Raw genomic sequence first — 52013 nt, 5'->3', positions numbered from 1 at the left:
AGTGGCGGGTCTGAATCCCCCACTGATTGCATTCTGACTCCTGAATTCTGACTTCTGAATTCTTCTTCAATTTTTATCTCTTGATATTTTAATCTTGATAAAAGCATTAATAAATTTGAAGAATATGAAGATATCTAAAAAGTTAACAGCTAAAATTTCTCCCTTCAGGAATTAGGATTTTTACCCGATTGGGGGTGTCGTTGCCGTCGCTGTTCCCAGCGCCAGAGAAAGACCATTAGAGCAACGATCGCTACTTGGAGAGCTAAACTAGGCAAAGCACTCTCAACATCTCGGCCAGCAAGCGCTTGGAAGAAAAAGACGAATGCGCCGAGGAAGCCAGAAGCACCAAAAGCGATGTAGAAAAATTGTCGTAAGCCGCGATAAGGAGCGGCTATTTCTGCTTTCAGGCTGGCATATTGTTCAGGGTTAAGGCGTTTTTTGGTATTTTGATCCACCATGATTAAATCATGTTATACTCTTAGATTGTGTACGCCGATGTGGCTCAGTGGTAGAGCAGCTGATTCGTAATCAGCAGGCCGTGGGTTCAAATCCCATCATCGGCTTGGATTTTTAAAAATCATATCTTTATCTTGACCGATTTTTGACCATTTACGCTCAAAACCTGTGGTGATCGCACTACTCAAATGCTACTCATTCAGAGGAGTAGACTCTTAATCTATTGGTTGCGGGTTCAAATCCCTCGTCACCCACCTTTTCAGCCACTCCATTTTTATCCTTGACTAATTCTTGCCTAAATGGAGTTTGCGCCAACCTCTGAAAGCCTTGTCTATCAAGGGTAAACAACACTAAAGCTTTGACTAATTTAAATAAAAACGCTTACGCAAGAGTGGACACGCCCTTATTGCCCACTGGACAGTTAAAATGTGACGAAAACGGAATTAGGCAAGAATCCATATTATCGATAAAGAAGGATTTCGATAATATAGATTTTTTATAAATGGAATCGATAATACAGGACTTACGCAACTGGCATAGTGCGATCGCTAGTAATAGTACATCTGCATTGATTTAGCGAGAATGTGTTTGATTGGCAGGACTTACGCAACTGGCACAAGCAATGGTGCGCGAAGCGCACCGAGCGCCCAAAAACTACACAAAAGACATAGCAATATCTGGACGTTTTAGTTGCTCAATTAAATACAGGACTTACGCAACTGTCACAAGCTTGACTTTTCACGGGATCTGGAAAACCTCACTTCTATTTCTCTCTCCTAATACGAGAGAGACTTTGAATTTTCCCCCTTAGAGCGTCGGGAAGGAGGTTAGGTGTTTCGTGGTTTTTCCACATAACGTGAAAAGTCAGATGGACAAAATTAAAAATATTTTGAGTATTTTAACTGATTGACAAAAGGTATTTTATCTTAACCTCTCACAGATGGCCTTTGGGTGGACTTGTAGATTATTCCCGTTAATGAGAAAAATAAAAGAAATCAAGACCATTCCATCACAGCTACTGCAACCCTCATTAAAATCCTTATGCCATAAAACTTTTAAGTTTAATGCGCTTTTCTGTTTCAATGATACTTGTACCTTGAAATCAGGGGTTTCGACCATTTCGCATGGGGGGAGTGAATAATTACATTATCTTCAGTTTCCGATTAAAGATAATTAGGAAGTGACAAAAAATGTGGTTTTAAACTTCCACTAATGAGCCAATGTTTATGAATTTACCTACGACATTATCGAGCTTGATAAACTTAGTTGAATCCTCAAGTGGTGTTTCAAAGTTACAAGCAATGATGCTGTAGTCTAGTGTAGTTGTGTCAGGGGTATACCGTAAAGCGGTGCTGGACTGTGTAGTAATATAAATACCGCCACCTTCTCCAGACTTGTAATTATTAGAACTGAGTTCGATTCCGAAAGCTCTATTCTGCTTGATAGTACTGTTGCCTACTTTGAGGGTACCACCAGCGTTGTAGATGCCACCGCCAAAGTGTGCCTGATTGCCACTAATACTGCTATGGTTTACGGTAATAAAGCCGTAGATATAATCGCTACTGCCCTCCGATTGCCCGTCTTGCTGGTTGTAAATGCCGCCGCCACCGCCGCCATTGGAGCTACCGGATTCCGCAGTATTGTTATTAAGAGTACTGTAGTTCACCGTAAGTGTGCCGCCATCGTTGTAAATGGCGCCGCCGCCATTGTTTAAGCGGCCATAGTTGAAAATGCCGAAGGCACTGCCACCACTGAAGCTACTGGATTCCGCAGTATTGTTATTAAGAGTACTGTAGTTCACCGTAAGTGTGCCGTCATAGTTGTAAATGGCGCCGCCGCCCTCATCGTAACTGGAGTTAAGGAATTCCGCAGTATTGTTATTAAGAGTACTGTAGTTCACCGTAAGTGTGCCACCGTTGTAAATGCCGCCGCCACCGCGGAAATTTCCGAAATCGTTGCCAACGAATTCCGCAGTATTGTTATTAAGAGTACTGTAGTTCACCGTAAGGGTGCCAATGTTATAAATGCCGCCGCCGCCCTCGTCGGAAGCACCGGATTCCACAGTATAAGTATTGTGATTAAGAGTACTATGGCTCACTGTAAGGATGCCAAAGTTGAAAATGCCACCACCGCCCTCGTCGGAACTGGTGCCACCGGATTTCACAGTATTGTTATTAAGAGTACTGTAGTTCACCGTAAGGATGCCAATGTTGTAAATGCCGCCGCCGCCCTCGTCGGAAGCACCGGATTCCGGAGTATCAGTATTGTTATTAAGAGTACTGTAGTTCACCGTAAGTGTGCCATGGTTGTAAATGCCGCCGCCACCACCGGTAGCTCCATATCTGGAGCTACCGAATTCCTCAGTATTGTTAGTAAGAGTACTGTAGTTCACCGTAAGTGTGCCATCGTTGGAAATGCCGCCGCCACCGCCGCTAGGGTTGTAATTATTGCTAACGAATTCCGCAGTATTGCCAGTGAGGATGCTATTATTCAAGGTAAAAACGCCTTCATTGGAGATAGCACCACCCCCTCCCGTGCCTTTGTAGCTATTGGTAATAGTCAGTCCGTTAATCGTAGCTATCGCACCACTAGCAATATCAAAAACTCGTGTTGCGCTATCATCCTTAACAGTTAATAAGTTCGGATTTGTACCTTGAATGGTCAAGTTATCTGTGATACTCAGACCACTGCTAGTTAAACTGATGGTATGAGCGAGTCCATCATTAAACAGTCCACTGAAATTGATGATGTTTTTTCCTGTCAGGGCATTAGCATCTAGAATTTCTTGCCGCAGTGAACCTGTACCACTGTTGTTGGTATTAGTAACGGTAAATGTAGCCATTAATACGACTCCGATTGTGGGTAAGTGTATAAAAACATGACTTAGGCAACTGGCACAGCGCGATCACATTATTATAGTAGATATGTACTATAAAGAAGTGGCGTACTCAGAGGACATTGCTGAAATTAGTAACAGTAATCGGCTGTGTTAAGTATTCATCAAATCATGAGAAAATTAGCTGAGGATGCATAAAATAAATCCTCTAGGTTTATGAGATTTACTAAACTTAATTATTACCAGTACTTATTAAGTAGTCAGATTAATTATACTCTAACAAATTTGGCGGAGCATTTAGAGCAGATCAGTCATGATAAAATCAACTTATTTAGTTCAGCAACTAAAACGCCCGGATGTTCCCATGTTTATTGCCTAGTTGTTTGGCGCGCGGCACGGCTACACCGCGCTATTGCTTGTGACAGTTGCGTAAGTCCTGAATATATCGTCAAATGACAAAAACGGAATTTTGATGAATGACGATGATTACAAGGTAATAGGGCAAGCACTTACCCAACTCACAGAGGCAGACCTCCAAAGAATTAATGCATTGTTGCTTGATGCTGCCTCGACAAGAAACTTTACGGCATCTCGTTTATATCAAGAAACCTGGAATAATTTTAGTGCCTCTGTTAAACCGCTTAGAAAAATCCGTAATGGTTTTGAGAGGTTGCCTTTGGGTGGAGCAGATCAAGAATTGCTAGAGTGAATCCCCACGCATAATTCGGCAGGCACTGTATGCCGAATTCAAGAGTGAACCCTCAAATAATTACTTTTGGGGTTGTGGCTGCCAAACTTTCAATTACCCTGAATCCCCAGTGAGTTTTTTAGCTGCTTTCCAAGCATCAGTGCAATTCCACGCTTCTACATAAGAATTGTGTAGATGATTGCATAGCCCGCAAGCATTACTTTTTTCACCGATTCTAGTGGTTAATCTCCAATATTCAGTTTTCTGCCTTTGTGAATCAAGGAGTTGCAAAACTTCAACTATCATAAATTATTCACCACGGGGGGTATTTTGATTGCGAATTAAATAAGCTTTCATCTCAATCTGTTCTTGATAAATATCATTTAATTTATGAATTTGCTCTTGATGGATATTATCTAATTGATGTTCTATGTCTTTAAATCCACTAGCAATGCCGCTTGAGATTTGAATTTGATTATTACGTAAATGATTGAAATCTCGCTCCTCATTTACCCTTTTTTCGGTAGCAGCCGCCGCTTGCTGAATAGCTTGTTGTCTCTCAAGGTTAGATTGTTGCTTTTCAAATTTTTGTTTGTCGCTCCATCGAAAAAACCAACCGGAAGCGGCAACAATCAAGGAAAGTGCAAAGCCAGCAAAGCCCAAATCAAATTTCATAGAATGAAATTAATTTCTAAGTATTTATAAATTCCCAAATTTTGAAGGTGCAATCTTCTAAAGATTTTGGAGTTTATCCTTGTATCCACACCCCAACAGATACAGTTTTAAAATAAACTGGAAAACTAATATCTATTGAGTAATTAGAGATAGCTTGAGGAAAAAAGATAATATTTCCTCCAAGCCCAATTTTTTTAGAGAAAGTAACCCAGGGGATTAAGTCTAGTCCGGTTAAGACTTTCTGATCTATCCATGCCCCGGTGTACCAAGTCGGTTTAGCGTTCTCTGTGGAAATTTTAATTGCAACAATTTGGGCATTGAGAAGACTTGGTATAGTGAATATAGGAATGGAGCCACTAGCATTCGTAAAGCTTCCATTCCCAACAGAAGTCCAACCAGTAGATAAATCCATTTGTTACTAGCTGCGTCCAGTAACACGAGTGCTATTAGCTAACCCAGTAAAAGTAGCTCCCTTGCTCTTAGTATTGTTAACACCAGTTTCCGGAATCATTTTGTTAACTATATCAGCACCAATAGTTGCATCTTTAGATTCTGCGTAGTGTAATTTGATGCGATAGTTTACAGTCCCTAATTTGGCAATTGCTGTGGCAGTCTTGAGAACTCCAGCACGAATTAATTCTTTAATAGGTGTTAAAGCCTTGCCTGTAGCTTTGGTAAGAGCTACTTCCGTAATCCCTGTAGCTGTAGCAATTGGGCCTGCTGTATACATTCCAGGACTGACCCGAAAATAATAAACGTCAGTTTCAGCTGGTGTACCTGGTTCACCGCCCACACCTGGAGTAGCAGCAGTGACTACTACTGCCAGCCTTGCAATACCATAAAGTGCCATTTTTTATCCCCTTTCTTTTATTGACGGATGATTATGAGAAAGTCAAGTGTTCTGGAAGCACACTGCTGACAATTGGTTGTCCTCTAAAAGTTGAACCTGCTAAAGCCAACCCACCAGCTATGTGATCTCGTCCGCACACGAGCTTAGAGCGCTTACGAACTCCGTTGATTTTGTAAGAAATAGCTATATGAAAGATAATTCCGGCGTTTAGTCCAGCTTTCAACGTCAAGTGATCTGTGCCAGCGGGTAGTGCACCTGTTACTTTGCTAATGCCAAGGACTGTTCCAACCGTGCTGTTGGCGGATTCATACTCATCAGGCAGAATCATTACATAGGTTTTGCCACCGCTAGTAAGAGTGTGTGGTAGCTTCGCAACTGTTGCCATTTTCTATACGTTCCTTCGCTTTGGCTGTTGTAAAACCTTTATAGCCCTTACAAATGACGCACGAACGTCATGGAACCCTATAGGGTTCCATAGTACGTTTGACGTGCGAGTCAATACATCAAAACTTGCATACGTATTACTTAAGAAGCGAATGTATTAAAAAGTAAATAAAAAGATTATATTCAATTGAAATAGAAAGTAATTAACAAATGGTTGCAAAAATTTTAATGTATTTTTAACATTACTGATTTTTAAATATAGATTTGGCACTTATTACAATCTCGTCAATTAAAACTAAACCTTTCGTCAATTTAAATAAAACCTTTCGTCAATTAAAATTAAATTTCTCGTCAATTAAAACTAAATTTCTCGTCAATTAAAATTAAAGTTAATGTACTAACGGTATGTGTCGATGTGTTGTATCTACTAAGTAAATAGGTTTCTTAACTAGAGGTATTTCAAGATACGCATATCGAAAACGAACGTTAGCATTTGGGCGAAACTTTGGTGGAATTATTTCTTTCTCATACACTAATTGTTCGGGTGGTGTAATAGTATTGTCTCTCAATGGTTCATGTGTGCTGAGTTTATTTTGGTCATAAACTGTTTCGGTGCATTCTAGCATTTTTTCAATTATTGGCAATGCATCACTTTCTAGATGTGCATAGATCATAAGTCTGTAACCATTAACCGGATCAGTGTATCGATAAATATTTTTTCCTTTAGTAAACTGTATACCTTCCCCATTGATAACAAAGAACTCTTTTATCAACGTTGCCAATGTAGTAGCCTTTGCTTTAGTGTATGTAGCAGCAGTTTCTTTTATAAGTCGAAAGCTATATTCTGCGTCTAACCTTGATGTGCCGTGTGGAACACTTGCAACATCCTGTGAAAAATAGAAATAAACTCTTGGATGTCCTGCAACGGGTGGGGCAATATCGTTAGTTGAACCATTGTAAACAATCAGGTTGCTGTTGCCATAACCAAGGAGGTCATAGAACAACCTATGTCTCATGGCTGTCATCAGTTCGTTTTCGCCTGGTAGCATTGTGCAAGCTACTCTTAGGCTGCTTCTAGCAGTTGCAATATTTGGCTTCCAGTCATTAGGCAAGTCACTAAAAAATAACCTTACCGCTGCATTGTGTTGAGGTAGATAAACCTCTTGCAAATGTAAAAAGGGATTAAAGTTTTCTGGTAGTTCATCCTCTAGTGGTTCTGCTGCTTGAATTGTTGGCGTAAAAGGCGTGAGTGTTGCACCAGTAGCGACATTTGATGTTAGTGGAAATTGTTTTCCCTGGTCATCTAGTGCTGGTACAGCAACTCCTGGTTGGTCAGTCATAGTTTTTAGTCATTGGCATTAAATATATCATCAATTGTGGCTGCAATAATATTAGTGCTATCAGCCTTAGATTGTTCCTCACTCTTAGTAGTCACCGTCGGGTCTGGCTGAGTTAATCCGGGCTGATAGTGTATAATATTTCCTAATCGGTCGTGCAATGGATTCCCATCTTTATCAACTGGATTTTTTTGGTCAATCTCCTTAATTAAGGCATTAGTGCTGTTATTGATTTCAATTGCTGCTGCTGTTAATCCTATTGGAATAGCCAGCATCATCTGAATAGTATTCGCCTCTGATGTAGCAGTATTAATAAAATCAAAGAATTTACCTTTTAAATTTGGTTGTGGGTTCATAAATGAGTATGCTTTTTGTCCAATCACACCCCATATTTTTAAGGCGTTGCCAACTTTGGCAACGTTCCCCCCAATCATTTCTAATCCAGAGGACAGCAAACCAACCGCATTGCTAACCTGGTTGAAAACGTTGATTCCTGCCTGATAGATTCTATTAGCCTTCGCCCAATCAGTTGTTAATGTTGTGTAGTTATCGTGCCCAATTGCCGTTTCAATGATTTCGTTTATCTCTTTGCCAATTACGTTGCCAATGTCAATAGGTTGTCCATTAATCCCTTTTGGCAGAATGAATCCTACACATTGGTTAATGATTGTACCTAGTGTTTGAGCAAGATTATTACTGAGCATCAAGCCATTATGCACAGTCACAGCAAACGTCATCAGATTAAGCGCTTTTTCTACATAAGTATTAGTGGCTATTACTGTTATAAGTGCAGTCAGCGAAGTGAATTGAGCCGCTATAAATCCTTTGAATCCAGCGAATAAACCAGCAGTAGTTGCATTTATATTTGCTCTTGTACCAGCGTGTTGCTGGATTATCAAAGCCTTTAAACCAGCATCATTGTATGGCACTGCATCGACTCCATTTTTACCATTAATTCCATTAATTCCATTCTTCCCATTAGTCCCATTCTTCCCAGGGAATCCTACCCCCGGTCGCCCATTCTGACCTGGTGCGCCATCCTTCCCAGGAGTACCGGGAATTTGCACAACTGTTGTAATTCCCGGCGCTCCATCAATGCCGTTACGCCCATCAATGCCGTTACGCCCGTTAATGCCAGGGATGCTGACGCCGTTTTTGCCGTCTTTACCATTAAGTCCATTTCTGCCATCAACACCGTTACGCCCGTTAATACCAGGAATTCCCCTTACTCCCGGTTCACCTCTCAAAACTTTTATCCCTCGAAATAAAGCAAGAACGGCTGCGGTTGTGGCGACCGCTTCAGCCGCCCGAACTCCCGCATTTACTGCTTCATTTTTTGCTTCTGTTGCAATATCTACCGCCCTAGTCGCTAAAACTGTCGCTTCTCGTCCGATGTTAAGAGCGTTGTTTGCAATCCCCCTAACATCAATAATCCCTGCGGTATTGGCAGCTATACGATTCTGTAACCCAAGTAATTTACCCAGGATGCCGGACACACTTGCGTCGAGTGCTTCCAATCCACGCTCTACAGCGTCAATGCGTTCGCCAAGGACTTCAAGAGTCTTAATTTGGGCAATTATTTCTTGAATTGCCGCGATGATTACAAAAATTTCGGCAATCTTGGCAGCAAATCCCAATACCTTTGCAAGTGCTTCCCCTGCTACAGCTTGCGCCGAGCGACTAATACCGACCGCCTCACCCGCTTTTGCTAGCGCTTCTCCGACCGTACTGGAGAGCCTTCCTAATGTTTCCTGAAAAGCCGCGAACCTGCTACCTACAGATTCACCTAACGATGTAACATCTTGTTTAACTTGCCCTACCAGCCCACGAACACCTTGCACCTCTTCTTTTGTAGCCTTCGCTGCTGCTTCCGCTCTCGCTGCATTAGCCTCCGCCATGATTGGCTGCAATTCTCTTCTATAAGCTACATCTGAAAGAGCATTCTTTAGTTCTGATGATAATTTGGCATCAGAAGTATCGATTTTACCAGTAAGTAGACTGTCGCCATAAGTCCTTGCGTTTATTTCTTTCTGCAATTCACTCAAATTGTTATAAGCGTCTCTAGCAGCTTTATCAGCCGCAGCTTTAGCTTCAGCAGAAAGGTGCTGTACGGGTGGTAATTTTCCTGCTGTATCATCAGCAATGTTTTTGGCTTGTTTTGCAAGTCCTTTTGTTAAATCAATATCTATTTTTAATCCTGATGTCTGTTGTACTACAATTCCATCTACAAGCAGAAGTATTGCATTTTTAGCCTGATTGATTATGGCATCTACATCTACTCGCGGAATCCGCGCAATTTCTGCTTTCAAATCGTTAATTTGTGATTGTAGTTGCTGGCAGCAATCACACTTTCCAGCACAATTTAAAGCTTGCTGGAGATTAGAAATAGCGCTCATATTAACTACAATTTCTATTCATTATTTGACTAGATAAACTTTCGATTTGCGCCCAATCTGCATTGCTGACACATTTACCGCTACAGCCCGTGCCACAGGCGATTTCACAATCACTGAGAGAACTGTATAAACCTGGAGTGCTGTATACGTTTTTGTTTATACAACTTCCATTAATACAGTCAAATGCATCAATCGGAGCAGGGCAGCTATTACTGCTTGAAGCAATAGTTACCTCAATTGCTCCTGGATTATAAGTTGCAAGTACTATAGTTCCATTAGTGCCATCAACTCGCAATTCATAGGTGCTTCCTGGTCCAATTACAACTTTATAGGCAGTTTTGTAACTTCCGTCAGGAACGGTAAAACTGCCAACATCCGAACCATTGTTATAACCAGGTGTGAGGAAATTAACAGTTAGAGTGCAACTCATAATTTTCTATTAATAATCATCCGGGTCAATTGTCGCGCCGCCATCAATCTTTGTAAGGCTCAAGGTTATTTGGTCTTGCCTGTATTCAGTATTGTCGGTTCCCCTTGTTGTAAAACTTGAAAACCCTTTTGCAATTATTAAGGATTGGTCGATATTGGAATCAAAATTAGCTTGAGAAAGATAATTTTGGGCGTTAATCGTAACTGCAACTAAATGACCTTCTGCTGTAGCTGTAGAAGGATTTGCTAAACCTGCTGCCTGTAGCGCTGAATCAGGAATGAACAGCCCAGAACTTGGAGCTGCTGCGCCGCTTGCCAGTCTGACTGTTCCTGTTCCAAATGTTTGTACAAAAGTTGGTTCTGGCATAAGAAATAAAACGGATTTGATAGGTGAATAAATCCGTTGTAATCGGTAGCCAAAATTATGTAAATGTTCTACTTTTATGTAATTTCGGAAGTGTTTCTACCGACTCCAAGTCTTGCTGTATCTCAGATTTAGAGATCAGGCTGTTGTAAATATGGAGAACTATACCTGTTTTACCTTCTTGCGAGGTTAAACAAGAACTTGGCTTAATTTACACTGCATTTTTCCCCCGCATTTATACCTGAGAATACAATGTAAAGTTTTATCAAGATATTCTGATTTTAAGACTGCACGCGATGCCTGCTGCGGGCTACGCCTACGCACTTTAAGTAGGCAATTGTATTTTTTATCTACTATCCTGAACCAGAGTAGATAAAACCAGAGGGCATCATGACAACACCAGACTATTTTGAGAGATTAACCAGCCTTTTTCAAAGTGCGTAGGCGTAGCCCGCCGCAGGCATCGCTTCCACCAAGGAAAATGCCCAGTTGAGAGATGATAACGCCCAGTTAAAAGCTGATAACGCAGATTTGCTTTCCAAACTGAATGCAGTCACTTCGTCCTTGAATCAAGATGAGCAAGAAAAAGCGACTACGGCAACGAAGTTGGCTGGATTGGAGCAACTTCTTACACAGTATGAATCAATTTCCGCTCCTACGGTTCAAGCTCAGGCATAAAGCAAAATCTTTCCTGTCTCAAGTGCAATTACATTTTTAAATCGGAGAAAAATATGCCTACTGCAACTAAAGAAACCACCGTTCAAGAACTGATTCAAGAATTACAAAACTTTCCAAGTGATGCACCCGTTTCTCTTAAAGATGGTCTCGGCGAGACATTTAGTGTCGCTGGGTTTGAGGCTGGGTCTGACAGCGTGACTATCATCATCTCTGAGTATGGTGATGACTATGACGATGATGAGAGCAGCGGCGGGCAATAAACCCTTTTTACAAGAAGGTTTTGGCTACGTTAACAGTAATGTTGTCTCATGCCAGCAACAGCTAGCATGAGCTTTTTTATAGTTTTGCTCCCCAAGTCGATCGCACTCTGCCGAATTATAATGTCAGGCTTTTACCAATTGGTGCGGAAAGAAGGCTTTAGCGAGGGGCTTTTTGCCATCGTCGCACTTAAGCCAAATGCCATCGGCTCTAATGGTGGTAATGGTTGCAAAGGTGTCCTTGCACTTACCAACCAGAATTACCACTTTGTCGCCCAGGCTGAAATCGTGCCTGGGCGACTGTTCGCAACACCGCAAGTCATTAAACTTTAAACTCCGTATTCCTCGCCCAGGAACTTTACAGCTAACCTCAAGCAACTCATTGTTAATGTTAAATGTCTTTACCTCTAGCTTCTGCGACAGACTCCAGTAGCTAGCTTTCTCCTGGAGCAGTGGCAGGATGGGTAATTCTGGTGAGGAGGCTTGTAGTACGCAACTGTTGTCATCGAGGCGATCGCAGTTAAGTGCGATCGCCTCATGATCACCTTGCGATCGCCTTGACGGATCACCTTCTGAAAGACTTGCTGACTCTGCGTTTTCGGCTAAGGTGATCAGGTGATCTGTCTGAACATTGATTTTTGACTCTGATTCGGGATTTGATGAAATTGCAATTTCTGGTGTACTTAGATGATCACCTTCAGAATTTACTGAAGAGTTTGTAGTTGAAACGCTCTCTGTATACTGGTTGGTATTGTGGTTGGTAAGGTGATCCGCCAAGGTGATCATAGAGGTGATCACAGGTGATCCATTGTTTTTATACACATCATCGATTTCACCGTTGAACTCACCCTGATAAGCGTTTGAGTCGTTTTCAGAGGTGATCCGCGTAGATGATGTTATTGTTACGCTTGGTAACGGATTCTCTGTACTACAATTTTCCGAATCACGAGCTATGTAATACAGCTTCTTCGTACCACTAACGCTTCTTTCGTCAAGGCTTATTATTCCGTCTCTGGCTAATTGCGATAAGCAACGCCTCGCGTTACCACAAGTAGTACTGATATAGTGAGCTACTTCCTCGGCTTCAAATTTCTTGTTGGCGTGTGACTGCAAAAATTTGACTATCTGGTCTTTAGTGGGCAAGTCCGGGGAACCTAACTCTTGTCCAACTTCCTCTAACAGGGAGAAGCTAAAATTCTCTTCATTGAAAAACAGGCGATAACTTGCGGGAAAGCGACGAGAGCGTGACTTCTCAATGGTGAGAATTTTCTCTTGAACGTTGGCACTGGGATTAGTGTCTTTCTCAAGTTTGATTACTTCTGAGACAGCATTTTTAATTGCCGTAGACCCTCTGGCTTGTCCGTTTCTGTTGGTATGGTGAACGATGACTACTTGTATCCCAGTTTCAGCAGCAAATTTGTTTAGCTCCAGAATGGGGCGGGAATATTCTGTCCTGTTTTCGTCGTAAAGTGAGTAGCGATTAACAAAGGTCAAGGAGTCGATCATTACGATCTCAGGCTTGAACTCAGCAGCATCTTGGTAAAGAGTGGGCATAGCGTCCGTATTCCAGCCAAACCGAACTTCTGTTCTTTCTCTAACTTCTGTACCTGGCTTGAATCCGCGTTTGTTCAAAGCCTGAAGCATATCGTGTTTTGACTCGTCTCCCTGGTAAATAAGAACCCGCCGCCCATCGGAGGTCGCGGGGAAGCCATTCCAGTTTTCTCCGTTGGCTATGCAGTAGAGCAAGTCATAAAGCCATTTGGTTTTACCAACACCACCATCTGCAATTAAAAGTGTTGTGGATGCTTGTGGAAGTATTCCGCCCAAAAGCCATTTCCTTCCCTCTATGCCCACTTCCTCTTCAAGTTCATCTAAGGTCTTACGTGGCTCGACTGTGGCACACAGCGATTTCATGTACAGGTCTTCAAGATCCTTGAGATTTCTTCCAGGGGTGTTATTAGCTAACTCTTGAAGCATGTATAATTTGGTGCATGGATTAGATATTTTCAGGTGAATGTTCTCTAGTTCACTGATTAGTCTATTGCAGTTCCGGGTGAGGTTTTCTTCTTTTGTGGGGGCAATTGGTGCTGAGATTATTTCTTTGGCTTCGTTTTCAATTGCTACACAGGCATCTAGCCATTCTATCTCGGTATCATAAGCTATACTCTCAATTTTATTAGACCTTTTGATTGCATCCCTACGAGCGGCTCTTTCGATAATTTTGGCGGCTAAACTATCAATACTGTTTCCACTAGCTTTTATGTTGAGAGTATTATCTAGTGTGTTTTTAACAATGTCAGCTAGTGCGCTCCTACCACCAATTCTTGCTAACATTTTATGCTCTGATAACCAGCTAGCAACATGCAATAAGTCTGTTGGCTGACCCTTTTTATGGAGTCTAAGACAGGCTTGGTAGATATCTTTGTGTGCGCCAACGTAAAAATGCTCTGGACTTAATCTATCTTCAACTCGACAGATTGCACTCTCTTCATTGATTATTGCACCAAGCACGTATAACTCAGATTCAATCTCGTGTGGTAAGATCCTGTTGTTGTCAGGTTTAAAGCTTAGTTCTTGGGTATAAGTGTAGGGGATTGCTATCATTGCTCTGTCCCCCGATTAGATAGTTTTGAGTTACTTGATGTGGTAGAATATAGGGAAATAACGGCTATTCTACCGCTTAATCTTGTTAAGTATTTAGTCATTTATTTTTAGTAACCTTTCTTTTTGGATTCACTAATTTCTCGTTAGTGAGTTTTTTTTTGCGTGTGATAAATCACTTGGTTGCTATTGAAACATTGAGATTAGAAAGGGTCGATCGCAATGAAATTTTGAGACACGCGCTAAGACTGCTTCCGTGTGTTCATCAAAAATTGGGTATTCTCCTTTAAACACTCAATGATTTTTGGGTTGTTTTGGCACATGGCTGGTAGATTTTCCAAGAAGGCAGCCGCTAACTGTATTGCCTCAAATCTCTGTAACTTGAGTTCAAGTGATTGTACAAAATCCACAAAAAGGCACAATCGCGTCCCTAATTGTTCCGATGCTTGATGCAGTTCGGGACTGACGAAAGCGATCGCGTCCGGGGTAACTACGATGGCTGCTTTAATTTCTTCTTCTCTAGTCATGGTTGGAAAGGGTCGAGTGCATTCACTTTAAAAATTCATCGGGATGCAATTTGCGTTGCTGCTCTTGCTGCTTTTGCTCCTCTAGTAATTTGAGAATCTCTTCTGCGGCGAATGAGCGATCATAGTGTGGCAGTCCGGCACTGGATATGGCCGCAAGCAAAACTTGGACTTTTTCTTCCTCATCGATGTGCAAAGAAGGCAGCAAGTTTAACATCAGCCTTGCATATGCTCTGACTTCCTTGTGGGTAAGCTTTCCGCTTTTGTCGTTATCCCTGATTTTTTCAAGGAAGCTGACGATCGCTTTGGGTGAACCGTCGAAACCAAACATTTGATTTTTAGGGAATAGGGGGTGGGGAATCGGTAAGTTGTAGGAATAGGAGAAAATTGTCTAATTCCTCCTCGGTCAGCAGCAGCCGCGATCGCACCCCGCAATATTTCATCAAATGCTCTTGACCTTGGGCTTGTGTCCAGCCCAATCGCTGCATCTCGGTGTCTGTCTTGCTTATTAGGTTGTCGAAGTTTTCGTATGTTGGCTTTTCGGTCATTGCCTTAGAACCCGTCTACGATTTCTGCTTCTGAGACTAATTCTTCTTCAACCTTCACCGCAGAAAGTAGGTTGTTAAATTGCGGCATTGGAGGCGCGTCTGGTTTTATGCCCTGAGTTTTTAAAAATTCGGCTGTCGCGTCCCACTCACTACGAGCTTTAGTTAGTTTTTTCTCAAGTGCATAGCATTCCCCCCGCAAGATTGATCGGGCTTCATAAAGCTCCTTAGCTTTGGGCCCAATTACTTTTATGGCTTCGGCTCTTAATGCTGTAACCACTTGTTCAAGTGTTTCTTCGTCTTCTGGCTCAACGGTGAAGCCAATGCGTTCGTTGCTGTAATCTCCAATAGAAATTAGGAAGTGAGCGTGAATTAGTTTGATAATCATGGGTTTATTGGGTATTAGTCATTGGGCATTGGGCATTGGTTGGGAGTGAGGAATTAGGGGTCAGAATTAACTCCAGTTTGTTTGGGCTGCTGTTTGTTTGCGGCTGAATCTATCCAGAGTGCAATCTCGTATAACACCGAGGTTCTCTCGCGATAGCTTAGTTGGGATAGCCTGTGGCGTGTTTCAGCCGAGAAAGCAGATGTTCGGTCTTCTAATATTTCAGAGATTGGCTCATCGTCATGCTTGAGGGATTCAGCGATCAAGGATGAGAGGTCAAGTAAATAAGGCTTGCAAAGTTCTAGCAGAAGGTCTTGTTTATCCTGGGTCATGAGTTGGGAGTTGAGCGATCGCTAAACTTGGGTGGTTAGTTCGTCGAACGTTGGGTATTACGGCGTCCTTGGCGTTTTATCGTTGCCGCTGTCTCCGTGAGATGCTCCATCAATAAGGGGTTGCGTTGAAAAAGCTCTGGTAAGTTATGCAACGCAACGGCTGCTACCGCTATGGATTGATTGAGATTTAATTCTGGGTCAACAGTGTGGATGTAGTCGATAAATTGGTCTAATTCGTAGATGGCTAGAATTTTTGCATCAACTACACTTGATGAGATTTTTCGTTTAGTCATTGCTCGTTAATCATTTGTCACTTGTCATTTGCCCGATCGCACCTCTCCCTCAGCAATCGATTATTCGTGGCGATCGCACTCCATCACGCAACAGGGGTGAAGTCAACGTAATAGTCAGCACCCGGCGTAAACTGAGCCGATGCCTGTGGGTTGTCGATTTGGAGTTCAATCTGCCCGGCTGGTGTCGCTTTCCAAAACGTCAAGTTTTCTTCGGTGGGTGGGTTGGTGGTTACAGGTGTGAGGATAACTGTTGCTGCACCTTCTTCATGGTCAGTTTTGTTCTGTTGGCAAGTAAATTTGGCTCTGACAGTCATTGTTTTTATTCCTTAGTAATTGGTGGGAGATGGGAAAACTTAGGGAAGGCGGATCGAGTTGGTAGCTTGATCCGCCAGTTTCTATACCGAAAGAGAAAATCGAAATGAGTGACGAAATTTACTTGGAGAACGATGATGTTGTGTCTGTTAGTCAGGCAGGATTTAGCCTTTCAAATACAACGACATCAACAGTTAGTGAAATCAAAAGTTTCTTGCGAAAAACTTGGCCGGGGGATTTGCATGGCTGGATTTTTGATGGAATAGCTTGTCGGGTTCTGTCGGGTGGTAAGGGATGGCAAGCCGGAAGAATTCGATTGCGGCTGGAGTTTACGCCGAGTAAACCAAAATTACCTGAGCAAAAGCCTTCGACAGCTACTAGTGAGCCAGTATCGCCACTAGATGATCTCCGATCGCAACTCGATATCGAATGATCACAGATGCGTCGCCTGCTATCAGATAGAGCCGATCGCACTTAGATATCTAATCCATTCTCCATAGGGATTAAAGATCCACTATGCGGGGATTCTTCAGCTAAAGGCATTGTAGAATCCCCGCATTTTTGTTTAGTTTTGTTTTTTTTTCCGGTCATAACAGTTTTTACTGGTTTTACTAATTGGCGCTCCAAGGGTATTAGCTTGACGGAGCGGGCTACTGCATAAAAATGCAGAACAAGCTACATCAGTCACTCCGTAAGTTCTCGCTCAAAAGAAGCGCTCATGAATGGCAATGTAATGGATGGGCGGAACCGTTTACCAGACACTTCCGCCCAACGTTCTTTACCATCCGAACCCAGCAAGGTTCCGTTTAAACGGAACCTTGTCAAGGTTCCGTTTTTAGTATAGTATGACGGAAGAGAAAAGATCACTAACTCCAATGGATTTGAGAAAGCGTGTTGGCTTAACTCAAAGGCAAGTTGCGCTTGTCCTTGATAAAAAAGTCGCAACCATCAGCGACTGGGAAAGAGGAATAACGAAACCTCGGTTGACGTTTTCCGAGACCAAAAAGCTGATGGAGATTTATCAATGCACGCTTGATGAACTTATCAAAGCTTACGAAAAACAGGCATTACAGCCTGAATAGTTTGCTTCACAAAGTAAAAGGCAGGTTTTCTCTGCCTTTTACTGCCACGAATACTGCACCCCAAACTAGGCAGAGATAGCAGCCTGCCAGCAATGAGCGATCGCAAAGACCTGCTAGGGGAAACGTACCTGATGCCCAATGTCTAATGCCCAATGTCTAATGCCCAATGACTAATACCCGACTCCCAACCAGACAGAGATAGCAGCCTGTAGCCGTAGCGCAAAAGAAAGACCTGCTAGGAGTTGAGAAAAGAAAAAAGCGACCACTACTTGAGAGCGATCGCCTTCGGATGAACAGCATTAAAGGTAAACAAAAATGAATGCAACAGACGCTATTCGACGAGAGATGTCTATTTTCACCCTTTCGCAGACAACAGGACTGGCTTCCTTAGTCTTCCTCGCTTGGCGAGAAAAAACCTCTGTCTGGGATCAATGGAGCGAATGGGGTTTTGCCGACATCCCCGAAAACACAGTTAGCTTGTGCGACTTGCTTAGTGACCAGCAGCAGCTAACACTAGCAGCCGACATTGCGATCGGCTTATTAAAGGAAATTCTCGCGGCGAATTTGGAACAAGAAAACATTGAACCCATTGCTGTGCAAAGGATTGAAGCACAAAATTAACCCACATTATTGAGCGACTATTAACGCACTATGACCGATCAACAGATTAGCGATAAACCACTTAACGGGCAACGATCAAGCATCGTTAACAGCCGGAAAGGCAAGAAGAAGGAGTGGAAGGACTTAACTATAGACCCACTCTCAGAGGGTTATGACAGCCATCAAGCTGACTATGTGGTGGGTAAAAACCCAATTACCTGGGCATTGCTCGAAGTCGGTCAACTATTCTCGCGTTCAAAAAGCGGGAAGAACTTGCACATCAAGCTGAATGATGGTCGCGCCATTTGTTTGGATAGCCGACGTCCAATTGAGTTTAGGCCAACAATCCGCAACTCTCAACAGGTTTGGGTTGTGACTAATTTCAACTCAACCTCTGCTTCAAAAGTTGATTATTAAGGAGATTTACATGATTAACGAACCAGATTATTCAGATCCCGCTTACTGGGCATCACAGGGAATCGAAATAATTGTCATCGACTCTGAAGACCAAGAAAGTGTTAATGCCGGTTTTGAGCAGATTGGGCAACGCCTCCAACAAGCATTGTCCGAAATTAAACAAGCCGATGATGCTGATTTTTAAAGGCGATCGCCCATCTACCAGGATCGCGATCGCCCACCGATACGATGTAGCCCCGCCGCTGCAAAAACTAAACATCATCAAAATTATATGACCAATCAACCCAATCCCAGCAACGAGATCCATAACGTCGGCTTCCCAGAAGGGCAGCTACTAGGCAATGGTGCAACTGTAGGGGAGTGCGCCAACATCTCAGCCGCTTATCTTCAGGGAAAACCACTGCCGACTAGTGATAACGAAGTTATCAACCGGATATCAGACCGCCTCACCGAAACCAGCGGCTACGGCGAGTACAGCGAATGGGAGAAAAAAAATGACTGAAGACACCACTGGCAGCCCTTGGCTGATTGCTGCTATAGCTATTTCTGAAGAATTAAAAGAACAACCTCCAGAAGTACAAGCAGCAATTCGGCGGATGAACAAGAAAATTTACCCCGAAACTTGGAAAGCTACACCAGAGAAGGAGCAGGAGTGAATCAAATAAGCATTCTTATTTGCATCATCGGCGCTCTAGTTATTGCGATCGCACTGTGCAAAGCGGACACTAACCGTCCCTTCTACCTGAAAATCGAGGTGCAGTATGGCAGATGAGCAAAAAATTGTCGTAGAGGTTCCGAGGGAACGGGGTTATTCCCCTGTAACTAGTACAGCCGAACTGTCAAAGCTAGAGATATTCAAAAAAGGATGGGTTTCGGCGATCGTGCTGCCAGACAATCTGCCAGACTTAACTTACACCCTTGTCTCAACAGTAGCAATTCCCGCTTTATTAAGTAGCTGCTGGGTAAGTATACCCATGCCTGGGTTTATCCGCCTGGGGGTGTTGGGGGTATTAGTGATGGCGGGGGTTATCGTCATGTACTTGCGGCAAGTCGTGCCAGAGGTCAAAGATATTTTGCTCTTAAGGGTTGGGTTGGTTGCTGTGGGGGTGTTGCTAGGAATATGACAACCTACAAAATTAAGTATTGGGATAACGAGGGGCAAGGAACTACTTTGATTAATTCACCTGGTGAGTTGGAAGCAGACAAAGCAGCCAATTTAATACAGGAGCAGTTACAGGAAAACGGGATTGAGACTAGCACAGTACAAGTGGAAGTATTCAGAGAAATCAAAAATCCTTTAGATTTACTGGTAGCAAACATCCAAAGATTGGGATTCGGGGGGTAAAGATGAGCAGTGATTTACACCCATCCCAGTTACACCAACACTTGCAGATGTACTTCCGCGCCAAGTGGTCATTCTGGGGGAGTTTAACTGTTGGCTGTGGCTTATTGTTCCTGGGGGCGACTCAAAAACCAGATTCAAAACCGTGGATATTGGGGGCCTCCGTTGGTACTTTAGAAGTCGGTCGCAGACATCGCCAAACAGCCAAGCTGCTAGAAGAATCGCTAGGCGATATCGACCGAGCATCACGGGTCAACTTTCAAGCGTGGGCAAGGGCTAACACCCAGCCCACATCACAGTTAGTGCTGACAGTTGGCGCTCTTGATGCGAATTGGCAACCAGATAACTTAATCACTGACCCGGTTGAGTACGTCAATAAGGTACAGAAACACGTTGCTTTAGTTGGGGGAACCGGTGACGGTAAGTCAACCCAGGCTCAATACTTCTCTACCCGTATCGGCGGTAAGGTCGTTGTCTACGACGTAGACAGCGCCAAAGGAGATTGGGCTTGGGTTGAGCCAACCGACCTAATCGGGGACGGTGGCTTGCCAGAAGTGGACAAAGCGATGGAGGAAGCGCTTGACCACTTGGAAAAGATGCGAGTTTACCGCAAGGAAGTTTCCAAAGACATTCCCCAAGAGTTTGCTCGATTCTATATTGCTGAAGAATTCCCTGTGCTAGCAGACTGTAGCAACGCCTCCCAGTGGATCAGACAGCACGCCAAGGTCGGAAGAAAGCGCAAACAGTTCATTATGTGTCTGGCCCAAAATGACACAGCTGCTAATTTTGCTCTGGAAGGTGACGCTGACATTTTAGACACTTGCTTTGTGCGTATCCGTTTGGGGAAGAAAGCCCAGGATTATGCTAGGTCAACGCTCAAAAATCCCCAGTTAGAGCAGTGGCTCAAAGCCGGTGGTAAGAAGCGGTTTATGGTTGATGATTGCCCCTGCGAACTAGATTTAGGACTATGGCAACCAAGTGCTCAAGTAGCAACGGAAATCTCTGACAAAGAGAATACCCAGGTGCAAACATCGCCGTCAGGTATGAACGAATACGAGCAATTTATCCTTGACTGGGGGCAACAGCACCCAGGTGAAGTTTTAAAAGCCGCTCATCTTAGTCGGGCTACGCGGTTATTTGACAATATGCAGCCAGACGAAATACGGATTTTCTTCGTTTCTATGGCTGATAGGGGATTGGGGGAAGTAGAAGGAAATGGCGATCGCTTGGGCTGGAGGTGGTCAAAATAATGTCTACACTTTGCCTACAGTCCGTCTATAGGCTGTAGGCAAAGCTTTAGAGGTAAATTACCTATTAATTAAGCAGCACTTGAGTGGAAGTGCGATCGCTCACTACACCACCACAAACCAATCAATAGTTCGCCTACACCGTCTACAATTTTTCGCCAAAAAAAATCGGCTGTAGACGCTAAAAATAGCCCCCAGAGCGGATTTTAGTGCCTGTAGACAAAATTTTTGGGGCTTAAAAAACTTACAAAATCGAAACAATTTTCAAATCTGGAATGACTCAATCAAATTGTCCTCGATGCGATTCTACGCGACTGCAATATCAAGAAAGTTACGGCTATTGGGAGTGCCTTGACTGTGGTCACGTCTGGGCGGTTGACGTTGACGATCCAGATTACGACGAACTACTAATCTGTCCCAAATGCAGCTCGTCTAGTATTACCCTAGATCCGATTTTTGGGTATTACAAATGCTCAAGCTGTTTTACTGCCTGGGTCAACGACGAAGACGACCCAGACTTCTTATTTGGGTGTTCCCATTGCGGCTACCGTTTTTTGGAATGGAATTTCGTTAGTTATTTTCTATATTGTCCAGCTTGCAAGCATTACAGTTATGAGCGAATTAAATAAACAGCTTTGTTCACTAGCTGAAAACTACATAGAAAATTCTTACTACCGCGTTGGCAATTGTACCTATGCCTGGGAGGAAAAAGACTATCGCAGTGACGATTTAGACGGAGATATTGTATGCGGTGAATGTCCCCCCAATGATGCTGACCATTACTCATGGTGGGAAATTGTTTCTTGCAAAATTGAAAGCAGCGAAATTGACGAGCGCAACGACGAAACCGGGGAATATTCTGTAACGGTTAAAGCGTGGGTGGCTGTTAGTTCTGGTGACGAGGAGGAGGAGGTTGACAAGAGCGTAGCGCCTGACATCCGCACCATTTACGTGCAACTTGACCGTGATGAGGAGGGCGATTTCTGTGTCGTTGGAACTGAAGAATAATGATTGAACAACGAATTAAGGAAGCGAATGGACGACTAAAAAATAATTATTGTGGACTAAGAATTGAGCAAATAGGGGGGCGGCTTTATCTTCGCGGGACATTCCCTCCTAAACCCTTGTCTGGGAAGAATAAACCCCATAGACAGCGAATATCTGCCGCAAATGCTAATAAAGATGGGGTAAAAATAGCGGAAAGGTTAGCAAAAAAAATTAGCGTTCAAATGGACGCTAAAACCTTTGATTGGGCTGACTACAAAGAGGAACAGGAACTAGAAATCAATATCAAAAATATTAAAAATTGGATCAATGAATTTGAACAAGACTATTTTTCTAGGAAGGAGCGAACATTTAAGACTGAAACAACATGGAGAGTAGAGTACCGTGCAGTATTTAAGTTTCTTCCGCTAGAAGACGAATTAACAATTGAGAATTTAAAATCAACAATTATAAATTGTTCAAAGCCGGATACTCGTATTCGCAAGCGTTTCTGTCAATCATTAAACCTATTGTCTAAGTTTGCTGGACTGAATTGTGATTTTTCAAATTTAGTGGGAAATTACAGTTACAGCAGACGAGAACCGCGCAATCTGCCAACTGATAAACAGATTCAAGATTTTTATTGCCAAATTGGTAGTGACCCCTGGCGATGGATTTACGGAATGATCGCTACTTATGGATTAAGGAATCATGAGGCATTTTTTATTGAGCTAAATTCCCTAAACAATCCTGACCACTCGATAAAAATTACTCAGGGTAAAACTGGATCGCGAAAAGTGTGGCCACTGCATCCTGAGTGGGTTATCACTTTTGACCTGACTAGTCCCAAAGTCCCAGGCATAAACTTAAATCGTCCCAATACGGCAATAGGCAATGTGGTTACACGACATCTCAGGAGAAATGAAAATATGCCGTTCAAAGTTTATGACTTACGCCATGCTTGGGCAGTGCGATCGCTTGAATACGGCATTGATATTTCATTAGCGGCAAAGCAAATGGGGCATGGATTACAAGTTCATAGCAATTTGTACCATTCTTGGATTAATGAGCAAGCACACCAACGTGCTTTTGAGCTAGCCATTAACAAGAGCGATCGCCCGCTTCCACCATTGTTATAGTGTTTCGTAATCAGCAGGCCGTGGGTTCAAATCCCATCATCGGCTTTGGTAAAAGTATTGCTCAATAGTCAAGTTTGACAAAAATCAACCATTTAGCCAAATGGGTGTAAAAACCAGCTTACTTCAAAGCATAGCCGATAAACTTTATGTAGAAGGGGAAAACCTAGATATTCTGATTTCTGAGTTGGAGGGTTAATGAAGACAAACGTTGAGTTAAAAGCTCGTATTAAAGAGCTTGGGAAGCAAGCAGCAGACTACAGTCGCCAAGCCGTTCAAGTCTTTGATACAGACCGAGAACAAAACAGAACCTTGATGCGACAAGCTTACGAGTCTAGCAAGCGCTGCCAAGTTTTGATTGGTGAGTTACTTAGACGGCAAAGTCAAAGCTAAGAACAACCTTTCTTTACGTTTTCAAAAGTGTTGTATAGGACAACGCCTTTATTTTGTCACAAAAAGTTGATTCACTACCGAAAGTAAGTAATCAACATCATTTCATTTAAGTCAAAGCCTCGCCATATCACTCCAACTCAGTTTCGCAGAAAGCTTTTAACAAATCAATACAGTTAGCGATCGCCTTCGTGGATAGAGAGAGAACTGAAAACTATAATGAACGCATAATACAACTAATTAAAGGCAAGATAGTTATAAACCATTGCTAACCAACAAGGAGAATCTAAATAATGCAGGCTGATAGTATTTCAGAGCAAAGGCTACTTGAAAAAATTCAAAAGCTACCTCCCGAACAAGTTTTGCTAGTTGAAGATTTGATTGATTCTCTGGTTCAGCAAAATACAGACCATAGCCTTACCTTTGCAGCAGCAAAAATTTCTGAAACAGTTCTGCTTAAAATCTGGGATAACCCTGATGATGCAGAATATGACAAACTATGAATTTGGTGATGTTATTTTAGTGCTTGATATGCGATCGCTCTTTCAAATCAAAGCCTCGAACTATCACTCAAACTCAGTTTCGCAGAAAGCTTTTAACAAATCAATACAGTTAGCGATCGCTCCTAAATGAGCAATTTCATATCCATGTGTATTTTGGGTAGGAAACGCCAAACAAGCAGCACGCCCAACATGCCCAAATTTCATCGCAATTGAAGCATCACTACCAAATCCACTCAGAGTTGTTAACTGCACTGGCATATCCAACTGCTTGGCACTATGGCGCAGTTGGCCATTTAGCCCTTCATCATATATCCCATAAGCATCTTGAGATAAAAGTACAGGACTTTCCCCATCTTTAACAGGATATTCCTCAGATAATGGACAAATTTCTAAAGCAATCAAGGCATCCAAACGCTGATTTTGGGTGAAAAATAGCGCCCCAATTGCTCCCACTTCTTCTTTTGCTGATGCCACCAGATAAACATCAACAACTGGCTGTTTGAGGTTTTCAGCCAAAGCTAACAGAATCGCAACAGAAGCTTTGTTATCTAAGGTGTAACTGGCAATATGATCCTTTAACCTAATTGGATGCTTGCGATGCTTACCGATTACCATTCTAGTTCCAGGTCGAATACCAGCTGTTTCTAATTCAGCAGATGTCAGCTTCGTTTCAATCCAGGCATTTTCCCACTTCACAGTAGTATCTTCCTGCTGAACTTTTTGGGGCGATTCGTGGGAAACGTGGCGGGAACCAAAGCTGAGAATTCCACTGATAGTTTCGTTGTCTCCCAATAAATCGACAACGCCTTCCCCGTAAACCCACGGGAAAGAACCGCCGAGTTTGCTGACTTTGACACGACCTTGATCACCAAGACTCTTGACAATTGCGCCAATTTCGTCTTTGTGTGCCGTGATCGCAATCGCTCGGTCTGGACTTTTCCCTGGAATTTTCGCAATAATATTATCGGCGCGATCGCACCAAACTTCTACACCCAGCGCCGCAAATCGTTGCATCAACAACTGGTTAATCTCAGTTTCTGCACCACTAGGAGAATGGTGCATGACTAATTCTTCAATAATTTGAAATAAGCGATCGTAATCCGACATCAATACAATTAGTTTAATTTTCAACTGTTGTATGAGAGAATATTGCATCAACAACCAGACTTGCTGACCTTTTTTGTTGACGCTTTAGCACTCCTACCGCACCAAAAGCACCAAGGGCTAAAATCCCCAAGTTAATCGCAGGTTCAGGGACAGACTTAGCATCAATCGCCGCCAGTGCAGCATCTGCTATCACCTGATGAGCAGCAGTTGTTGGGTGGAAACCATCCCAGACGAGAAACTTGTTGTTACCTGGGTTACATATATCTAGCCTAGATAGACAAGACTCGGTTACATTCGTAAAACCTAATGCACTTGCCTGATTAAATAAAGAATAAGTATCAACCGAGAAGATGTTGAGATTCGGGTTTTGGCTTAAAGCGCTCACAGTTTTTGCTAAACCCAAGTTAAACTCACTAGTTGATTTGCTAAGGGTTGTAGGATTGCGATCGTTGATTTTCGCTGCTGGTAGCTGTCCCAAATCGGGCAAGTTAAACACCAAAATATTTTTCGCGCCGACTCCTACCAGAGTATTCAACGCTAAGGATATATTACTGATTGGCGTGGTTGAGTCTTCAGGGTTGACAAAAAACAAATCATTCGCACCTCCCCACAATGTATAAAGTGCATCTGGATCAGCAGTTTGATTACTTGCTTTCAGAGCTCCAGCAAAACCAAGGACTTGTTTGAGTACTCCCGGTAATCCGATATTGGGAAGGACAGCGTTATCTAAACCAGAGTTAGCACCACCGAAAGCGAAGTTTATCCCTTGGGTAGGAGGTGTGGAAGGAATAGTAGTCAATAAAGTAGTCAATAAAGTGGGCTTTAAGCCTAGCTGATCTCCAAGATAATCTACCCAGAGCGGCCCATCAGAAAAACGTCCTTCAAAGTAAGGTGGGCTTTGAGGGTATATTTTCCCGGTAGCATTATATATATTGCCTGTATCGGAAAGACTATCACCAAATACATAAAGCTGATCAAAACTCGCAGCCGAGGCTTTGGTCGGCAACATGAAAGAAAATAGAACAAATCCTGCTGCGATCGCTTGTTTTTTCATATTCCTTTACCTGTAGTATTTTTTAGTCTGTTTAAAAGTACTGAAAGCCCGATAGTTAGTTACTTCAAAACTAAGTACGTCTATTGAGTTAATTTACGTTATTTTACTTAACTATGCATCGAAAATCCATCAAACCCAGATAAAAACCCTGTAAATACTTAGATTTACATTTTCTTGATAAAAAATCGGTATATTACAAATAAATAGCAAAATTTACATACTCAGGTGTGCTATTTGTCAAATTTTATGCTGATGATGGACTAACCGCGATTTAACTTCGCTTTAATTTCAAAGCCTCAGCAGCCGATACACCCTCACCCTGAGTGCCGAAATACCACAAAACTGTAGCAGCCTCAGCACGAGTTACTGGTTTTTTAGGTTGAAATAGAGTCGTATAACCAAACACCCGCCGAATATTCGATTGTTCGCTATTCTGGTAATCAGCCAACACTGCTCTTAAAGCCTTGGGGTCAATTCGCGCTGCATCTTGGAAACCCCAGGTTTGTTTGACAGCATCTAAGTTAGCAGAGGGTAAAGCTTGGCGAGTATCTAGGGGTAATTTCCACAGCAGCAACTGTTCCCGCGTTAGGGGTGCATCAGGACGAAACAAAACTGCTGTAGAATCTCCAGACAAAGGACTGGGAATTAACCCAGCTTCGGCTAATCCCTGAATTGCTGGAAAATCAGGGTCTTTTGCCGACACATCACTAAAAATTGGTTGAGTACTTTCTGATGCCAAGCGAATTTGTTTAGCGGGATTGCTGGCATACATAGCATTATTAGCAGCAATTAGCCAACGGGCATATTCCCGATGTGTAACAATTTTACTGGGTTCAAACTCGTTAGTTGTGGTAGTAGAGTTGCTCTTAGTTGCCTTTTGTTCCAGAGACAAAACACCTAATGCAGCCAAGTCTTGGATATGTTGCCGCCATTCTTGCGGTGCCTTATTTAGATCATTAAATGCCTGAGATTCGGCTGTGGCTGTAGGAGTTGTTTGGTTATTAGCGGTGCTTGGTGGCTGTACTGTCAAGTTTCCAGGTGATACCGGGCCAATGAACTGGGAATTGCCTGGTTGAGGAGCGGCGTTAGTAGTTTCGTTAGGATTTCTAGTTAGGGTAGGTTGTGCTATTGCGATACTATTCGGTACATACTCAATCAGTAATTCAGTGGCTGTTTGGGGTTGATTGGGTGTAGCGTTAGTAACTGATTTAGGCTGAATGGAAACCTTCAACAGCAAATCGTGACGACGTGCCTCAAAGGCGCCTCCCGCATCATCTGTTGGCTGTTGCAAAATCTGCCAGTTATTTGTTTGAAACTGGCTGCGATAAAAGCTAGCAATAAAGTTGCTGGGATCAGAACTCAACCAACGTGTTGAGACTCTGTTTTCTGAGCCGCTACCAGGTGTAACTTCCTGTAGTTTGGCGTTGGAATATAGTGGGATATCTTTGGGAAAATCAGCTGGTAAGTGAATTGTTGATTCGTTTTGCTGTGCTTGCGGTGGCTTACCCTGAGATTCTCCAAAGACAGCTGGATTGTTTTGCAGCTGAGGATCTGCCGCCAAAGATTGCTCAAGGTTTTTGGCGACTGGAGTGTTAGCACAGGCTGTTAACGAAGTCAGTAGAACAGCCCAAATTAGAAATACAGCTGGACGTTTACAGGGAAGCACAGGAAATCAAAAATTGAGTTTCAATTCTTACCCTAGCGCAGACTGTTCATTAAATGCGATTGGGAATAGGGGATTGGGCATTGCTCTTTTCCAGTCCCCCTGCTCCTCTTTTTATTGGTGAAGATGATGATATCTCAAAAAATTAGTAAACGGTAGCAAAAAGCTACCGTGTTGTCTTTGTTTTACAGCCATTAGGTTTTATTCCCATGCTTAGTTATAGAATTCCCTAAAATTATGGCAAACTAACATTTTCGGAAAAAAAACACAAATAAATCTGGAATGCTTGCTAGATATAAGTTGTGTGATTTTGGTGATAGACTAGGACTAAAGCCCCCCTTAGCCTCACCCAAGGAGGGCAATAAATAAAGGTCGCTAACGCTGGCTTAAAATCGATTCTGGAAATTATTCATCTGATGATGGTAAGCTGAGTAAGGCAATAAGCTGGAAAATGCCAGTGTTAAACAATTCCAGGAATTTAGCGTAAGTTCGTTATTCTTGACGACTGGGGTCATAGGCAAAGCAATCAAGTGTCGCAGCAGTTTCCTTAGTATCTGTTAGCTATGGCTGTTTCCCAATCCTACTAATGATTGGGTAGGGGCAAGAAAGACACTTCATCGGATGCACTGGCGGTTGAGAAAATCCTCTACAAACTTGGTCTGAACAGTTAACAGCTTCCTGATAGATTAGATACAATTAGCATTTGCGTTTGGTTGAGCGTAGGCTTTGCCCGCCGTAGGCATCGCTTGTTAAAAGCGATTACCCGAATTGACATGCTGCTGCACTAGCCGATTTGACATAGTATTAAACCTTTCACCTGCTGGCTCTGACGAAAATTTTGATTCAGGGCAATTAAAACTTATATTCAAGGGCAAGGGTGTTTCTTGGAGATGAAGTTAGCCAAAAAGGGGCAAAAGGCTGAAAAAGATATATCTGATGTCAAAAAGGCCGAACTCAGAGAAGTATGAAAATCTAAAATAGATACTAAATTCAAGAAAAAACAACGACCATCGACAACCGCCAGTCCATTTTACTTTCTGTAAAGCGTCACCGGGTTGTTACGAGTGCTGAAACACGATTACATGCAAGTTTCCCAGGATCAGCCTATTTATTCTGAGGCTCCACTCCAGCTGTTACTTTTTGTCGATGGACGACCCAAGTCCCGACAACAAGTCCAGCGAATACGTGCTTATTTAAAAGAATTGCAGGCTGAGTATAGTTTTGAACTTCAAATTATCGATGTAGGACAACAACCTTACTTAGCAGAACACTTTAGATTGATCGCAACGCCAGCTTTGATCAAAATCCATCCGGAACCACGACAGATTTTAGCTGGGAGTAATATTATAGCGCAATTGAAAAACTGGTGGCCTCGCTGGCAAGCGGCTATAGATGCCTATTTAAAATTACAAGAAGACTTACAAGAACGTATAGACGACAATGCTAAAGTGACATCACCCAAATCCACTATCCGTTCAGTTGCTGTTTCTGCTGAATTCATCCGACTCTCAGATGAAATTTTTCGCTTAAAGCAGGAAAAAGATAACCTCCAAGAGCAGCTACATTTTAAAGACCGGGTGATTGCGATGCTGGCACACGATCTGCGTAATCCGCTAACTGCTGCCGCGATCGCCATAGAAACTCTCCAATCTAACTACAATTTAGAGACGGGGCAATTCCATCGGCTTAAACCATCAATGACGGTACATTTATTAAAACAAGCCCGCAATCAAACTAAAATCATTGATCGGATGATTGCCGACCTTTTGCAGGTAGGTCAGGGCAAAGATACGGAGTTGCCGATAATACCACAAAAACTCCAGCTAGGTAAACTCTGCTTAGATGTAATAGAAGAATTGGGCGATCGCTACAGAGCCAAATCCCAAGAGGTAGAAACGGATATTCCCAATGACTTACCATACGTATATGCTGACCCAGAACGTATCCGCCAAGTGCTAGTAAATCTGTTGGATAATGCCATCAAATACACCCCAAAAGGTGGTAAGATTAGCGTCGCCGGATTGCACCGCACTACCCAAAAAGTTCAGTTTAGTATTGGCGACACTGGGCCTGGTATTCCTGTAGAGAATCGCGATCGGATCTTTGAAAACCACTTCCGCCTACAACGGGATGAAGGTACAGAAGGTTATGGCATTGGTCTTTGTTTATGCCAACGTATCATTCTGGCACATTATGGCCAAATTTGGGTGGATTCTGCCCCCAATAACGGAGCATGGTTCCACTTCACACTGCCAGTTTATCCTTCTTAGCTATTGGGTATTGGGCATGGGGCATTCACAAATGACAAATGCCAAATGCCAAATGCCAAATGCCAAATGACAAATGCCAATTAGAAACTTGAGATAAAGCGATCGCGCCCCCCCTCCTTTGCTTGGTAGAGTGCTTTATCGGCCAGCAAAATCAAATCTGAAGGTGAGGATTCCCAAGTGGGGACAACAGTGGCAATACCCATACTGAGGGTGAGATACTGACTCACCGCAGAACCGTCATGAACAATTTGCAAATCTTTGATTCCCGCTTGCATCGCTGCGGCAACGTGAATTGCGCCAGATGCAGGAGTGTATGGCATAATCACAGCAAATTCTTCGCCTCCATAACGCGCTACTAAATCTTGATGTTTTTGTGCCTTAAGGCTTAAGAGAGCACCCACTTTTTGTAAACAGATATCCCCAGCAGGATGGCCATATTTATCGTTATAAAATTTAAAAAAGTCGATATCACACAAAATCATTGACAAGGGAGATTCCTTTTGTATGAGATCAATCCACTGATTCTTAAGATAATCGTCAAAGCGGCGACGATTTGCCAACTCAGTTAAGCCATCTACATTGGCCAGATGCTGCAAAGATTGGTTTACTGCCTCTAAGTGTTTGTAAAGGTGCGCTTCTCGTACCAGTCGGCTCAAGCGATGGCGCAATACAGCGAAGTTAATTGGCTTAGTGACGTAATCAGTCGCCCCTACTTCAAAAGCACGGTTTACGGATTGCTCATCGTCCAAGCATGTGATCATCAATATGGGAGTGCGCTCCCACATCTGGGAGATCAGAGTATTATTAAGGGGCGAGTCAATATCAAAGGTTGCAACAGCTGATCTTCTATTATTCCTGGCAATCTCGCGCAACTGCTCACAGCAGGTAAAGCCATCCATCACAGGCATTAGAGCGTCTAGCAAAACTATATCGGGTTTGAGAGCCTCGTAAGCATTTAAACATTGTTTACCATCATTGACCTCGACGACTCGATAATTTTCTTCTTGCATAACTTTACGCAACAATATTCGGATGGTCTTGTCATCATCAGCCACTAGAATCAGTGGTTTTGGCGGAGAATCAGAAGATGGGCTTATGCCTGACATGAGTTGCCTTCCACTTGGGGGACTATCTTGAAAAAGGCTGTGCAACTCCATCGCATGGGAGCGATCGCTCTTTTCATCAATGCCAGGATTTGCGGCAAAGGTGTGTGGCTTCACAATCAACTGTTTTTTGACAATAGACTGCTCAATGTTAGTGAGCCAAGCAAGCGGTAGATAACTAAGTTGCATAGAGAATCTATAATTGGAACACGAAGGCAATTTTTACCTTTTTGTTCGCCTATGGTTATGAAAGGAAATGTTACTTTTATATTTCCCAATAGTTAAAGTTAAATTACGATTTTTTGAGAATGACAAATGCACACCTTAATTATTTAATTCTGTAGTTAGTTTAGAAACCTAGTGAGACAGGGCAAAGTAATTGCCAAACTACGCTTACTGATAGCTAATACTAATATCACCGGTATTAAATTTATTTAGTCTATTCGCTAAGGGGTTGCGGGGGGTTAGTATAATTACATAAGATTGAGATTAAACTAGCTACAAAGCTTTATTTTGCATTGACTCTCGGTTAAGAAATTAAGATTAATGTTTTGAGCAAGTAAATCCTAAAATTACTTCACATACAGCAGAGCAAATTATCATCTTTTTGGCTAGACAAACAATCAGAAGTTCTTACAAAAAAAATCAAACCTATTTACATTCACTAAATCTTTAAAATGCCAGACTCATTAATGTATCAGCAAGATCACTTTGTTGTTCTAGAAACAAATCAACCAGAACAATTTCTGACACCACCAGAGTTATTAGAAAAGCTCAAAACTGCTCTCCAACAACTCCAAATTCAAGATTTATCACCTGATTTGCAAAAGTTTGATACTGTGGAAGCTCAAGCACAATATTTGCTCGATACCAGTTGCGAATTAGATATTGCTCTTGGGCAATATTTGCAGTGGTATGCAGTTCGTTTAGAAAAGTAGCTTTTTAGTCAGTGGTTAAACAAAGAAGAATTCAGAATCACTTTTTTCGGTCAGAATTCAGCATGAATTCTGACTCCTTAATTCTGTTTTTAATAAGAAAATGTGTTAATTCGGCGATTCGTTAAAAGTCTGTTACACAACCTAAAGCAATGGGTAGTTTACCGTCGTAGGCATCGCGTCTAACTCTCAGATGAAAGGATGCCTACAAGCACTCGTACCAAATCTTCTAAACCTTCAGGAACACGGTAAAGTTTAATATCTTCTGCAACCCGTTTATCTTCCTATGAAGAGTACCAAATTTCCAGTCATCTCCATTGGTAACTGCTCCATATAAAATAGCTTTTTCATGATCTAGGGACTGACAAGAGCGATTAATTCTACTGCTAGCTGTGTAAACCCTCTTTTAATATCTGATTGTTTTGCTTCAATCACCAATAGGGAGTTAGATTTATGCAAGTAATAATTAAAAGTACCTTTAAGTTGTTCATTAACATTAATCGGATACCCACTATATAGTTGAGCCTTTGTCTGAGCGCATATTTCAGCAAGGATAGGTGCAATTAAAAATTCCCGTATTGATATCTCGGCGATTGGGTTGAAAAGCTTGATATTGCGCTGCAAATAATTTTGTAAAAATTCTAAATAGCTCAGTTCAGCAAAGTATCTTGGTAATTCTAGCTCTGTGCGATCGTAGCTGTACTCAAACTCAGCCAGTATGTCTATTGTTGGGTTGGGCAACAAAAAGTATTGACTAAAAGTATAACTTTGCTTAGGTTTTAAATTCTATATATGCTCATCATTTTTTCTCGTGTACGAACCACACCGGAGATACAGCAGAATTCATAATTGAGGAGTTAGAATTGGTGAATCGGCTACGCCCCGCTACAGAAGTAAAACACGCTTTATACCTGGCTTTGAAACGAATCGTTGTGTTCTTCACCTTCTTTGAAATCTGCTGTATTATGACTGGGATATCATTGAGCAATGCGCTACCAAAACTCCCACGGCATTATTGGATTGGACTGATACCAGAAAAAGCTTTAATGTGGTTAACGACAAGTTATAAAGCAATGGAGTTTTGGTAGCGATCATTTTTGTTATTGACTATTGACTATTGACTCTTTTTGAGTATTAATCAGTGCTAGTTCAATTTTCTTTTCAGATGGCTGCGTTATTTGAATCTCCAATCCAGGTCCAAAATAGTTGGTCATTTTTTCCTGCTTTTTTTGCCACACATCAATTGGTATTAGGGGTGAATCAAATTCTAAAATTAGGGCATAGCTCCCATTAACTTCTGTTTCTCGCAACCCGGTGACTGTTGGCCGTTCCTGGTCTGTGGGACTCAAACCTAGAAAAGAAAGTGTTGTATCTAGATGAGCATCTTGACCGTAGCAATATCGGGTGATGTCTTTGCGAATTTTATTTTGTGTATCAGTTGCTTGCTGCTGGCGCAGTATCAGTGCTGACGGTGACGTAGTTTCGCTAAATGGTACTGGCTTAAGTTCATTAGCTTTCAGCGCCAGCCCTCCCAACAATAGAGGAATCCCGTAAAAAAATCCGACAAGATTGAGTGTGGGATTATTAGCAGCATAGGCGACAAAGCCAATGATAGTTAAGATGCCGCCGATAGTTAAACCGAGTGTTCCCAAAGAGATTTGGCGTAGCATGAGCTTAAATTAGTATAAATTATTAATACCTCAGTTTTATTATCATCGGCTATGACTAACAACTTAGGGAAGAGTGTTAACTTAAGTCAGTAAGTAGGTGGTATAAATAAACAAAATACATAGATAGCCGATTTATCTAAGAAATCGGCTATCTATCTCCTGAGCGTTTGATGTTTAATTAGGTTGACTTACTTAGTACCCCAGAATGTTGGATTTTGAGTTAACTTTAAATTTAAAGGTAGTTAAAGATGGGCAAAAATAATGGATCTACAGACTATAAAAGAACGAATTGTCGCAGTTCAAAGTAAACGCGAGTACCTGTTAAGTCTACTGGAACAACCAAACCTGGGAACTTTGAGAGTTGACGTAAATCAGGCTTTGGAAGAACTGGATGAATTAATTGATGAATTTAGACGCACCATTCCGGGAGAGTAGAAATTATCAATAATTGCGTCGGTTTAAGCGTCAACTTCAGGCTATACCGACGCTCCTTAGTAGTATCATGTCCTTAAATCCCCAGAATTGAACTAAGCCTGAGTTGGCGAAGCAACATAGCTGTATCATTTATCCTGCAACTGAAGTATTTCCTGTACGCTGACCTAACTGCCTAACTAAGGCAATAAGTTCGCTTGTAGGTATATCTTTCTTGCAAGCGCCATCAAAGCTAGACATTGCCTTTGTCCCTTGAAAATTTAGGTCTTCCACTGAGGAGTAAGCAAGGATCTGGGTGTTCGGAGATATAGCTTTAATGTGACTAGACGCACTCCAACCATCCATGACTGGCATTTGTAAATCTAGAACAATCACGTCAGGATGGCTACGTTTAACCATTTCTATAGCTTCTTTACCATTACTGGCTAAACCTACTACTTGAATATTTTCTTGGCAAGAAAAAACTAATTGTAAGGTTAAACGAGTCAGTTCGTGGTCATCAACTACTAGAACACGCAGGGTAGAAAGCTTACAAGATAACATTAACATTGAGGGGAAAGACGAAATTATTCAAAATAACCTCTCTAGTTTATTGGAACAAGTGTCAGCACTGACTCTATCTATGGTTGAATAAGTTGTCTGAACCCATGACAAACAACTTAGATTACTTCTCAAAAAATTCAATTTTTCTAAAAAAAACTAAGTTGAGCTAGTTGTCAAGGTAGAAGTAACTTATTTTTTAATCAATCAGGTTTGAGGCTACACCAGCTGAGCGTAATGCCATATTCATGAGAATTTTTTGTGAATTTGCTTCTGGAGAATCATCATAGGGACGGCGTTGAATGTAACTGCCATCGGCTTGTAATTCCCAAGCTTGGCGATTATCTGCGAGCATAATTCCCATGATTTCTTGCAAATCCTTAGCAATATCAGGGTCTTTGACTGGGGTAATAACTTCTACTCGGCGATCTAGATTGCGGCGCATCCAGTCGGCACTACCGATATAGATTTCCTCTTGTGTATTGTTATGAAAATAATAAATCCGAGAGTGTTCTAAAAAGCGACCGACAATGCTGATTATGCGAATGTTTTCACTAATGTCTTTGAGTCCTGGACGCAAACAGCAAACGCCCCTGATAATTAAGTCTATTTGCACTCCGGCGCGGGAAGCTTCATATAAAGTGGCGATGATTTCTGGATCGACTAGAGCATTCATTTTGGCAACAATGCGTCCAGTAAATCCATTTTTAACATTTTCGATTTCGCGGTGAATTAGTGCCAAAAAGCGATCGCGCATATTCACAGGCGCAACCAGCAACTCTCGATAAGACTTTTGTCGTGAGTAGCCTGTCAAGAAATTAAATAAATCTGTGATGTCAGCACCTAATTCTTCACGGCAACTAAACAATCCCAAATCTGTATACAGCCGTGCCGTTTTGGGGTTATAGTTACCAGTGCCAATATGCACATACCGGCGTATCCGGTCTTTTTCCCGCCGTACCACCATGACGGTTTTACTGTGGGTTTTCAGCCCCACTAAACCATAGACAACATGAACCCCGACTCTTTCTAGTCGTTTTGCCCAGTAAATATTATTCTCCTCATCAAATCGCGCCTTCAATTCCACCAGTACGGATATCTGTTTGCCATTTTCGGCGGCGGCAATTAAGGCGTTGACTATGGGCGAGTCGCCAGAAGTGCGGTAAAGGGTCATCTTGATGGCTAACACATTCGGATCGTAGGCAGCATGGGTAATAAAGCGCACCACTGTAGCCGAAAAGGATTGATAGGGATGGTGTACTAGCAAATCCTTTTCCCGAATCACAGCAAAAAAGTCTTTTCCTTCGTCCGTCTCCAACGTATCTCGGTCTAAACTCGGTTCCCTCAGCCTTTGCAGGCGTAATGGTACAACAGATTGGCGTGGTGGATCTTTGAGTTCTGGCAATGGCAAGGACATAAAATACATTAAATCCCGCAGTCCCAAAAGACCGTCTACTTCGTAGAGATCAGTTTCTGTTAATTCCAAATCATGCAATAATCGCGATCGCACTATTTCAGGAGTCTGGGACTGAATTTCTAGCCGGACTGGACTTCCACCTAGCCGCCGTTTTCGCAGTTCCTGTTCTATTGCTAACAACAAATCATCTGCTTCATCTTCTTCTAAGACCAAATCAGCGTCACGGGTAATGCGGAATGGATGATATTCTTGAATGTTCATCCCTGGAAATAGAGATTCCAAGTTATGAGCGATCGCTTGTTCTAAAGGTACTCCTGTCCAGTGGGCAGGTTTTTCGTTGTTCTGATCTGCCAACTCAGGCGGTATCGGTAAAAATCGTGGTAGAACGCTGGGGACTTTTACTCTGGCAAAGAATTCTTCTTCAGTGTCTGGGTTTTTGACGACAACAGCCAGATTCAGACTGAGATTAGAAATAAAAGGAAAGGGATGACTAGGATCAACAGCCAGGGGAGTCAAAACTGGAAAGATTTGTTCCTCAAAATAACTGTTAAGATGAGTCCGCTGTTTTTGATTCAAATCTATGTAATTCAGGATATGAATGCCGTGATTTACTAGTAGAGGACGAAGTACTTGCTCAAAATGTTGGTGCTCTTTCTTAACATGGGGAATCAAGGTAGACCTAATATCGTCTAACTGTTGTTGTGGTGTCCGACCATCGGGAGTTAACAGGGTAACTTTTGCCTCTACTTGTTGCTTTAAACCAGCAACACGCACCATGAAAAACTCATCCAAATTAGAGTTGAAGATTCCTAAAAACTTGAGACGTTCGAGAAGGGGCGTGCGATCGTCACAGGCTTCATGTAACACCCTGGCATTGAATTCTAACCAGCTTAACTCTCGGTTAAGATAATATTGTGGATCGCTGAGATTGATGGGGGTAGAGCTTTTCTTAGATTTTGCCATAATGACCTAAGGGCAGGCAGATATAGCCCATTGAACTGGGGGACAATAAACATATTAAGTTAAATGGTGCTTGAGCATAACGCTGAGGCGATCTTTGGCTGTGATTCTCTACCTCGCCACTGGTAAAGGACGGACATAATGCTTATAGGACTTACGCAATAACTCTCTGAAACTCTTATTCTTTTGCGGTTCGTTTTTTCATGATTTTGCGTAAGTCCTGGCTTAAATTAAAAATCTATTTGTATCTAAATAACTTCAGTTAAAGACTAGAAAATAAACTCGCGTAGGTACGAAACGTTTAAAGGTCGCTCATCTACATACTTGAGGCCAGAATTTCCTCCAACTGTTGAAATTTCCTAGTCTATGGACACATTCGTACATGTTTGACACTACGGGAAAACTTAGCACTCAGAAAGTTTTAAAGTACATTAATCATCCACATCACGGATGAATAAATTCAGGAAAGTTCGCTTATATCCCCCGGTTAGAAGCACGGGGGCTTTACGCATCACTAGTCGTAATGTCGGGATATTCAGTCAAAAAATATGTTTCAGGCTACTCGTCGCCGTCTGGCAATTTGGTATACTGCCGTCACTGCCGTATTACTACTACTGTTTGCCAGTGGCGTTTATTTATACGTCCGTAGTACACTGATTGAGCGGATTGATGATACCCTTAACCATGTAGTGGAAATAGTCGGGCGATCTTTGGTGATTGAGCCAATCAACAACCATGCTGATCGGTTCCGGATTAATGTAGAAGCTAGTTTTCGCGACAACACTGGCACTGTAGAAGATGACCACATTGACCTAGAGTGGTTTAGTCCAACTGGTAAGTTACTTTGGTCAACTTTATCCGAACCTTTAAATATTCCCATTCATGGCGATCGCACTGGTGAAACTGTGCGCGTAGTCAAGGGAGATAGTGAAAATTCAAAATTCAAAATTCCCCACTCACCACTGTTATTACGCCAAGTCACACAACGGGTAGAAGTGAGACGGCAAGTATTAGGATATTTGCGTGTTAGTCATCCCTGGTTTGAAGTCACTAAACCTAGTCGCCAGTTAATTTTTGATTTGGCACTAGGTATTGGGTTAATGGTGCTTTCTGTCGGCGCAAGTGGCTGGTTTCTTTCGGGTAAAGCGATGGAACCTGTAGATCAATCTTATCAACGCCTCAAACAATTTACTGCTGATGCTTCTCATGAACTTAGAAGTCCCATTACTTTGATTCAAACAAATGTGCAAGTTGCCCTTGCTGACTTGGATTTAGTAGAGGCAGAAGCGACTACTTCTTTACAGTATCGGCAACAGTTAAAAGTGGTGGAACGGTTAACGCAGCGTTTGGGTAAGTTAGTCAATGACTTACTGTTTTTAGCACGGCAGGATAGTGGTATTAGCAAAGATACTTTTTCAGCTTGTCCGATGGACGCTTTGCTGATGGAGGTGGTTGGAGAACAACAATTGTTAGTCCCTGAAAAAGAAATTGCCCTTTCTTTAGATTTAGTTGATCCTCCCGCCTGCGAAACTAGTCCCGAATTACTAGAAAATTGGTTTACCCTTGTGGGCAATTGGGATCAACTGGTGCGGCTGTTCACAAATTTAATTGCTAATGCCTTGCATTACAGTTCAGCAGGTGGACGGGTGAAAGTGGAATTGGCGCGGATAGAGGGAACAAATCGCGTTTCTGGATTACGTTACACCAGCGCCCAATTGCAAGTTAAAGTAAGTGATACCGGTGTTGGAATTCCAACGGAAGCACTACCACGCTTGTTTGACCGCTTTTATCGGGTAGATCCGGCACGTACTCATACAACTGGCAATACAGCTACAGCCAGCGCTACTGGTTCAGGATTGGGATTAGCGATCGCTCAAGCTATTGTCGAACATCACCAGGGTCATATTCAAGTTGAAAGTTCCCTTGGCAAGGGTACGACGTTTACTGTGACTTTACCAATAACTCTTGAGTCTTAATATTGAAGTTTTCAGTCTTGAGAATGAAATATATTTATTTTTTTAGATTATTTCCGTCTCCTTAGCTAGAGATGAAAAATCAAGTGGTTTATTAAAATATAGATGTAATCAACAATTGTTGAAGAAGAATACATTCGTGAGAATGCAATCAGTGGGGGATTCAGACTCGCCACTGATTGAAGACCACAAAACAAGAAAATTTGGTGGGGTGCAAAAACGCCGTTTATTCATCCACCAGTCGCACAAAATACCCAAGTGAATTCTGGCGACTGACACCTTTATTCTGTTTGATAACCCCTAATTTAAGTTACTGCTTTAAAAAACATTTAAGAAAGAAAAATTGAAGTTTTTCTAGGAGTGAATAATGAATATGAAGTCTCAAAAATTTCGCAAGTCCGCTGAGTTATTTGCCGCTATTTGTGGGGGCTTACTGATTACTCTGCCACTAATTTCTCAAGCAGTAGCACAACAATATACTCCCAAAGTTAACCCTTGTCCTAAGATTTTTTACGAAGAACCACATAATAATCAGGTTGTAGTACCACAAGGATGTCCTCCCAACGCGCTAACACAAAGACTAGCTGCTCAAGGGCTTCTTCCCGTTCCTGCTACTCCATCACAAGATCAAACAAGATTGGGTGTCGGCCGTGAAGTTCCACAACCAGGAGTCAGATCACCAGGCCCAGCCCGTGGAGATCAAAGTCAACAGCCGATACCAGAGGGGGGTTCCACTAACCAACCACCACAAACCCCGATCGCGACGATCGCACTGAATAATGGTAAAGTTGATATCAGGTTTGTGAATGACACTGCGGCTAATGTAACTTACCAAGTGATTGGCGATACGGCACCGCGATCGCTACAAGGTAAGTCAGATGTAATATTGCAAGGTTTAAAGGCACCAGTAACGGTGACATTTCAACGAGATGATGGCGGACAGTTGATAGTGACTCCACAGCCCTCTTCAGAGCCAGGAAAATTGGAAGTTAAATTTAATGAAGCCACCGATGCAGCACAGGGTAGAAGTGCTATGAGAATTGAACAAAACGGCTCAGTGTTCTTGAATTAGTAGGGGCAGAGCGCGGGTTAAATTATATTAGGACTTAGGTAAAACCGTAGGGGCAATACCCTATAGGAAGCCGCTTCTCATCTAGACGCACTCGCGAGTCCGTCTAGATGAATTGCTCCTATTCTCAACAATGCAAAAGATTTTCGATGCCGTACTCCTACTTTCGCCGAAGCATTTTAGTTAGCTGATCCAGCAATTGCACTTCTCGCTTACTGTCTTCCAATGTCCGCGCCAGTATAATCGCCCTTTCGTAAAAATTGCGGGCAGTTAAGTAATTACCTTGCTGCTCGTATAATTGAGCATAAGATTCAAAAGATTTTAATTCTTCTGGCAAATTTTGGAATTCTTCAGCGAGTGTTAAACGTTGCTCTAGTAAATCAAAAGCCCTTTCGTAGCGTCCCACAGCACTGTGAGCTTTAACTAAACCGTCAATTGCCCGTAATTCATTAGTGCGATCGCGGTTAGTTTTAGCTGTCTGCATTGCTACCCCATAAGTGGCAATGGTATCCTGATAATTTCTAGATGCTAAATAAGCATCACCTAAATTATTTAGGGTATTTGCTTCACCGATGGCATCGCCAGTCTGACGGCGGAAAATTAAAGCATTTTCATACAATTTAATTGCTCTGTTATAATCTCCCAACCTAGCTGCTACTAGTCCCAAATTACTCAAAGACAATCCTTGACCTTCAATATTTTTGACATTGTGAGCAATTGCGAGTGCATCTTCAACTGTTTTACCAGCAGCAGCCGATTCTCCTTGTTGCAGGAAAAATGTACCGAGATTATTCAGCACAAAAATCTGAGATTGGAAGTCTTTAGTATCACGAGCGATCGCTAATCCTCGCCGTAAAGAATCTTCCACCTCTTTTAAACTACCTAACTGGACATAAGCTTTAGCGAGCAAATTGTAAGTCTGACCTTGTGCTTTCAGGTCGCCAATTGAATGATATAGTTCTAGTGCCCGTAAGCAAGACGTAATTGTTTTATCGGCATATCCTGAGGCGTATTGTTGTTGACCGATACCCAGTAAGCCGTCTGCTTCATCTCTTGATTGTCGCCCAACCGAACTATTTAAAGGGCGATGGAGTTGTTGCGTAATATCAACCGCACCCGCCGCGATCGGACTCAGCAAAAAAGTAAGCAGTAAAATACTGGGTAAAAGTACCTGGGGAGGAGAAATCGCCCGCCAGTTACTACAACTCTCTTGAGATGAGCATCGCACTGGCTTACCTACACAAATTAAGCCTACCTTTTGCCTGGGAAATACCAGCCGTTGTTTCATAAAAATTACCCGTAAAGTTGCGGGTTTAAGCAGAAGGTCTAAGAAAAAGTTTTAAGCTTTTAAATTGAAGACAATCAATATACGCGTTTATACTTAAGCTAAGATTGACTAAAATCTTCCCCAAAGTAGATGGCGCGGATATCTGTGGGTAATTTGTCCTCTAACATACGATAGCCTTCCTGGAGAGAATTGGCTACAACACTTGGAGCAATCGCTTCTCCTTCGGCTTGCAGATAGGCAGCAATTCTAGTTTCGCTCCAGTGGAAGGTTTGAGCCATTAACACCATTAATCGCAAAACTGGTGGTAGTTGGTCTAACGCCTGTTCTACATAGCACCATAGTGGGGGCGAAGTCGCTTGGAGAGAATAATGAATTGCTTCTGTGGGTGGTAGTTTAATCTCGTTAATACAGAAAGCTGTCATATTAATTAACCAATTTTGCATGGTTAAGGCTTCCTCACCTGATTGAGAGTCGGTCAAATTTAGTCCACCGAGTTCGTAGTAAATATGCCGCCAGGTGAGGGCAAACAGATAATCTGCCTGCACAGGCGATCGCGCCGAATGTCGAATTAAGGTATACACTATGGGACTATAGCGGCAAAAAATCACCGTAAAATACTTTCCGGCATCTGGATAACGCTGAAACAGAGTTAGTAGTTCATCGTCACTGTGATGAAACAGCGACTTCACCAGGGGGTGATTAGCTTCAGGAAAATGAGGAATTTGCACAAGCCTTTGAGTTGATAGTTGTTAAAATAGTTTTGGGAATTGAACTCCGGTAGTTAATCGCATAATATCTTGGTGTTGACCAGTTTGTAGCCCAGACTCAGACTACTTGAGTATTGATAAACTAGAAACAAGGACTTAATTTTAGTCTTAATCGACAATCATAAAATCGGCTCACTTATAGAATCCTTATTTGTTCATGGTTATAGCAGTTAGTGTGATATCGTTCCTGCTCAGTCCCCTTACCTTAGGCTCCTTTCTGCCTTCTCTGCCCTTAGATAGCCTATTTTCCACCCAAGGCATTATGGTAATGCTGCTAGCAGCTTACGCTGGTGCGATGTGGATGTTCCTCACCAGTGCCCCAAAAGTACACACTGTAATGGTGTCAGATTTGGAGATTGCCCGACAGTTGTATGAAGGGCTGCTAGATTTGCCAGCAGCTGAGGTGCCATTGCACTACTACTACAACTACGAACAAACTATCGGCGCAACTGGCATTGATCCACTATATATGTCTACAGGGCCGAGCTTATCTAGTAAAATGCTGAATAATGCCAATGATGGGCTGTGGTATCAATTGAAGAAAAATACCCAGCTACACATCATTACTGGCGCGAGTTTAGGTAGCAAAAATCAGCAACGCCACGTTTGTTTTGACCACGACTGCCTGGAAATGATTTTAATGCGAGTCGAAACGCGCGGTTTGAAATTTAAGATTCGTAACCAGAAGCCCCTGAATTTTTTGGTTAAGGACTATGAAGGGCGGGTTATTGAACTGGCTGAAGTAGCAAATTAGTGATTAGGTTTTGGCAAAGCAGAAAAACAGAGGCATGGACTATGATGCTGCTTCCTCTAGATTGAAAAATCTAAAGAAAACCCCACCTTTAAGTGGGGTTTTCTTTATCTAATTCTGAGCTTTATATTTCATCACTCATTTTAGAAGGTGAAGGTAGTACGTAGAGTACCTACATATTCAGTGTCGTTGTTGTCGTTGTGCTCTGGATTGAAGATTACCAGCACGCCAGGGGTCACTTGAATATTATCGGAAAGCTTCAACTTGTAAAGACCCTCTAAATGATAAGAGGTATTGTCGTCTAAGTTAACATTGCCGGCAGCTGTTTTTATGCTACCACCAGTGACTCTGGGTGGTTGACCAAAGATAAAACCTAAGACGTTGCCTTCTCCACCAAAGTCTTTCAAAGCAAGTGCTCCAGCCCAGTACCAAATATCTGCATCTGCACCGGCATTGGCGCCAGTTATAGCATCGGCAGTTGTATAACCTCCCCAACCACTAATAGCCAACTTAGAGCCAAGTTGGAAGGTTGCCTCTACACCATAGTTGTTGGATTCGGTACGAGTGTTATTCCCAAAGGGATTGTTGGCAAAAGCACTACCTGTACCTTGCAAAAGGTTATTGTTAACAGTATTGTTAACAAGATTAGTTTGATAAGTGCGGGCGTAGGTTAGACCAATATTAAAAGCTTTGCTGGGTTGGAAAGATAACTGACCAAAGATAGCGTTATCACCATCCAACAGCCCATTATTAAGGCTAGGGTCATTAGCAGTCCTAGCTAGATAAGCACCGCTCAAGCTGATCGGCCCTTTAGGATTGAAGGTAACAGTTATACCAGCGCCACCGGCACCTTGACGATAAATGGGGCTGAAACGTCCATACCGAGAAAGCGCACCTCTAGCAGAGCTAGCAAAGTCAGGGTTGAAGTTATTGACATTCTCCCATAACTCTCCACCAGTGGCATCAACTTTGACACGTACTGCGTCACTAAAGTTGAAAGCATAATTGATTTTATCAATACTAACGCTGTTGTTGCTGGGAGCAGGGACATCATAGGCCAAGCGGGTCATGTTAGTACCGCTGATAGCAGCATTAGAAATGATGTTGCCAGCAGTCAAACGGATTTGCAACTGGTCTTTACCAGTGAAACTGCTGTACAAGTTCAAACGAACGCGGTCAGAAAAAGTGGTATTAGAATCCAAGTTTTGATTTGAATTACCAGCAGGAACTGCTCTATCTCCACCAAAAACATCAGACACGTTGAAAATCGCTTCCCCAACCAACTTGGTGGTAGTAGAGAATTGATTCGCTTCCAACTCCGAAGTGCGGGCTTCTAGTCCATCGACACGACCGCGCAAAGTTGCTAGTTCGGCAGAAAATTCTTCTTGTAAGCGCTGTAAAGTGGTCAGGTCTTGTTTATTGACCAAATCGGCTGTAGCTGTAGCAATCAGTTCGTTAACCCGGTCTAAACAGGCATTCAAACCTGCGGCAAATTCATAACGGGTCAAAGCACGGTTCCCGCGATAAGTACCGTTGGGATAACCTGCAATACAGCCGTAGCGCTCAACTAGAGATTGTAAAGCTTGGAATGCCCAATCTGTAGGCTGCACATCTGAAAACTGCGAAACTGATGTTACCTGACTCATGTTATTAGGATCTTGAGCTTCAGATAACTCGGCAACATTTGTTACCTCTTCGTTGACTTCAGCAGCTAAAGCACTATTCGCAGCGAAAAATGCAGCAGCTACAACAAGCGGACTAACCTTAAAAAGATTCCAGAATCGTTTTGTCATGTTTTTTGTTCTCACTCACACCTACAATAATCCAGTCATGATAAAATGCTTATAACACTTTCGTTTCGGGGATTATACACACAATCACAGCCATGATTATACCTTTATCCTGTGATTAATACAAGTCAATTAGCATATTGCTGAACTATAATTTTTAATTAATTTATTTGCTGAAGGCAAAATAATGCGGCGTTTGTGACGTAAAACTGTTCCTTCTTCCTCCAACTGTTGTAAAAGCCGGGTAACTGTTACTCGTGTGGTATTTAACACTTCAGCAATATCTTGATGGGTAACATTTAGATCAATTAGCTTACCCTTATCTACATCACGTCCAAATTTTTCACTTAACCAGACTAAAAACTGCCATAGGCGTAGCGAAATTGGTTTTCGATGCACAATACTTAGTAGATCCTCTGCTTGTTGAATATGAGACAACAAAGCATTAATATTTTGATGCCACAAATGAGGTGGCACAATGCTTACTTCCACGCCTGTGAGACATTCAATCTGGTAGGGCTTGACCCTAGACAAAGGATAGCCAATCAGATCGCCCAGTCCCCAATAACCGAGAGTGATGAATGTTCCGTCTTCACTCCACGTTAAAGTACGAACTGCACCGTGATCAATACGCCAAAGTACGTCATCTTGAAGTGGAATTATTTCCCTACGGATAAATATCTGCTGGGGTAATTGTCCACTTAAAGCAGAGCTATTTGACACGGCAGAAGAGTTTGAAGTAGGACTTGTGGAATACATCATTAACCGTTACTACATAATTATCAGGGAATCTCGCTATTTACAATGATTAAGAAACTCTAATAATTTGTATCAAATTTTACCTATATCTCTGAAGGTTTATTGTTCTCAATCAGAGCTAGAGACTAACTCAAAAGCTTTTTATGGAAACAAGTTCTGGTTTGAGGTATCTATCAGTGAGATAGAGTTGGAATTTTTCAGTTGTTTATCCGTTACTTTAATTGTGCAAGTTTAAGAAGAGGTAAGCTTTTAGTAAAATATTTAGTTAACTTATTTTTAATTATTTGGTATTTTCTGAAGACTAAGTAAGTATCAGGGCTATTTCGTTGTAGACAGAAACCGCCTGAAAATATATTTCCTTTTCTTATAGCCCAAGTCCATTGAAATGGACTGAAATCTTTTCTCAGTCTTCTTTAGAAGACTTTCGCTATTAGCCTAGTAATCATTACTAGCACAGTACGGCGTAAATAGCGCAAAGTCTGAGCGGCGGTTCCCGCCGTTGGCGCAGCCCGCCGCAGGCATCAGAACTTTGCAAGACAACATACCATTTCAAATGGCGCAAGAGCTTGGAATCTAGTTCTTTTGACTTTTACTTCGGCTACGCTCAGTACAAGTGACTTTTACTTCGGCTACGCTTAGTACAAGTGACTTTTGACTTCCACCTTGCGGTACTAGGCAGTTGTTGGGACTGGTGCAAGATTTAAGTTTTAACGGACTATAACCTTTACGCAAAGCTGTACTAAGTCCCTTGAGTCGTCAGCCTTTGTTGTAGAGGTAGTGGCTTTAGTCTGTGGACTGATGAACAGTCAGTTAAGAGCGTTGACCGGTGACAATATATGCCACCCTTTGACCGATGTTAGTGGCGTGATCTGCCATACGTTCCAGGCAACGAATTGCCAGTGCTAGCAGTATAATTGGCTCAACGACACCTGGCACATCCCGTTGTTGGGCTAAACTCTGATATACGTAATCGTAGGCATCGTCTACAGTATCATCTAGGTGCTTTAAACGACGCCCACCGGCTTCATCGAAATCTCCTAAAGCCTTCAAGCTAGTTGCTAGCATTGCCTGCGCGTGAAGGGACATAGCTTCAATATCTGGCAAAGACGTATGAGGCGGATAAGGAAAAATTTTAATTGCAATCTCAGCTAAATCCTCAGCATAATCGCCAATGCGCTCTAAGTCTCGCACCAACTGCATAAAGGCACTTAAGCAGCGCAAATCTTGAGCCGTAGGCGCTTGCAGCGTCATAATCGCCGTACAGTCTGATTCGATTTGTCTATAAAAACGATCAATCTTTTTATCTAATCGGGGAAGTTCCTCAGCTGCTGTTAAGTTACGAGCAAATAACGCTTGGTGGCTAAGGCGAAACGATTGTTCTACCAAAGCACCCATGCGTAATACATCCCGTTCTAAGCGCCTAATGGCGCGTGCGAGTTGGGGTCTTTGAGGATTGGGACTATAATCGACAGCTTTCACACTTGTTGTCTCAAAGGTGAAGATATTATTAACTATAGTCTTGGCTTAGGAAGTTTGCCATAACTTCACGAAATTGGAGTTGCATCCACGCACCACCAGTTTCTGGATGGTTCATAGCTTTGATTGAACCACCGTGGGCGATCAAAATTTGCTCAACGATCGCTAAACCTAAACCATTGCCAACGATCGCCCCTATGGAGTTACCATCTTGGGGGGAATGGGTTCGCGCTTTATCTCCTCGATAAAATCGCTCAAAAACGTGGGGTAAATCTGCCTCAGAAAAGCCGACTCCAGAATCAATAAGATTTATTTCGAGAATTGGGGAAGCAGCATCGCCCCGATTATTCGTTGATAAAATTTTTGCTTGGACTTGAATGCTTGTACCAGGAGGACTGTACTTAATGCTATTGTCTAGCAAGTTGAGAAAAACCTGGTAAATACGGGCTTTATCTGCCTTAATCCAAAGATTTTCTGGGCCAGAATAAGAAAAAGACAGATTTTGGCGTCCTGCCAAGGGTTCTAGTGTTTCCCAAACAGATGCAATCAGTGATCGCAATTCTACAGCTTTGGCTTGCAATTGCATATTTGGGTTTGCTTCCATTTGGGTAAGTTCTAACCAGCTTTGCACTAAGTTAATCAGTCGGTCAACTTCTTGCATTAGGCGGTTAACCCAGCGATTTAAAGGTGGTTCCAAACGGTTTTGTAAAGTTTCTACAACCAAGCGAATCGAAGTTAGCGGCGTTCTGAGTTCGTGTGCTAGATCAGAAAAAGAGCGATCGCGTACTTGATTTATATCTAAGAGGGGTTGACGATTTTCTAAAAAGACTCCCACTTGTCCATTGGGTAAAGGCAAGCTAGACGCCCGCAAAGCCAGAGATTTTATTGTTGGCATCTCTGCGGCATCCTCACAAGATGGATGAAATACCCATTCTCCCATTTGTGGTTTTTGCCGATCACGAGTTTGCTCAATTAAATGGTCAAGTTCGTAAGACCTTACCAACTCTAGTAACAAACGCACCTGTTCTGGTTGCCAATGCAGATACAAAATTTCCTGCGCCTGTCGATTACACCATAGCAGTTGATTTTCCTCATCCACCTGCAAATATCCTACTGGTGCAAAATCTAGCAGGTCTTGGTAAGTTTGCAACGACTGCTGCAAATCTTGCCGTTGCTGTTTCACCATCGCTATTTCCTGCCACAATCCTGGAATCAGCAGCAGTCGCATCTTGTAAGAATGCGAGGTTAACGGTCGGAGTAAACGCCCCAGGTAGCGGTTAAGTTGAACCTGTTGCCAAACCCAAAACCCAATGCCTACCGCTAAACCCAGAAAAAATCCCAATAAGAGCATTTGAGTTGTTAGTTTCTTGCTTACAACTAAAAACTAACAACTATCTAAACTAATTATCCAAACCTATAGCCAAAACCTCGTACAGTCACAATATATTCGGGATGACTGGGGTCTTGCTCTAATTTTTCGCGCAACCACCGAATATGAACGTCTACAGTTTTACTATCGCCGACGAAATCTGGCCCCCAAACCTGATCGAGCAATTGTTCCCGTGACCATACCCGGCGGGCGTAACTCATAAACAATTCCAGCAAGCGGAACTCTTTAGGGGAAAGACTCACCTCTTGACCACGAACCAGCACACGACATTCTTGGGGATTCAAGGTGACATCCTTGAATTTTAATACTGGTACTGGGGGTAAATTACTTAGGCGTTGGCGGCGCAATAGAGCGCGACAACGAGCCACTAACTCGCGCATACTAAAGGGTTTGGTCAGGTAGTCATCTGCTCCCACCTCTAACCCTAGAACGCGGTCAGTTTCACTACCCTTAGCACTGAGCATTAAAATAGGTACTGGGTTTCCTTGATGACGCAACAAACGGCAAATATCTAGCCCATTGATTTGAGGCAGCATCAAATCAAGAATAACCAGATCAAAAGGAAGTTCCCCTGAATTGGTTTCAAAACTTTTGAGATACTCTAGAGCAGACCGCCCATCGGGTGCAGTTATCACCCCATAACCTTCTTCTTCCAGAGCTACAGCTAGCATTTCCTGGATTAATTCTTCATCTTCTACTACTAAAATACGGCTGGTTTGTCCAATGTCCGTTCTAGCAGAATATTTGGTCGATTCACTGGTATACATTGATATCACAAAAGTCGGTGACTGTGCTTGTATCAATTAGGATGATTGAGTCTATTATCTCGCCTTAGTGCAACCGCGCTTCTATAAGGGTTAATTCTTTGAGATTTTCTTTACAAAAAGTAATATATGCCACAGCAACCTCCTAGATCAAAAATGACTGTGGCTACAAGCTTTTAACAATAGGGATCAGGTGATCGGGAAAGATATTTTATTGTGTGACGCAATTACATAAAAAACTCCACCCACTTTTGGGTTGGAGTTTCCCACCCCTTTCGATGAAGGATTGTCTTGACAAGAGCAGATAAAGTTGAGTATATTTACTTTAGTACAAAAATACTAATCTATCTCAAAGGGTAAACTAGAACTGAAAAACACAAAGACACTTATGTAGGAAAATCGCACCCCAACTAAGTGTCAGATGGGAATATTTCAGTATTTACACTGAGCTAAAAATGTTGATTTAAAGGCTACCCTGATGTCTGCATAGGGTAGTTCTTGGTATGGCTTGCTACCTCATAAATCATTGCTTATTGAAGGGAGTTGGAAGATGACTATAGTTGGAGTCAAGGACAGCAAACAACAACTAATGCAAGCATTTCAACAAATTATTATCCAAAGAAAAAAGCTGGAATCTAAAATAGCAACCAAACAAGAGGAAGCAGAAAAGGCAAAAAGTCAAGAAACTCTGCAAGCAGCTTCTGCATATACGGTTGATAGTATTGTCAAAGGTTTAGCTGATTTACAATTGGAATTTGGCAGTATTCTCAACGCATTATCTGAAAAACTAGCTCAAGAAAATTCCAAGTTAGATGAATTGAACCGAGCTATAGAAATTGAAACTCAACGCCTACAAGAGTTTCAACAAATCAGAGTTGTAGCGGATACTCTAGACATTTTAAGTCAAGAACACCAAGAAAAATTAAAAACCCTAGAACAAGATACTATCAGCAAAAGGGAAGCACTAGAGAAAGAAATTACAATCAGGCGGAAAGAATGGCAAAAAGAGCAAGCAGAATATGAGGAAGAACTCCAAGCATATAACAATTTATTAGCCAAAGATCGCCAAGAAGAACAAGAAGAGTCTCACTATAAGTTAGAAACTACTCGTAAACTCAATACAGACAGCTACGAAGCTATAAAACGCCAACAACAAAGGCAAATACAAGAAAATTCTCCAAATAAAGAGAAAGATTGGGCAGAACGAGAAAAGATATTCGCTGAACGTCAACCACTTTTTGCGGACTATCAACAAAAAGTAGCTACATTTCCTAACGAGCTGGAAGAAGCCGTTAAGAAAGCTAGGGAAGAGGCAATTAAAGAAACAAGCCAAAAAGCTAAAATTGAGGCTGATTTATTTGATAAAGATTGGGAAGCTAATAAACAGAGTTATGAAATAAAAATTCAATCTCTGGAAGAAATAATTAAGAAACAATCTGAGCAAATAGAAGGTATTTCTGCTCAATTGCAAACTGCATTAAAACAATCACAAGATTTAGCGATGAGAGCTTTTGGTAGTTCTAATCCTAAATAGTTATAAGTTTATAACATTTTAATCATTTTTAATTCCTGAAGAGGAGGTTTATTGTGGTGCTAAAAAAACCGACTGATAAGAATACAAAAGTAGAAATTCTTCAGGCGTATGAGGAGTTATCTCAAGAAAAAGCAACACTGAAATTGCAACTCGATGAAGTTGGCAAACAAAACCAGTCTGGAACTAAAGAACAGCCTAAATTAGAACAAAAAGTAGCTATGCATCAGCTTTCTAGTGTCCAAGAAAAGATGAACAATACAATTGAAAACTTGCAAAAAATTCAATTAGGTTTTGGCAGTGCTGCTAATGAATTATCGGAACAGCTAACCATAAAAGCCTCTAATTTAGAAGAGATCAGGCGAAATTTAGAAGAAGAAATCCAACAATTAACACAGATGCACAATTTGGAAATCTCTGATGATATCTTGGATACTCTTATCCAAGCTTATGAAGATAATACCAAAGCTTATCAAGAAGAATATAGCCACCGTTCTGAAGTTTTATTCCAACAAATACTAGAGCAAAGGAATACTTGGGGAAAAGAACAGGACGAACAGCAACGGGCGACAAAAGAACGTAATGAAAACTTGAATAAAACTCGGCAACGCAATGCTTCAGAGTATAAGTATAATTTAGAACTCCAGCGAAAACTGGAAACTGACGAATACGAACAAGAGCAGAAAGCACTATATAAGCAGCTGGAAGAATTACTACAAGAAACAGAAAAACAGTGGGCTGAACGAGAGAAAGCAATTTCTGAGAGGGAGAAACAATTTGAAGAATTAAAAGCGAAGGTAGAGGCTTTTTCCAAAGATAAAGAAGCAGCTATAAAAAAAGCTATAGAAGAAGGTAAAGGTATCGCCCACTATCAAGCTAAAGTTAAATCGGATTTATATTCTAAGGAAGTGGAAGGACAAAAGCGTTTCTATGAACAAAGACTGCAATCTCTAGAACAAACTATTACTAATCAAGAGATGCGGATTCAAAATCTTTCTAAACAACTTGAATCTGCTCTCAAACAAGTTCAAGATTTGGCAGTTAAAGCTATTGAAGGTAATTCAAATGTTAATTCATATCAGGCAATCAAAGAAATAGCTTTAGAACAAGCAAAAACTCAAGCGAAAAATAAATAAGCTGATTTCGTCAGAATTTAGGAGTCAGAATAGTTAAAGAATCAGCATAACATTTGTTGAAGAAGAATTCAGAAGTCAGAATTCAGGAGTCAGAATCAATCAGTCGGGGATTCAGACCCGCGACT

General features: G+C 42.1%; 59 protein-coding genes, 1 tRNA gene and 2 pseudogenes. 28 read left to right on the top strand and 34 right to left on the bottom strand.

Translation table 11 applies throughout. The features are described from left to right. Positions 1–164: 164 nt before the first annotated feature. Positions 165–458: a DUF3493 domain-containing protein gene (locus tag PUQ00_RS14110; protein WP_300417382.1), complete on the bottom strand. Its 294-nt coding sequence runs from the start codon at positions 456–458 to the stop codon at positions 165–167. 33 nt (positions 459–491) lie between these two features. Between PUQ00_RS14110 and PUQ00_RS14105 the strand changes: the two genes are divergently transcribed. Then, positions 492–563: transfer RNA gene (locus PUQ00_RS14105), tRNA-Thr, on the top strand. Positions 564–1654: 1091 nt separating this feature from the next. Here PUQ00_RS14105 and PUQ00_RS14100 read toward each other — a convergent pair. Continuing rightward, complete coding sequence (locus tag PUQ00_RS14100) at positions 1655–3298, bottom strand: hypothetical protein (protein ID WP_300417379.1); 1644 nt, start codon at positions 3296–3298, stop codon at positions 1655–1657. Positions 3299–3508: 210 nt separating this feature from the next. Here PUQ00_RS14100 and PUQ00_RS14095 point away from each other — a divergent pair. Further along, positions 3509–3625 (top strand): annotated as a pseudogene (locus PUQ00_RS14095) (transposase); the annotation flags it as partial. A 139-nt stretch (positions 3626–3764) separates the two neighbouring features. Next, positions 3765–4001: a hypothetical protein gene (locus PUQ00_RS14090; RefSeq protein ID WP_300417378.1), complete on the top strand. Its 237-nt coding sequence runs from the start codon at positions 3765–3767 to the stop codon at positions 3999–4001. Between the two features lie 288 nt (positions 4002–4289). Here the strand turns inward: PUQ00_RS14090 and PUQ00_RS14085 are convergent, their stop codons facing one another. The 8 genes from PUQ00_RS14085 to PUQ00_RS14050 all read right to left on the bottom strand — a co-directional run bounded on the left by PUQ00_RS14085 (position 4290) and on the right by PUQ00_RS14050 (position 10418). Further along, entirely contained in the window at positions 4290–4655 is a 366-nt protein-coding gene (locus PUQ00_RS14085; RefSeq protein WP_300417376.1) for a hypothetical protein, read from the bottom strand. Between the two features lie 73 nt (positions 4656–4728). Then, the gene (locus tag PUQ00_RS14080; RefSeq protein WP_300417374.1) at positions 4729–5067 is read right to left on the bottom strand and encodes a hypothetical protein; all 339 of its coding nucleotides are present in this window, start codon (positions 5065–5067) and stop codon (positions 4729–4731) included. 6 nt (positions 5068–5073) lie between these two features. Beyond that, a complete protein-coding gene (locus PUQ00_RS14075) occupies positions 5074–5505 on the bottom strand; it encodes a hypothetical protein (RefSeq protein ID WP_300417371.1) in 432 nt (143 codons plus the stop codon). Between the two features lie 31 nt (positions 5506–5536). After that, positions 5537–5890, bottom strand: a complete 354-nt coding sequence (locus tag PUQ00_RS14070) for a hypothetical protein (RefSeq protein ID WP_300417368.1) — start codon at positions 5888–5890, stop codon at positions 5537–5539. 388 nt (positions 5891–6278) lie between these two features. Beyond that, entirely contained in the window at positions 6279–7229 is a 951-nt protein-coding gene (locus tag PUQ00_RS14065) for a hypothetical protein (protein WP_300417365.1), read from the bottom strand. A 5-nt stretch (positions 7230–7234) separates the two neighbouring features. After that, complete coding sequence (locus PUQ00_RS14060) at positions 7235–9622, bottom strand: hypothetical protein (RefSeq protein WP_300417362.1); 2388 nt, start codon at positions 9620–9622, stop codon at positions 7235–7237. A gap of 1 nt (position 9623) precedes the next feature. Next, positions 9624–10052, bottom strand: coding sequence for a hypothetical protein (locus PUQ00_RS14055; RefSeq protein ID WP_300417360.1), 429 nt, complete (start codon positions 10050–10052; stop codon positions 9624–9626). Positions 10053–10061: 9 nt separating this feature from the next. Beyond that, positions 10062–10418, bottom strand: coding sequence for a hypothetical protein (locus PUQ00_RS14050; RefSeq protein WP_300417358.1), 357 nt, complete (start codon positions 10416–10418; stop codon positions 10062–10064). Between the two features lie 486 nt (positions 10419–10904). Between PUQ00_RS14050 and PUQ00_RS14045 the strand changes: the two genes are divergently transcribed. Beyond that, on the top strand, positions 10905–11093 hold the full coding sequence (locus PUQ00_RS14045) for a hypothetical protein (RefSeq protein ID WP_300417355.1): 189 nt from the start codon (positions 10905–10907) through the stop codon (positions 11091–11093). 53 nt (positions 11094–11146) lie between these two features. After that, positions 11147–11353, top strand: a complete 207-nt coding sequence (locus tag PUQ00_RS14040) for a hypothetical protein (protein WP_300417353.1) — start codon at positions 11147–11149, stop codon at positions 11351–11353. A 123-nt stretch (positions 11354–11476) separates the two neighbouring features. Here the strand turns inward: PUQ00_RS14040 and PUQ00_RS14035 are convergent, their stop codons facing one another. From PUQ00_RS14035 to PUQ00_RS14000, 8 genes are all read right to left on the bottom strand, one after another. Beyond that, positions 11477–13954 (bottom strand): AAA family ATPase, encoded by a 2478-nt coding sequence (locus PUQ00_RS14035; RefSeq protein ID WP_300417350.1) that lies wholly within the window; start codon positions 13952–13954, stop codon positions 11477–11479. A 239-nt stretch (positions 13955–14193) separates the two neighbouring features. Then, positions 14194–14478 carry a hypothetical protein gene (locus tag PUQ00_RS14030; protein ID WP_300417348.1) on the bottom strand — a complete coding sequence of 95 codons (285 nt, stop codon included), beginning with the start codon at positions 14476–14478 and terminating at the stop codon, positions 14194–14196. Between the two features lie 22 nt (positions 14479–14500). Beyond that, a complete protein-coding gene (locus tag PUQ00_RS14025) occupies positions 14501–14806 on the bottom strand; it encodes a hypothetical protein (RefSeq protein ID WP_300417346.1) in 306 nt (101 codons plus the stop codon). A gap of 7 nt (positions 14807–14813) precedes the next feature. Next, positions 14814–15023, bottom strand: coding sequence for a hypothetical protein (locus PUQ00_RS14020; RefSeq protein ID WP_300417344.1), 210 nt, complete (start codon positions 15021–15023; stop codon positions 14814–14816). 4 nt (positions 15024–15027) lie between these two features. Continuing rightward, entirely contained in the window at positions 15028–15408 is a 381-nt protein-coding gene (locus tag PUQ00_RS14015; RefSeq protein ID WP_300417341.1) for a hypothetical protein, read from the bottom strand. A 53-nt stretch (positions 15409–15461) separates the two neighbouring features. Next, positions 15462–15737, bottom strand: a complete 276-nt coding sequence (locus PUQ00_RS14010) for a hypothetical protein (RefSeq protein WP_300417339.1) — start codon at positions 15735–15737, stop codon at positions 15462–15464. Positions 15738–15772: 35 nt separating this feature from the next. Then, positions 15773–16030 (bottom strand): hypothetical protein, encoded by a 258-nt coding sequence (locus PUQ00_RS14005; RefSeq protein WP_300417336.1) that lies wholly within the window; start codon positions 16028–16030, stop codon positions 15773–15775. Between the two features lie 83 nt (positions 16031–16113). Continuing rightward, complete coding sequence (locus tag PUQ00_RS14000) at positions 16114–16344, bottom strand: hypothetical protein (protein WP_300417333.1); 231 nt, start codon at positions 16342–16344, stop codon at positions 16114–16116. Between the two features lie 104 nt (positions 16345–16448). On the opposite strand from PUQ00_RS14000, the gene PUQ00_RS13995 reads away from it, so the two are divergent. After that, positions 16449–16775: a KGK domain-containing protein gene (locus PUQ00_RS13995; RefSeq protein ID WP_300417331.1), complete on the top strand. Its 327-nt coding sequence runs from the start codon at positions 16449–16451 to the stop codon at positions 16773–16775. Between the two features lie 412 nt (positions 16776–17187). Further along, a complete protein-coding gene (locus PUQ00_RS13990) occupies positions 17188–17424 on the top strand; it encodes a helix-turn-helix transcriptional regulator (protein WP_300417328.1) in 237 nt (78 codons plus the stop codon). A 6-nt stretch (positions 17425–17430) separates the two neighbouring features. Here PUQ00_RS13990 and PUQ00_RS13985 read toward each other — a convergent pair whose 3' ends face one another. Next, positions 17431–17577: a hypothetical protein gene (locus PUQ00_RS13985; RefSeq protein ID WP_300417325.1), complete on the bottom strand. Its 147-nt coding sequence runs from the start codon at positions 17575–17577 to the stop codon at positions 17431–17433. 162 nt (positions 17578–17739) lie between these two features. Between PUQ00_RS13985 and PUQ00_RS13980 the strand changes: the two genes are divergently transcribed. The 12 genes from PUQ00_RS13980 to PUQ00_RS13925 all read left to right on the top strand — a co-directional run bounded on the left by PUQ00_RS13980 (position 17740) and on the right by PUQ00_RS13925 (position 24043). After that, positions 17740–18045: a hypothetical protein gene (locus PUQ00_RS13980; protein WP_300417322.1), complete on the top strand. Its 306-nt coding sequence runs from the start codon at positions 17740–17742 to the stop codon at positions 18043–18045. A 30-nt stretch (positions 18046–18075) separates the two neighbouring features. Further along, positions 18076–18441, top strand: a complete 366-nt coding sequence (locus tag PUQ00_RS13975) for a hypothetical protein (protein ID WP_300417320.1) — start codon at positions 18076–18078, stop codon at positions 18439–18441. Between the two features lie 10 nt (positions 18442–18451). After that, on the top strand, positions 18452–18625 hold the full coding sequence (locus tag PUQ00_RS13970; RefSeq protein WP_300417317.1) for a hypothetical protein: 174 nt from the start codon (positions 18452–18454) through the stop codon (positions 18623–18625). An 87-nt stretch (positions 18626–18712) separates the two neighbouring features. Continuing rightward, the gene (locus PUQ00_RS13965; RefSeq protein ID WP_300417314.1) at positions 18713–18943 is read left to right on the top strand and encodes a hypothetical protein; all 231 of its coding nucleotides are present in this window, start codon (positions 18713–18715) and stop codon (positions 18941–18943) included. Further along, positions 18936–19097 carry a hypothetical protein gene (locus tag PUQ00_RS13960; protein WP_300417311.1) on the top strand — a complete coding sequence of 54 codons (162 nt, stop codon included), beginning with the start codon at positions 18936–18938 and terminating at the stop codon, positions 19095–19097. The genes PUQ00_RS13965 and PUQ00_RS13960 overlap by 8 nt, the downstream gene beginning before the upstream one ends. A 105-nt stretch (positions 19098–19202) precedes the next feature. Beyond that, positions 19203–19565 (top strand): hypothetical protein, encoded by a 363-nt coding sequence (locus tag PUQ00_RS13955; RefSeq protein WP_300417308.1) that lies wholly within the window; start codon positions 19203–19205, stop codon positions 19563–19565. Beyond that, positions 19562–19786, top strand: coding sequence for a hypothetical protein (locus PUQ00_RS13950; protein ID WP_300417305.1), 225 nt, complete (start codon positions 19562–19564; stop codon positions 19784–19786). Before PUQ00_RS13955 ends, PUQ00_RS13950 begins: the two co-directional genes overlap by 4 nt. Positions 19787–19788: 2 nt before the next feature. After that, entirely contained in the window at positions 19789–21033 is a 1245-nt protein-coding gene (locus PUQ00_RS13945; RefSeq protein ID WP_300417302.1) for a hypothetical protein, read from the top strand. Positions 21034–21486: 453 nt separating this feature from the next. Beyond that, entirely contained in the window at positions 21487–22038 is a 552-nt protein-coding gene (locus tag PUQ00_RS13940; protein WP_300417300.1) for a hypothetical protein, read from the top strand. Then, on the top strand, positions 22038–23153 hold the full coding sequence (locus PUQ00_RS13935) for a site-specific integrase (protein ID WP_300417297.1): 1116 nt from the start codon (positions 22038–22040) through the stop codon (positions 23151–23153). The genes PUQ00_RS13940 and PUQ00_RS13935 overlap by 1 nt, the downstream gene beginning before the upstream one ends. A gap of 195 nt (positions 23154–23348) precedes the next feature. Continuing rightward, on the top strand, positions 23349–23543 hold the full coding sequence (locus tag PUQ00_RS13930; RefSeq protein WP_162396881.1) for a hypothetical protein: 195 nt from the start codon (positions 23349–23351) through the stop codon (positions 23541–23543). 290 nt (positions 23544–23833) lie between these two features. Then, the gene (locus tag PUQ00_RS13925) at positions 23834–24043 is read left to right on the top strand and encodes a toxin-antitoxin system, antitoxin component, Xre family protein (protein ID WP_300417294.1); all 210 of its coding nucleotides are present in this window, start codon (positions 23834–23836) and stop codon (positions 24041–24043) included. A gap of 63 nt (positions 24044–24106) precedes the next feature. On the opposite strand, the gene PUQ00_RS13920 is transcribed toward PUQ00_RS13925, so the two are convergent. From PUQ00_RS13920 to PUQ00_RS13910, 3 genes are all read right to left on the bottom strand, one after another. Then, positions 24107–25150, bottom strand: coding sequence for a M42 family metallopeptidase (locus PUQ00_RS13920; protein ID WP_300417386.1), 1044 nt, complete (start codon positions 25148–25150; stop codon positions 24107–24109). Between the two features lie 13 nt (positions 25151–25163). Beyond that, the gene (locus PUQ00_RS13915) at positions 25164–26204 is read right to left on the bottom strand and encodes an SGNH/GDSL hydrolase family protein (RefSeq protein ID WP_300417292.1); all 1041 of its coding nucleotides are present in this window, start codon (positions 26202–26204) and stop codon (positions 25164–25166) included. Positions 26205–26475: 271 nt separating this feature from the next. After that, entirely contained in the window at positions 26476–27870 is a 1395-nt protein-coding gene (locus tag PUQ00_RS13910) for an S-layer homology domain-containing protein (RefSeq protein WP_300417291.1), read from the bottom strand. Positions 27871–28931: 1061 nt separating this feature from the next. On the opposite strand from PUQ00_RS13910, the gene PUQ00_RS13905 reads away from it, so the two are divergent. Next, positions 28932–30137, top strand: a complete 1206-nt coding sequence (locus tag PUQ00_RS13905) for a histidine kinase (RefSeq protein ID WP_300417288.1) — start codon at positions 28932–28934, stop codon at positions 30135–30137. Between the two features lie 80 nt (positions 30138–30217). Here the strand turns inward: PUQ00_RS13905 and PUQ00_RS13900 are convergent, their stop codons facing one another. Continuing rightward, complete coding sequence (locus tag PUQ00_RS13900) at positions 30218–31243, bottom strand: PleD family two-component system response regulator (protein ID WP_300417384.1); 1026 nt, start codon at positions 31241–31243, stop codon at positions 30218–30220. Positions 31244–31917: 674 nt separating this feature from the next. Between PUQ00_RS13900 and PUQ00_RS13895 the strand changes: the two genes are divergently transcribed. Next, complete coding sequence (locus tag PUQ00_RS13895) at positions 31918–32178, top strand: chlororespiratory reduction protein 7 (protein WP_300417286.1); 261 nt, start codon at positions 31918–31920, stop codon at positions 32176–32178. Between the two features lie 351 nt (positions 32179–32529). On the opposite strand, the gene PUQ00_RS13890 is transcribed toward PUQ00_RS13895, so the two are convergent. Both PUQ00_RS13890 and PUQ00_RS13885 read right to left on the bottom strand, forming a co-directional pair. Then, entirely contained in the window at positions 32530–32916 is a 387-nt protein-coding gene (locus PUQ00_RS13890; protein ID WP_300417283.1) for a hypothetical protein, read from the bottom strand. A gap of 359 nt (positions 32917–33275) precedes the next feature. Then, positions 33276–33845, bottom strand: a complete 570-nt coding sequence (locus PUQ00_RS13885; protein ID WP_300417280.1) for a DUF2854 domain-containing protein — start codon at positions 33843–33845, stop codon at positions 33276–33278. A gap of 261 nt (positions 33846–34106) precedes the next feature. On the opposite strand from PUQ00_RS13885, the gene PUQ00_RS13880 reads away from it, so the two are divergent. Further along, positions 34107–34280: a hypothetical protein gene (locus tag PUQ00_RS13880; RefSeq protein WP_300417277.1), complete on the top strand. Its 174-nt coding sequence runs from the start codon at positions 34107–34109 to the stop codon at positions 34278–34280. 129 nt (positions 34281–34409) lie between these two features. Here PUQ00_RS13880 and PUQ00_RS13875 read toward each other — a convergent pair whose 3' ends face one another. Then, the gene (locus tag PUQ00_RS13875; protein ID WP_300417274.1) at positions 34410–34826 is read right to left on the bottom strand and encodes a response regulator transcription factor; all 417 of its coding nucleotides are present in this window, start codon (positions 34824–34826) and stop codon (positions 34410–34412) included. A gap of 190 nt (positions 34827–35016) precedes the next feature. Next, on the bottom strand, positions 35017–37197 hold the full coding sequence (gene ppk1, locus PUQ00_RS13870) for a polyphosphate kinase 1 (RefSeq protein ID WP_300417272.1): 2181 nt from the start codon (positions 37195–37197) through the stop codon (positions 35017–35019). Between the two features lie 297 nt (positions 37198–37494). Here ppk1 and PUQ00_RS13865 point away from each other — a divergent pair. The 3 genes and pseudogenes from PUQ00_RS13865 to PUQ00_RS13855 form a co-directional block, all read left to right on the top strand. Beyond that, a pseudogene (locus PUQ00_RS13865) lies at positions 37495–37648 on the top strand (transposase); the annotation flags it as partial. 94 nt (positions 37649–37742) lie between these two features. Beyond that, positions 37743–39170 (top strand): HAMP domain-containing sensor histidine kinase, encoded by a 1428-nt coding sequence (locus tag PUQ00_RS13860; RefSeq protein ID WP_300417270.1) that lies wholly within the window; start codon positions 37743–37745, stop codon positions 39168–39170. Positions 39171–39534: 364 nt separating this feature from the next. Beyond that, complete coding sequence (locus PUQ00_RS13855) at positions 39535–40239, top strand: hypothetical protein (RefSeq protein ID WP_300417268.1); 705 nt, start codon at positions 39535–39537, stop codon at positions 40237–40239. A gap of 157 nt (positions 40240–40396) precedes the next feature. Here PUQ00_RS13855 and PUQ00_RS13850 read toward each other — a convergent pair whose 3' ends face one another. Continuing rightward, positions 40397–41524, bottom strand: coding sequence for a tetratricopeptide repeat protein (locus tag PUQ00_RS13850; RefSeq protein ID WP_300417266.1), 1128 nt, complete (start codon positions 41522–41524; stop codon positions 40397–40399). 98 nt (positions 41525–41622) lie between these two features. Beyond that, positions 41623–42252: a sigma-70 family RNA polymerase sigma factor gene (locus tag PUQ00_RS13845; RefSeq protein ID WP_300417263.1), complete on the bottom strand. Its 630-nt coding sequence runs from the start codon at positions 42250–42252 to the stop codon at positions 41623–41625. Positions 42253–42448: 196 nt separating this feature from the next. Here PUQ00_RS13845 and PUQ00_RS13840 point away from each other — a divergent pair, with 196 nt between their 5' ends. Continuing rightward, the gene (locus tag PUQ00_RS13840; RefSeq protein ID WP_300417260.1) at positions 42449–43045 is read left to right on the top strand and encodes a glyoxalase-like domain protein; all 597 of its coding nucleotides are present in this window, start codon (positions 42449–42451) and stop codon (positions 43043–43045) included. Between the two features lie 140 nt (positions 43046–43185). Here the strand turns inward: PUQ00_RS13840 and PUQ00_RS13835 are convergent, their stop codons facing one another. The 5 genes from PUQ00_RS13835 to PUQ00_RS13815 form a co-directional block, all read right to left on the bottom strand. Next, on the bottom strand, positions 43186–44835 hold the full coding sequence (locus PUQ00_RS13835; RefSeq protein WP_300417257.1) for an iron uptake porin: 1650 nt from the start codon (positions 44833–44835) through the stop codon (positions 43186–43188). Positions 44836–44964: 129 nt separating this feature from the next. Next, positions 44965–45594, bottom strand: coding sequence for a Crp/Fnr family transcriptional regulator (locus PUQ00_RS13830; RefSeq protein ID WP_300417255.1), 630 nt, complete (start codon positions 45592–45594; stop codon positions 44965–44967). A gap of 807 nt (positions 45595–46401) precedes the next feature. Continuing rightward, on the bottom strand, positions 46402–47070 hold the full coding sequence (gene phoU / locus PUQ00_RS13825) for a phosphate signaling complex protein PhoU (RefSeq protein WP_300417253.1): 669 nt from the start codon (positions 47068–47070) through the stop codon (positions 46402–46404). A 28-nt stretch (positions 47071–47098) separates the two neighbouring features. Beyond that, the gene (locus PUQ00_RS13820) at positions 47099–48418 is read right to left on the bottom strand and encodes an ATP-binding protein (RefSeq protein ID WP_300417250.1); all 1320 of its coding nucleotides are present in this window, start codon (positions 48416–48418) and stop codon (positions 47099–47101) included. 53 nt (positions 48419–48471) lie between these two features. Next, positions 48472–49224, bottom strand: a complete 753-nt coding sequence (locus PUQ00_RS13815; protein WP_300417247.1) for a response regulator transcription factor — start codon at positions 49222–49224, stop codon at positions 48472–48474. A gap of 547 nt (positions 49225–49771) precedes the next feature. Here PUQ00_RS13815 and PUQ00_RS13810 point away from each other — a divergent pair. Both PUQ00_RS13810 and PUQ00_RS13805 read left to right on the top strand, forming a co-directional pair. Beyond that, positions 49772–50755, top strand: coding sequence for a hypothetical protein (locus PUQ00_RS13810; RefSeq protein ID WP_300417244.1), 984 nt, complete (start codon positions 49772–49774; stop codon positions 50753–50755). Positions 50756–50808: 53 nt separating this feature from the next. Then, on the top strand, positions 50809–51888 hold the full coding sequence (locus PUQ00_RS13805) for a hypothetical protein (RefSeq protein ID WP_300417241.1): 1080 nt from the start codon (positions 50809–50811) through the stop codon (positions 51886–51888). Positions 51889–52013 lie beyond the last annotated feature (125 nt).

The sequence above is a fragment of the Nostoc sp. S13 genome (assembly GCF_029379315.1).
Lineage (GTDB): Bacteria > Cyanobacteriota > Cyanobacteriia > Cyanobacteriales > Nostocaceae > Nostoc.
Note: the sequence above shows the minus strand (reverse complement) of the source record. Positions and strands in the feature narration are given on the sequence as shown.

Excerpts from the sequence above, each read along its gene's own strand:
- PUQ00_RS13935 (WP_300417297.1), top strand. The coding sequence starts at position 22,038 with ATGATTGAACAACGAATTAAGGAAGCGAATGGACGACTAAAAAATAAT.
- PUQ00_RS13815 (WP_300417247.1), bottom strand. The coding sequence starts at position 49,224 with ATGTATACCAGTGAATCGACCAAATATTCTGCTAGAACGGACATTGGA.
- PUQ00_RS13920 (WP_300417386.1), bottom strand. The coding sequence starts at position 25,150 with ATGTCGGATTACGATCGCTTATTTCAAATTATTGAAGAATTAGTCATG.
- PUQ00_RS14040 (WP_300417353.1), top strand. The coding sequence starts at position 11,147 with ATGCCTACTGCAACTAAAGAAACCACCGTTCAAGAACTGATTCAAGAA.
- PUQ00_RS14080 (WP_300417374.1), bottom strand. The coding sequence starts at position 5,067 with ATGGATTTATCTACTGGTTGGACTTCTGTTGGGAATGGAAGCTTTACG.
- PUQ00_RS14020 (WP_300417344.1), bottom strand. The coding sequence starts at position 15,023 with ATGACCGAAAAGCCAACATACGAAAACTTCGACAACCTAATAAGCAAG.
- PUQ00_RS13955 (WP_300417308.1), top strand. The coding sequence starts at position 19,203 with ATGGCAGATGAGCAAAAAATTGTCGTAGAGGTTCCGAGGGAACGGGGT.
- PUQ00_RS14055 (WP_300417360.1), bottom strand. The coding sequence starts at position 10,052 with ATGAGTTGCACTCTAACTGTTAATTTCCTCACACCTGGTTATAACAAT.
- PUQ00_RS13975 (WP_300417320.1), top strand. The coding sequence starts at position 18,076 with ATGACCGATCAACAGATTAGCGATAAACCACTTAACGGGCAACGATCA.
- PUQ00_RS13965 (WP_300417314.1), top strand. The coding sequence starts at position 18,713 with ATGACCAATCAACCCAATCCCAGCAACGAGATCCATAACGTCGGCTTC.
- PUQ00_RS14070 (WP_300417368.1), bottom strand. The coding sequence starts at position 5,890 with ATGGCAACAGTTGCGAAGCTACCACACACTCTTACTAGCGGTGGCAAA.
- PUQ00_RS13950 (WP_300417305.1), top strand. The coding sequence starts at position 19,562 with ATGACAACCTACAAAATTAAGTATTGGGATAACGAGGGGCAAGGAACT.
- PUQ00_RS13860 (WP_300417270.1), top strand. The coding sequence starts at position 37,743 with ATGTTTCAGGCTACTCGTCGCCGTCTGGCAATTTGGTATACTGCCGTC.
- PUQ00_RS13980 (WP_300417322.1), top strand. The coding sequence starts at position 17,740 with ATGAATGCAACAGACGCTATTCGACGAGAGATGTCTATTTTCACCCTT.
- PUQ00_RS13995 (WP_300417331.1), top strand. The coding sequence starts at position 16,449 with ATGAGTGACGAAATTTACTTGGAGAACGATGATGTTGTGTCTGTTAGT.
- PUQ00_RS14060 (WP_300417362.1), bottom strand. The coding sequence starts at position 9,622 with ATGAGCGCTATTTCTAATCTCCAGCAAGCTTTAAATTGTGCTGGAAAG.
- PUQ00_RS13930 (WP_162396881.1), top strand. The coding sequence starts at position 23,349 with ATGAAGACAAACGTTGAGTTAAAAGCTCGTATTAAAGAGCTTGGGAAG.
- PUQ00_RS13810 (WP_300417244.1), top strand. The coding sequence starts at position 49,772 with ATGACTATAGTTGGAGTCAAGGACAGCAAACAACAACTAATGCAAGCA.
- PUQ00_RS13880 (WP_300417277.1), top strand. The coding sequence starts at position 34,107 with ATGGATCTACAGACTATAAAAGAACGAATTGTCGCAGTTCAAAGTAAA.
- PUQ00_RS14025 (WP_300417346.1), bottom strand. The coding sequence starts at position 14,806 with ATGTTTGGTTTCGACGGTTCACCCAAAGCGATCGTCAGCTTCCTTGAA.
- PUQ00_RS13830 (WP_300417255.1), bottom strand. The coding sequence starts at position 45,594 with ATGATGTATTCCACAAGTCCTACTTCAAACTCTTCTGCCGTGTCAAAT.
- PUQ00_RS13885 (WP_300417280.1), bottom strand. The coding sequence starts at position 33,845 with ATGCTACGCCAAATCTCTTTGGGAACACTCGGTTTAACTATCGGCGGC.
- PUQ00_RS13840 (WP_300417260.1), top strand. The coding sequence starts at position 42,449 with ATGGTTATAGCAGTTAGTGTGATATCGTTCCTGCTCAGTCCCCTTACC.
- PUQ00_RS14075 (WP_300417371.1), bottom strand. The coding sequence starts at position 5,505 with ATGGCACTTTATGGTATTGCAAGGCTGGCAGTAGTAGTCACTGCTGCT.
- PUQ00_RS14005 (WP_300417336.1), bottom strand. The coding sequence starts at position 16,030 with ATGACTAAACGAAAAATCTCATCAAGTGTAGTTGATGCAAAAATTCTA.
- PUQ00_RS13960 (WP_300417311.1), top strand. The coding sequence starts at position 18,936 with ATGACTGAAGACACCACTGGCAGCCCTTGGCTGATTGCTGCTATAGCT.
- PUQ00_RS14050 (WP_300417358.1), bottom strand. The coding sequence starts at position 10,418 with ATGCCAGAACCAACTTTTGTACAAACATTTGGAACAGGAACAGTCAGA.
- PUQ00_RS14010 (WP_300417339.1), bottom strand. The coding sequence starts at position 15,737 with ATGACCCAGGATAAACAAGACCTTCTGCTAGAACTTTGCAAGCCTTAT.
- PUQ00_RS14110 (WP_300417382.1), bottom strand. The coding sequence starts at position 458 with ATGGTGGATCAAAATACCAAAAAACGCCTTAACCCTGAACAATATGCC.
- PUQ00_RS13900 (WP_300417384.1), bottom strand. The coding sequence starts at position 31,243 with ATGTCAGGCATAAGCCCATCTTCTGATTCTCCGCCAAAACCACTGATT.
- PUQ00_RS13820 (WP_300417250.1), bottom strand. The coding sequence starts at position 48,418 with ATGCTCTTATTGGGATTTTTTCTGGGTTTAGCGGTAGGCATTGGGTTT.
- PUQ00_RS13855 (WP_300417268.1), top strand. The coding sequence starts at position 39,535 with ATGAATATGAAGTCTCAAAAATTTCGCAAGTCCGCTGAGTTATTTGCC.
- ppk1 (WP_300417272.1), bottom strand. The coding sequence starts at position 37,197 with ATGGCAAAATCTAAGAAAAGCTCTACCCCCATCAATCTCAGCGATCCA.
- PUQ00_RS14015 (WP_300417341.1), bottom strand. The coding sequence starts at position 15,408 with ATGATTATCAAACTAATTCACGCTCACTTCCTAATTTCTATTGGAGAT.
- PUQ00_RS13895 (WP_300417286.1), top strand. The coding sequence starts at position 31,918 with ATGCCAGACTCATTAATGTATCAGCAAGATCACTTTGTTGTTCTAGAA.
- PUQ00_RS14100 (WP_300417379.1), bottom strand. The coding sequence starts at position 3,298 with ATGGCTACATTTACCGTTACTAATACCAACAACAGTGGTACAGGTTCA.
- PUQ00_RS14085 (WP_300417376.1), bottom strand. The coding sequence starts at position 4,655 with ATGAAATTTGATTTGGGCTTTGCTGGCTTTGCACTTTCCTTGATTGTT.
- PUQ00_RS13835 (WP_300417257.1), bottom strand. The coding sequence starts at position 44,835 with ATGACAAAACGATTCTGGAATCTTTTTAAGGTTAGTCCGCTTGTTGTA.
- PUQ00_RS13945 (WP_300417302.1), top strand. The coding sequence starts at position 19,789 with ATGAGCAGTGATTTACACCCATCCCAGTTACACCAACACTTGCAGATG.
- PUQ00_RS13925 (WP_300417294.1), top strand. The coding sequence starts at position 23,834 with ATGCAGGCTGATAGTATTTCAGAGCAAAGGCTACTTGAAAAAATTCAA.
- PUQ00_RS13850 (WP_300417266.1), bottom strand. The coding sequence starts at position 41,524 with ATGAAACAACGGCTGGTATTTCCCAGGCAAAAGGTAGGCTTAATTTGT.
- PUQ00_RS14030 (WP_300417348.1), bottom strand. The coding sequence starts at position 14,478 with ATGACTAGAGAAGAAGAAATTAAAGCAGCCATCGTAGTTACCCCGGAC.
- PUQ00_RS14000 (WP_300417333.1), bottom strand. The coding sequence starts at position 16,344 with ATGACTGTCAGAGCCAAATTTACTTGCCAACAGAACAAAACTGACCAT.
- PUQ00_RS13970 (WP_300417317.1), top strand. The coding sequence starts at position 18,452 with ATGATTAACGAACCAGATTATTCAGATCCCGCTTACTGGGCATCACAG.
- PUQ00_RS14090 (WP_300417378.1), top strand. The coding sequence starts at position 3,765 with ATGAATGACGATGATTACAAGGTAATAGGGCAAGCACTTACCCAACTC.
- PUQ00_RS13990 (WP_300417328.1), top strand. The coding sequence starts at position 17,188 with ATGACGGAAGAGAAAAGATCACTAACTCCAATGGATTTGAGAAAGCGT.
- PUQ00_RS14065 (WP_300417365.1), bottom strand. The coding sequence starts at position 7,229 with ATGACTGACCAACCAGGAGTTGCTGTACCAGCACTAGATGACCAGGGA.
- PUQ00_RS13875 (WP_300417274.1), bottom strand. The coding sequence starts at position 34,826 with ATGTTAATGTTATCTTGTAAGCTTTCTACCCTGCGTGTTCTAGTAGTT.
- PUQ00_RS13915 (WP_300417292.1), bottom strand. The coding sequence starts at position 26,204 with ATGAAAAAACAAGCGATCGCAGCAGGATTTGTTCTATTTTCTTTCATG.
- PUQ00_RS14035 (WP_300417350.1), bottom strand. The coding sequence starts at position 13,954 with ATGATAGCAATCCCCTACACTTATACCCAAGAACTAAGCTTTAAACCT.